The sequence below is a fragment of the Pantoea sp. BR_17 genome (genome assembly GCF_041955125.1).
GTDB classification, from domain to species: domain Bacteria; phylum Pseudomonadota; class Gammaproteobacteria; order Enterobacterales; family Enterobacteriaceae; genus Pantoea; species Pantoea stewartii.
On the sequence record NZ_JAVAXT010000002.1, the window covers coordinates 403,495 to 460,610 of the forward strand.

The window sequence follows — 57,116 nt, forward strand, 5'->3', positions numbered from 1 at the left end:
AACACGTCACGCACTTCAGCCAGACCGATGATCTGCTGTTTGTACTCTGGTGCCAGCATACCGCTCATTGCGGCTTTCACTTCGTCAATCAGGTTATAGATGACGGAGTAGTAACGCAGATCCAGGCTTTCAGCGTCGATGACGCGACGCGCAGATGCGTCAGCACGGACGTTAAAGCCAAGGATAATCGCGTTAGATGCGGCTGCCAGCGTCGCGTCGGTTTCGGTGATACCACCTACGCCTGAACCCACAATCTTCACCTTCACTTCGTCGGTGGAGAGTTTGAGCAGGGAGTCGGAGATCGCTTCCACAGAGCCCTGAACGTCGGCTTTCAGCACGATGTTCAGTTCAGATACTTCGCCTTCGGTCATGTTAGCAAACATGTTTTCCAGCTTAGATTTCTGCTGACGTGCCAGTTTCACTTCGCGGAATTTGCCCTGACGATACAGTGCCACTTCACGGGCTTTCTTCTCGTCACGCACCACGGTCGCTTCATCACCTGCCGCCGGAACACCGGACAAGCCGAGGATCTCAACCGGGATCGACGGGCCCGCTTCCATGACTTCACGTCCCAGTTCGTCACGCATTGCACGAACACGACCGTATTCGAAGCCACACAGAACGATATCGCCTTTGTTCAGCGTACCTTCGCGTACCAGAACGGTCGCAACCGGACCACGGCCTTTGTCGAGGAACGATTCGATCACAACGCCGCTGGCCATACCGGCACGAATGGCCGTCAGCTCAAGCACTTCTGCCTGCAGCAGAATCGCGTTCAGCAGATCGTCAATACCGGTACCCGCTTTCGCAGAGACGTTGACGAACATGTTTTCGCCGCCCCACTCTTCCGGAATGATGCCGTACTGTGTCAGTTCATTTTTAACACGATCCGGATCGGCTTCTGGCTTATCGCACTTGTTGACAGCAACCACAACCGGCACTTTCGCGGCTTTGGCGTGCTGAATCGCTTCGATGGTTTGTGGCATCACACCATCATCTGCCGCCACCACGAGGATAACGATATCCGTTGCCTGCGCACCACGTGCACGCATCGCGGTAAACGCGGCGTGGCCCGGGGTATCCAGGAAGGTGATCATACCGTTGTCGGTTTCGACGTGGTATGCACCGATGTGCTGTGTAATCCCGCCCGCTTCGCCAGAGGCGATTTTGGTCGAGCGGATGTAATCCAGCAGTGAGGTTTTACCGTGGTCAACGTGGCCCATAATGGTCACAACCGGCGCACGCGCTTCCTGCGCTGCATCGGTATCACGATCGTCCATTACCGCTTCTTCAAGCTCGTTTTCACGACGAAGGGTCACCTTGTGGCCCATTTCTTCGGCAACCAGCTGTGCGGTTTCCTGGTCGATAACCTGGTTGATGGTCGCCATAGCGCCCATTTTCATCATCGCTTTGATGACCAGTGAACCTTTAACGGCCATTTTGTTAGCCAGTTCAGCAACGGTGATGGTTTCGCCAATCACCACATCGCGGTTAACCGCCTGTGCTGGCTTGTTGAAGCCCTGCTGCAGAGCGCTTGGCTTACGATGCTTACCACCTTTACCACCACGAACCTGCGCACGGGCTTCTTCGCGGTCGGTTTTGGCTTCTGAATGCTTGTTGCCTTTTTTCACCGGACGCGCGGCTTTAGCACTGCGCGTGCGGGCACGACCCGCTTCGACCTGACGATCGTTCTCGTCTTCGGCCTGACGGGCATGTGTTGAGGTGGTGACGTGATAGTCGCCCTTATCCTCTTCTTCAGGCTTTTCCCATTCAGCCGCTTTTTCTTCGGCTAAACGGCGGGCTTCTTCCGCGGCGAGGCGGGCAGCCTCTTCCAGCTTACGACGCGCTTCTTCTTCCGCTTTACGCTTCAGTTCAGCGGCTTCAGCTTCACGACGTGCTTTATCGGACTGGGCGGCCTTGGTCACTTCGTCGGTAGGTTGATTAGTCACTTTCTCATTTTCCGCTGCTGCACGCTTAGCCTTTTCAGCGGCTTCGCGCCTGGCTTTCTCTTCGGCTTCACGTTGCGCTTTTTGTTCCGCTTCACGACGCGCCTGTTCAGCGGCCTCGCGTTGCGCCTGCTCTTCCGCTTCACGCTGCGCCTCGGCTTCTGCTTCTGCCTGAGCTTGCTCAGACTCTGCATCACCTTTTACATACGTGCGCTTTTTGCGGACTTCGATTTGCACCGATTTACTTTTACCCCCGGTGCCAGGAATATTCAAGGTACTACGCGTTTTGCGCTGCAGGGTCAGTTTGCCTGAACCGGCCTGACCATGCTTCAGGTGAGACAGTAAGGTTTCTTTCTCATGCTGGGTCACCGCATCATTTTCAGACTTTGGGATCCCCGCATCAGCAAACTGCTGTACCAGGCGATCGACCGAAGTCTGAATTTCTGCTGCCAGCGATTTTACGGTTACATCTGTCATGCTGTTCCTTCCTGTTATTACGCGTCATCGCCGAACCAGCAGATATTGCGTGCGGCCATAATCAGCGCGCCAGCTTGCTCATCAGTCAGCCCTTCAATATCAGTCAGATCGTCAACACCTTGCTCAGCAAGGTCTTCCAGCGTGCAAACGCCTTTGGATGCCAGGCGGAAAGCCAGTGCACGATCCAGACCCTCAAGATTCAAGAGGTCTTCTGCAGGTTCCTGATTCCCCAGGCTCTCTTCTTTAGCCAGTGCCAGGGTGGTTAACGCATTTTTTGCTCGTTCACGCAGGGCTTCAATGGTCTCTTCGTCGAGGCCGTCGATTTCCAACAGCTCGTTAATTGGCACATAGGCCAGTTCTTCCAACGATGAGAAGCCCTCTTCCACCAGAATGGTGGCGAACTCTTCGTCGATGTCGAGATGTTTAGTGAACATATCGATCGCTGCATGGGCTTCAGCCTGATGCTTCGCCTGCAGATCATCGACGGTCATCACGTTCAGCTCCCAGCCACTCAGCTGTGAAGCCAGACGCACGTTTTGGCCATTACGGCCGATCGCCTGGGCCAGATTGCCAGCCTCAACGGCGATATCCATCGTGTGGTTGTCTTCATCAACCACGATTGACGCCACATCAGCCGGAGCCATGGCGTTAATAACAAACTGTGCCGGGTTGTCGTCCCACAGCACGATATCGATACGCTCGCCGCCCAGTTCACTGGACACGGCCTGAACACGCGCACCGCGCATACCGACGCAGGCACCCACCGGATCAATACGTTTGTCGTTCGTTTTTACTGCAATTTTAGCGCGTGAACCCGGATCGCGGGCTGCGGCTTTAATTTCAAGTACTTCTTCGCCAATTTCTGGTACTTCAATGCGGAACAGTTCGATCAGCATTTCTGGCTTTGAGCGGGTCACAAACAGCTGTGCACCACGCGCTTCCGGGCGAACGGCATACAGAACACCGCGAATACGGTCACCAGGGCGGAAGTTTTCGCGCGGCAGCATATCCTCACGCAGGATTACCGCTTCAGCATTGTTGCCCAGATCCAGTGAAATGTTGTCACGGTTAACTTTTTTCACCACGCCGGTGATAATTTCGCCTTCCTGCTCACGGAACTGATCCACGACCATTGCGCGCTCGGCTTCACGTACTTTTTGCACGATAACCTGTTTTGCGGTCTGGGTAGTAATGCGGTCAAAGGTGACAGATTCAATCTGATCTTCAACGTAGTCGCCCAGATTGAGGGACTCATCTTCGTAGCGAGCCGCATCCAGCGTGATCTCACGCGTTGGCTGAGTGACCTGCTCTACGATTTCCCAACGGCGGAACGTATCAAAGTCGCCACTTCTGCGGTCGATGCTGACGCGGACGTCAATTTCCTGCTCGTACTTTTTCTTGGTCGCAGTCGCCAGCGCGCTCTCCAGCGCTTCGAAGATTTTCTCACGCGGCAGGGCTTTTTCGTTAGAAACGGCTTCTACAACAGCTAAGATCTCTTTGTTCATCCTGGTTAGCCTCAATCCGGACTTTTAAAAGTGGGGGACCAGGTTCGCTTTCTGAATATTACTCAGCGCGAACACCTCGTCATTACCCTCAACGTTTACCGTTATCATCTCGCCTTCTACAGACTTGATGATTCCCTGCCATTTACGGCGGTTTTGAACGGCCATACGCAGCACCAGGCTCACCTCATCGCCGGTAAAGCGTGCATAATGTTCTGCAGTGAACAGAGGACGGTCGAGCCCCGGTGAGGACACTTCAAGGTGGTAAGGGACGGTGATGGGATCTTCCACATCCATCACGGCACTCACCTGGTGGCTGACGTCCGCGCAATCGTCAACATTGATGCCATCTTCACTGTCAATATAGATGCGCAGGGTTGATGTGCGACCACGAACGAATTCAATTCCGACCAGTTCGTAGCCGAGCGCTTCTACCGGAGCAGATACCAACTCTGTCAATTTTTGCTCTAATGTGGACAAGCCCACCCCCAAGACATAAAAAAAGGGCCTATAGCCCAGTATTACGATTCGCTAATAACAAAAAACCCCGAATAGTCGGGGCTTTTTATCACTGGACCCTGTATGCCGCATTGCGGCCCGGACGCCCATCCAAAAGAATTTTTTTCAAAATTCGCTGCTAATGCGCCCGTCGATGCATACAGTATATTTGAAAAAGAACTCTAAGGGAAAGTGGTTGCGGGGGCCGGATTTGAACCGACGACCTTCGGGTTATGAGCCCGACGAGCTACCAGGCTGCTCCACCCCGCGTCCGAAAACGTGGCGAATATTACGCCGATCATGCATAAAATGCAAGTCTAACTAAGATTTGGTACCGAGGACGGGACTTGAACCCGTAAGCCCTTTCGAGCACTACCACCTCAAGGTAGCGTGTCTACCAATTTCACCACCTCGGTACTGCACTGACTGCGACGTTGAACTGCCGCTTATGACGCTTAACGCTATTAGTGCGGGATATCGTTGCCCGGCGTAGCCGGTTTAGCTGGCTGAGTCTGCTGTTGAGACTGAGCTGGCGCAGTGAGGTTATCCCACTCACTTCCTTTGGCTGTTTTATTACTGTTCAGGTTACCCAGAATCAAGCTGATGACGAAAAACAGCGTAGCCAGTACGGCGGTCATACGAGTCATGAAATTACCTGACCCGGTTGAACCGAACAGCGTACCTGACGCGCCTGCACCGAATGATGCACCCATATCAGCGCCTTTGCCTTGCTGCAGCATGATAAGACCTACCAGGCCAATTGCTACAATAAGGAAAACAACCAACAGAGCTTCGTACATAATCAACCTGTTTCCTTGCGCGTAATCCGCACAGTTAAAGCTTCAACCAATTTGACGGGGAGTTTCTTCATCACCCATCAGAAGCGGGTGTGAATACTAACCAATGGCGCATACCTCTGCAAGTGCAATTTACATGCGGCACGCTGATTGCAGAAAAAAGCGCCAGTGCGATGATTTTGCAGGCAGGTTCACTGCGATGTCCCCGCCTGCCAGCTGCCTCAGACGGCTTTAACCGCATCGGCAATTCGATTCGCCAGCGCCGTCACCTGGGTTTCATCCTCACCCTCTACCATTACGCGGATTAGCGGTTCCGTGCCCGATTTACGCAGCAGCACGCGTCCTTTTCCGGCCAGGGCTTTTTCCACGTCCTCGGCTACCGCTTTAACGGCATCGCTTTCCAGCGGATCGTGCTCGCCGGCGAAGCGGACATTTACCAGCACCTGAGGCAGCATTTTCATGCCGGTGCAGAGATCGTGCAGGCTCATATGGTTACGAACCATAGCTGTAAGTACTTGCAAACTTGCAACGATGCCGTCACCCGTAGCGATCTTATCCAGCAGGATCACATGACCGGAGTTTTCCGCTCCCAGGCGCCAGCCTTTTTCCTGCATTTTTTCCAGTACATAGCGGTCGCCCACTTTTGCACGAACGAACGGAATACCCAGCTGTTTCAGCGCCAGCTCCAGCCCCATGTTGCTCATCAGCGTGCCGACCACACCACCGCGCAACTGCCCCTGACGCAGACCTTCGCGGGCGATGATATACAGAATCTGGTCCCCATCCACTTTCTTGCCAAAGTGGTCGACCATCATGATGCGATCGCCGTCACCGTCATAGGCCAGACCGATGTCCGCTTTTTCAGCCAGTACGCGTTCCTGCAGCATCCTGAGATCGGTCGCACCGCATGCTTTATTAATGTTCATGCCATCAGGCTGGACGCCAACTGCAATCACCGTCGCACCGAGTTCACGCAGGACATTAGGCGCAATGTGATAAGTGGCACCGTTTGCACAGTCGACGACAATTTTCAGGCCACTGAGGCTGAGTTCGCTGGGGAACGTACCCTTACAAAATTCAATGTAACGCCCGGCCGCGTCAACAATACGGCTGGCACGCCCCAACTGGGCGGATTCCACACAGGTAAGCGGTTTTTCCATTTCCAGTTCGATCGCCTCTTCCACGTCATCGGGCAGTTTCGTCCCTTCGGCGGAGAAAAACTTAATGCCGTTATCATCAAACGGATTGTGCGACGCGGAAATCACGATGCCGGCTTCGGCACGGAACGTGCGGGTCAGATAGGCAATAGCGGGCGTGGGCATTGGGCCGGTAAACGCCGCGGACAACCCTGCGGCTGCGAGACCGGCTTCCAGCGCGGATTCCAGCATATAGCCTGAAATGCGCGTGTCTTTACCAATGATAATTTTTTTGGAGCCGTGACGGGCCAGCACTTTACCCGCCGCCCAGCCGAGCTTTAATACAAAGTCAGGGGTAATCGGTGACTCACCGACTTTGCCGCGAATCCCATCAGTACCGAAATATTTACGTTCGCTCATGCTCTGTCATCCTTTCGCTCTTTGTGTCGCTTCAACCACCCGCATCGCTTCGACGGTTTCTTTTACATCGTGGGCGCGAATAATGTGCGCGCCCTGCATGGCGGCAATAACCGCACAGGCCAGGCTGCCCGTCAGGCGCTGGGAAGGCCCCACATTCAGCAGTTGTCCAATCATTGATTTGCGTGACATGCCAACCAACAGCGGCAGCGCAAAACGGTGAAATTTACTGAGGTGGGCCAGCAGTTCATAATTGTGGCTGAGATTCTTACCGAAACCGAAGCCCGGGTCGAGTAACAGATTCTCTTTTTTTATGCCTGCGGCTTCGCAGCGGGCCAGTTGTTCAACGAAGTAAGTGTCCACTTCGCTTACAATATCCTTATAGGCTGGTGCCTGCTGCATCGTACGCGGTTCGCCCTGCATATGCATCAGACAAACCGGTAAGCCCGTTGCCGCTGCCGCTGCCAACGCGCCAGGCTCAGACAGCGAGCGCACATCATTGATAATGTGAGCCCCTGCGCTGGCGGCTTCACGAATCACGTCGGCTTTGGACGTATCGACTGATATCCATACCTCAAAGCGTTGAGCGATAGCTTCGACCACCGGAATCACCCGTTCAAGCTCCTCCTCAACGCTCACTTCATCAGCGCCCGGACGCGTGGACTCGCCCCCCACGTCAATGATTGTTGCGCCAGCGTTCACCATCTCGTTAGTGTGCGTTAACGCATCGACCAGCGCATTGTGTTTACCACCATCGGAAAAAGAGTCCGGCGTGACGTTGAGAATGCCCATCACATGTGGAAATGACAAATCGAGATGGGAATCACGGGCGAACAGTTTCATGGTGAAAAACTCCTTGTGGCTCAATGTATAGATGTAAAAAACCCCGGACCAGCCGGGGTTTTATTAAAAGACCTGACGTCTTATTTGTCGAACTGTTCTGACATGGTATTGCCTGGATTCGGCGTACGCGGTTCATCGACCGGACGCGGGGCCTTTGGCGTACCGTTACTGTCTGAATTGCTGCTGCCCGGATCTTCCCAGCCTGCTGGCGGACGCACTTCACGGCGTGCCATCAGGTCGTCAATCTGCGGTGCATCAATGGTTTCATACTTCATCAGCGCATCTTTCATCGCGTGAAGAATGTCCATGTTTTCGCCCAGGATCTGGCGAGCGCGCTGATAGTTCGTATCGATCAGGTGTTTAACTTCCTGGTCGATAATACGGGCAGTTTCATCTGACATATGCTTGGCTTTTGCCACTGAACGGCCCAGGAACACTTCACCGTCTTCTTCAGCATACAGCAGCGGGCCCAGTTTCTCAGAGAAGCCCCACTGGGTAACCATGTTACGGGCCAGGTTGGTTGCCACTTTGATATCGTTAGAGGCACCGGTAGAGACATGTTCTGCACCGTAGATGATCTCTTCCGCCAGACGACCGCCGTACAGGGTCGAAATCTGACTTTCCAGCTTCTGACGGCTTGCGCTAATCGCATCGCCTTCAGGCAGGAAGAAGGTCACACCTAATGCACGACCGCGCGGAATAATGGTCACTTTGTGCACCGGATCGTGTTCCGGTACCAGACGACCAATAATCGCGTGGCCGGCCTCATGGTAAGCCGTAGACTCTTTCTGTGCTTCGGTCATCACCATGGAACGGCGCTCTGCACCCATCATGATTTTGTCTTTGGCTTTTTCGAATTCCACCATCGACACAACGCGTTTATTGCTGCGTGCAGCAAACAGCGCCGCTTCGTTCACCAGGTTCGCCAGATCGGCACCGGAGAAGCCTGGCGTACCGCGCGCAATGATGGCCGCATCAATGTCGGTTGCCAGGGGTACACGACGCATATGCACTTTCAAAATCTGCTCACGACCACGTACGTCTGGCAAGCCCACGACAACCTGACGGTCAAAGCGGCCCGGACGCAGCAGCGCAGGGTCAAGTACGTCTGGACGGTTGGTCGCAGCAATCACGATGATGCCTTCGTTACCTTCAAAGCCATCCATTTCAACCAGCATCTGGTTCAGGGTTTGTTCACGCTCATCGTGCCCTCCCCCTAAACCGGCACCACGCTGGCGACCAACGGCATCGATCTCATCGATGAAGATAATGCACGGTGCCGCTTTCTTAGCCTGTTCAAACATGTCACGGACGCGAGACGCACCCACACCGACGAACATTTCAACAAAGTCAGAACCTGAAATGGTAAAGAACGGTACTTTCGCCTCACCGGCAATGGCTTTCGCCAGCAGGGTTTTACCGGTACCCGGCGGGCCGACCATCAGAACGCCTTTCGGGATTTTACCCCCCAGCTTCTGGAAACGGCTCGGTTCACGCAGGTATTCGACCAGCTCACCGACTTCCTCTTTCGCTTCGTCACAGCCTGCTACGTCAGCAAAAGTGGTTTTAATCTGATCTTCCGTTAGCATGCGGGCTTTGCTCTTACCAAAGGACATTGCGCCTTTGCCGCCACCGCCCTGCATTTGCCGCATGAAGAAAATCCACACACCAATCAGCAGTAACATTGGGAACCAGGAAATGAAGATCGACGCCAGCAGGCTCGGCTCTTCAGGCGGCTCACCAACCACTTTAACGTTCTTGGTCAACAGGTTATCGAGTAACTTGGGATCATTGACAGGAATGTAGGTGGTGTATTTATTACTGTCTTTTTTGGTTACGTTAATTTCACGCCCGTTAATACGTGCCTCGCGGACCTGATCCTGGTTCACTTCCGACAGGAAGGTTGAATAATCAACCCTACGGCCATTTGACTCGCTGGGCCCAAAGCTCTGGAAGACTGACATCAGTACAACCGCGATGACTAGCCAGAGAATCAGGTTTTTCGCCATGTCACTCAAGGGATTAACCTCATATTACAACGGTGTTAACAGATAGCGTAGGGTACTATAGATCCTTCGTACATGGAATCGCAGCGGGAAGGCTGGATGATCCACCACGTTGGCTACAGCTTGCGCCCAGTCGCCACAATATAAACTTCACGTGAACGTGAACGTGAAGCGTCAGGCTTACGTATTTTCACTTTCGTGAACAGGGATCGAATTTCCCGCAGGTATTCATCAAAGCCATCCCCCTGGAACACTTTCACTACAAAACTCCCGCCGGGAGCCAAAATGTCACGACACATCTCTAACGCCAGCTCAACCAAATACATCGACCGGGGAATATCTACGGCAGGTGTACCACTCATATTCGGTGCCATATCAGACATGACGACCTGGACTTTCTGATCGCCCACACGCTCAAGCAACGCGTTAATCACCGATTCTTCACGAAAATCGCCTTGAAGAAAATCGACACCAACAATAGGATCCATAGGCAGGATATCACATGCAATGACACGCCCTTTGGACCCAATTTGCTGTACCACATATTGCGACCAGCCACCGGGTGCAGCACCCAGATCTACCACGGTCATACCGGGTTTGAAAAGCTTGTCACCCTGTTGTATTTCATCAAGTTTAAACCAGGCGCGCGAACGCAACCCTTTTTTCTGTGCCTGGAGCACGTATTTATCGCTAAAGTGTTCCTGTAGCCAGCGGCTGGAGCTGGCTGAACGCTTTTTACCGGTCATAAAATTTCCAACTAAATCGTCATCGTAGCGATAAATCTGCACGCAGTAGGTTGCGTCGATTTGGCGATATACCCGAGATGGCGGTAGAATGAACCGTTTTCAATCCCCGAGTAAGTAAATAATACGATGAATCTAAGTACCAAACAAAAACAGCACCTGAAAAGCCTCGCCCATCCGCTCAAGCCAGTCGTCATGCTCGGAGGCAATGGCCTGACCGAAGGTGTGCTGGCAGAGATCGAACACGCGCTGGGACACCACGAGTTAATCAAGGTGAAAGTCGCCTCTGAAGATCGTGAGACCCGGCAGCTGATCGTCGACGCTATCGTACGTGAAACTGGCGCCGTCAACGTTCAGTTGATAGGTAAAACGCTGGTGCTGTATCGCCCCGCTAAAGAGAGCAAGATTTCTCTGCCACGTTAAGTGGGCAAAGAAAGTGCCATGCTCTTACATGGGATAAAAGGCCGCAGCGCGGCCTTTTTCCTTTCTTTACATTGTACTGCAACCCGTTACAAAAGGTTGCCACCTGTCAGATGTATTCCACCTTCAGGATTTCGTACTCCACATCGCCGCCCGGCGTTTTGATAATCGCCACGTCATCGGCTTCTTTCCCCACCAGGCCACGCGCCATTGGCGAGTTAACAGAAATCAGATTTTGCTTAAAGTCTGCTTCATCGTCACCTACGATGCGGTACGTAAACTCTTCATCCGTATCCACATTCAGGACCGTCACCGTCGCGCCAAAAATGACGCGGCCGGTTTTAGGCATTTGGGTGACGTCGATAACCTGCGCATTAGAGAGTTTGGCCTCAATCTCCTGAATACGTCCCTCACAGAACCCCTGTTCTTCACGCGCAGCGTGGTATTCGGCATTCTCTTTCAAATCGCCGTGCTCGCGGGCCTCCGCGATGGAGGCAATAATGCGCGGGCGTTTCACCGTTTTCAGCTCATGCAGCTCTTCGCGCAGCCTTTCAGCGCCTCTTAACGTCATCGGAATCTGGTTCATTTTAGCTCCTCGTCATCAATCCTGTTTCACGGTGCATCCTGACCGGTGACTGCAGAAAAAAGCGTTCTGCGGCGCCATGCCTCATTTTGCAAATAAAAGAAGACTGACCCGGAAATGTTCCAGGCCAGAAAAGGTTTTGCAATTTGATACGTATTTTACCCCAGAGTTCCCTGCGGGTCATCGTTTACTTTGCACCGTCCAGGGACGTAGTATTGTCGCCTTCACCTGTCAGTTGCCGCGAGATTATGCGATTTTCACGACTTGTTACCGGATTAACCTGTGCGTTTATGCTGCAGGCACAAGCAGCACCCGTTGATGAATACATGCAGTATCTGCCAGATGGTGCCAACCTGGCTTTACTGGTGCAAAAAGTGGGCGCAACTACGCCGATCATTGATTACCACGGGAAACAGATGGCGCTTCCCGCCAGTACCATGAAAGTCATCACCGCGCTGGCGGCATTACTGGAACTGGGCGGTGATTATCGTTTTCAAACGACCTTTGAGACCAAAGGTGCGCTGATCGATGGCACACTGAATGGCGATCTTGTTGCCCGTTTCGCTGGCGATCCCACGCTGGGCCGCCAGGATCTGCGTAATATGGTCGCAGCCTTAAAAAAACAAGGCATCACGCATATCAAAGGCAATCTGGTCATTGATACCTCGGTGTTTGCCAGCCATGATGCGGCGCCGGGTTGGCCGTGGAACGATATGACGCAGTGCTTTAGCGCACCGCCCGCTGCGGCTATCGTCGATAAAAACTGTTTCTCCGTGTCGCTCTACAGTGCGGATAAGCCCGGCGAAAACGCCTTCGTGCGCATCGCCTCTTATTATCCGGCGCACATGCTGAGCCAGGTGCGCACCATTGGGCGCAACAGTGGCGAGGGTCAGTATTGCGAACTGGATGTGGTGCCGGGTGAGCTGAACCGCTATACCCTGACCGGCTGTCTGCGTCAGCGTAGCGATCCCCTTCCGCTGGCCTTTGCCGTTCAGGATGGTGCCGCCTGGGCCGGCGAGATTCTGAAATCTGAACTGCGTTCCGCCGGTATTGATTACAGCGGACATCTGCTGCGCCAGACACAGGTCACTGAGCCGGGCACCGTGCTGGCCTCAACCCAGTCTGCGCCGCTGCATACGCTGCTGCATATGATGCTGAAGAAGTCCGACAATATGATCGCCGACACGGTGTTCCGCACCATTGGCCATCATTACTTTAATGTGCCGGGCACCTTCCGCGCTGGGTCAGACGCGGTGCGCCGTATCCTGCGTGAAAAAGCGAATATCGATTTGGGTAACAGTATCCAGGTTGATGGTTCCGGCTTGTCGCGCCACGATCTCATCTCTCCTGCCACCATGATGCAGGTGCTGCAGTACATTGCGCAAAATGACAGCAAGCTGGATTATATTTCCATGCTGCCCCTGGCGGGTCATGACGGCACGCTGCAATATCGCGGCGGCCTGCATGAAGCCGGTCTGGATGGCAAAGTCTCTGCCAAAACGGGTTCACTGCAGGGCGTTTACAACCTTGCCGGTTTTATCACCACGTCCAGCGGGGCGCGCGTTGCGTTTGTGCAGTTCCTGTCCGGCTATGCGGTACCGCCTGAAGATCAGCGCACGCGCCGTATTCCACTGGTGCGGTTCGAAAGTCGGCTCTATCGCGATATCAACAAGAACTACTAACTGATGTCGATAAAAGCGCAGTGGGATTAACGCCGCTGCGCTTTTTTATTGGCCTGACAGGCGTTCACCCTCCCCTTTGCCTCACTGTTTTATTCTTACTGCCATCGCGTTAGTGACGTTCCTCTGACTGACGCCACGGGCCATTAAACACGCCGTGAGCCGCGATACGTTAGCCACGTAAGTGAACCTCAGGCTTTTATGCGAAGGAGGGAAAGCATAGTGAGATATAGGCTGTATGAAGAAACTGGCAGACATACGCCAGGGCTGCGCGGGTGAACCCAGCGCCTGCCCGCTGGATTTCGGCGTATACGTCGAAGCGGGTAGCAGGAGGTTTGTCCACTGCCTGCGGCATTTGAGTTATCAACGGCAAGGCGTGATAGCGGGCAAAGACAGGCCGGAAAGAAAACTGCCCCCATTCCGGCAGAAGGGGGCAGCAAAGTGTGTTAACGCTGATAAATGATTTCGACGCCTTCGTCGTCATCTTCATCCCAGTCGTCATCCCACTCTTCATCGTCTTCAACAGCCGCGTTCTCGAGGGCTTCTTTGTGGTAGTCGTCCCACATGAATTCCACTTTCTCAGGCTGTTTTTCTTCAACGTCCGCTTCTTTCGGATTGGCGTTGATAAAGCTCATCACATCCCAGCACAGGTCGGTCACGCCCTGACGGCTGGCCGCCGAGATAAGATAGTACTTCTCTTCCCAGCCCAGCGCCTCAGCAATGGCTTTTGCGCGCGCCTGTGCTTCTTCTTCATCAATCAGATCGACTTTGTTAAACACCAGCCAGCGCGGCTTGTTGAACAACTTATCGCTGTATTTTTCCAGCTCACCCAGAATAATACGGGCGTTCTCAACCGGATCGCTCTCGTCAATCGGGGCGATATCAATCAGGTGCAACAGAACACGGCAGCGTTCCAGATGTTTCAGGAAGCGAATCCCCAGACCGGCGCCTTCTGCAGCACCTTCAATCAGCCCCGGAATATCGGCGACGACGAAGCTCTGCTCGCTGTCCATACGTACAACGCCCAGGCTGGGTACCAGGGTGGTAAAAGGATAATCAGCCACTTTCGGCTTGGCAGCGGAAACCGCACGGATAAAGGTGGATTTACCGGCATTCGGTAAGCCCAGCATGCCCACGTCAGCCAGCAGCATCAGCTCCAGTTGCAGGTCACGTTTCTCGCCTGCGGTGCCCATGGTTTTCTGCCGTGGGGTACGGTTGACCGAGGATTTAAAACGGGTGTTACCCAGACCGTGCCAGCCGCCTTTTGCCACCATCAGCGTCTGCTGGTGACGCGTCATATCGCCCAGTGTCTCGCCCGTTCCCTGGTCAATAACGCGGGTTCCGACGGGGACTTTAATCGTAATATCTTTGCCGCGTTTACCCGTACAGTCGCGACTCTGACCATTCTGACCACGCTCAGCGCGGAAAGATTTTTCGAAACGATAATCGATCAGGGTGTTAAGGTTTTCGTCAGCGACTAAATATACGTCACCGCCGTCACCACCATCACCGCCGTCCGGGCCGCCTTTTGGGATATATTTTTCACGGCGGAAACTGACACAGCCATTACCGCCATCACCTGCGACGACCAAAATTGTCGCTTCATCAACAAACTTCATTTTCTTTCTCCGTCACACAATCGTCTGCAACAGGCTGCAAACGGGTCCGCCAGGGTCGTTCTGCGCTGACCAGCGGCGGATAAATCAAAACTGGCTCTCGCCAGCATGTACATAAAGTGTACAACACGCAGCCAGGCTATGTCGCCTGTCTGGCGACAGGTCGCAGAATGTAAAAAGCCCCGCAAGAGTTGCGGGGCCTTCAATTCGTGCGTTCAGACGGTAACCGTCTGCGTCACGACAACCTTACTCAGCAACGATGCTGATGTATTTACGGTTGTTCGGACCTTTAACTTCGAATTTTACTTTGCCGTCTGCGGTAGCAAACAGAGTGTGGTCACGACCACAACCTACGTTGTTACCGGCGTGGAATTTGGTACCACGCTGACGAACGATGATGCTACCTGCCAGAACAGATTCACCACCGAAACGTTTTACACCCAGACGTTTTGCATTGGAGTCACGACCATTTCGAGTCGAACCACCAGCCTTTTTATGTGCCATTTGTCAGATCTCCTCTTACGCCGTGATACCAGTGATTTTCACATCAGTGAACCACTGGCGATGGCCAGCTTGCTTACGGTAGTGCTTACGACGACGAAACTTAACGATTTTAACTTTCTCGCCACGACCATGAGCAACAACTTCTGCCTTGATCACACCGCCTGAAACCAGTGGCGCGCCGATTTTCACGTCTTCGCCATTTGCAATCATCAGAACCTGGTCAAACTCGATGGTTTCACCGGTTGCGATGTCCAGCTTTTCCAGGCGAACGGTCTGACCTTCGCTTACTCGGTGTTGTTTACCACCACTTTGGAAAACCGCGTACATATAAAACTCCGCTTCTGCGCTTGCCTTTTAGTTCATCAGGCGGCGCGCTAAATATTCACAATAGGGCGCGAATTCTACGCAAAACTCAAACAGAAGACAAGAGCACTTTGCACACTCTTGCAGAAAAAAAACACAGGCTCAATGCAAACGTTTCTCAACCTGAAAATTCAAGTACAATCAGTAACAGATTACTGAACGCTGGCTGGGTAAAACCGCTTACCATGGCAGAGAAACGAGTCATAGCTGAAAAGACGAATGAACTTAGAACAGATTAACGAATTAACCGCACAGGACATGGCTGCCGTTAACCAGACCATACTCGACCAGCTGAATTCAGATGTCTCGCTCATCAACCAGCTGGGTTATTACATCATCAGTGGCGGCGGTAAACGCATCCGGCCCATGATTGCCGTGCTGTCTGCTCGCGCCATGGGTTACCAGGGCGATTTACACGTGACCAACGCGGCGCTAATCGAATTTATCCACACCGCCACGCTGTTGCATGACGATGTCGTGGATGAATCCGATATGCGCCGTGGAAAAGCCACCGCGAACGCCGCATTTGGTAACGCGGCCAGCGTACTGGTCGGTGATTTTATTTATACCCGCGCTTTCCAGATGATGACCAGCATGGGCTCGTTGCGCATTCTGGCGCTGATGTCCGAGGCGGTGAACGTGATCGCTGAAGGAGAAGTGCTCCAGCTGATGAACGTCAACGATCCCGACATCACCGAAGAGAGCTATATGCGGGTGATATACAGCAAAACCGCGCGCTTATTTGAAGCCGCCTCTCAGGCCTCGGCGATCCTGGCGGAAGCGACGCCAGCGCAGGAAAAAGCGCTGCAGGATTACGGACGTTATTTGGGAACGGCTTTCCAGTTAATCGATGACTTACTGGACTACAGTGCCGATGGTGAAACCCTGGGCAAAAATACCGGTGACGATCTCAGCGAAGGTAAACCCACGCTGCCTCTGCTTCATGCTATGAACAACGGATCGCCTGAACAGGCTAAAATGATCCGTGAGGCGATTGAACAGGGGAACGGCCGCCATCTACTGGCTCCCGTTCTGGAAGCGATGAACCAGTGCGGCTCTCTGGAATGGACGCGCAAGCGTGCTGAGCAGGAAGCGGATAAGGCCATCGCGGCATTACAAATCCTGCCTGAAACCCCATGGCGCACAGCGCTGGAATCTCTGGCTCACATGTCGGTTCAACGCGATTTCTAATCGCTGACGGGGCCTGACGGCCTCGTCTTCTTTCTTTCCCCCGCCGCTGTTGCAGTCATTACCATCCTTTTGCGTCAGGCCGCGCAGTTCTGTCTGCTTACGGAAATATTACTGGAACCTTATGGAAACTTTCTGATATAAACCACCATAAGTTTCCAGATGTATTTTAAAGCACGTCAGAATCCCCCCTCGCGCTTCGCACTGACAAGGAGAAAACAGTAATGCAAAAAAGGACAGAGGACTGGCATCCTGCCGATATTATTGCCGCACTGCGCAAACGTGGTACAACGCTGGCGGCATTGTCCCGCCAGGCAGGATTAAGCTCATCAACACTGGCTAACGCCCTTTCACGGCCATGGCCAAAAGGGGAATGGCTGATTGCTGATGCGATCAATGTCCACCCATCAGAGATATGGCCAAGCCGCTATTACGATCCTGAAACGAACAGCCTACTGGATCGAAAAAAACGTGTGCGATCGTCCGATCAGACGACCAAAAACTAACATCGGGTTAGTGCCAGACGAAAAAAAACCAGCCCGTATGCCAGGCTGGTTTTTTACAGGCCTGTCCGAAACACTATTCGCCGCTGACGCGCTCGATGTTTGCGCCCATCGCTTTTAGCTTATCTTCGATATGCTCGTAACCCCGATCGATGTGGTAAATGCGATCGACCAGCGTTGTGCCTTCCGCAATACACCCTGCCAGCACCAGGCTTGCCGATGCACGGAGATCCGTCGCCATCACCTGCGCGCCCGACAAGGTTTCCACACCGTGACAGATTGCGGTATTGCTCTCAATTTCTGCGTGAGCACCCATACGAATCAGTTCAGGGATGTGCATAAAACGGTTTTCAAAAATGGTTTCGGTGATTAGCCCCGTGCCTTCCGCGACCAAATTCAGCAGGGTGAACTGCGCCTGCATATCGGTCGGGAAACCCGGATGAGGAGCGGTACGCACGTTGACCGCTTTAGGGCGCTTACCGTGCATATCCAGGCTGATCCAGTCTTCACCGGTTTCAATGTCTGCACCGGCATCACGCAGTTTCGCCAGCACTGCGTCCAGAGTGTCAGGCTGCGCATTGCGGCACAGCACTTTCCCCCCCGAAATAGCAGCCGCCACCAGGAAGGTGCCGGTCTCAATACGGTCTGGCAGGACGCGATAAACCCCACCGCCCAGACGCTCAACGCCTTCAATGGTGATTTTATCCGTGCCTGCGCCCGAAATTTTTGCACCCAGCGTATTAAGGAAATTGGCGGTATCCACGATTTCAGGTTCACGCGCCGCGTTCTCAATCACCGTGGTCCCGGTTGCCAGCGTCGCGGCACTCATAATGGTCACCGTCGCGCCTACGCTGACTTTATCCATCACGATCAGCGCCCCTTTCAGGCGACCGTTAACTGAGGCTTTTACATAGCCTTCTTCCAGCTTAATCTCGGCACCCAACTGCTCAAGACCCGAGATATGCAGGTCTACCGGGCGCGCACCGATGGCGCAACCGCCGGGCAGTGAGACTTCGCCCTGACCGAAACGGGCCACTAACGGACCAAGCGCCCAAATAGAGGCACGCATAGTTTTCACAAGGTCATAGGGTGCACAAAAAACGTCTACGCCGCTGGCATCGACGTGAACAGAACCGTTGCGCTCAACCTTCGCACCTAACTGGGTTAACAGCTTCATAGTGGTGTCGATGTCACGCAGCTTCGGCACATTCGTAATCTCAACCGGCTCTTCGGCCAGTAAAGCTGCAAACAGAATTGGCAGTGCGGCGTTCTTCGCCCCGGAAATGGTGACTTCACCACTTAAACGGGTGGGGCCTTGCACACGAAATTTATCCATTAACACGGTTCTCAATTAACTGGCTATTAAACGGTCGCGCAGGTGGCGCAGCCCTTGCGGGGATCAGAAACCGTTCAGTTTACGGTCACGCGCCCACTCTGCAGGCGTGTAGGTTTTGATGGATACCGCATGAATGCGGTTATCCGCAATGAATTCCATCAGCGGCGCATAAACAGCCTGCTGTTTCTTAACGCGGCTTAACTCACCAAACAGTTCGCCCACGGCGATCACCTGGAAATGGCTGCCATCGTTGCTCATGACATGAACTTCTTCTAAAGGCAGTGCTGCCATCAGCACAGCCTGAATTTCACTGTTTTCCATCGCTCTTAACTTCACTTAATAATAATAAGGCTGACATAGTAGAGGAAAGTGCCTGATTCTTAAATACGCAAAAGCCCCTGTCGGCGACCGGGGCTAAGGCTGAGAAGGCGAATACAGGCGCTTTAATCCGCAGAAACAATAATTTGTTGCAGGTTGTAAAGGGTGATCAACGACTGCAGTTTGTCACCGATGCCAACAAACTGCAGCGCGCCGCCCTGCTGCGAGACGATTTCCCGCAGGTGGACCAACAGCGCCAGGCCTGAGGTATCCACACGTTCCAGAGCTGAAACGTCGATCAGCGTCGCCCCGCTAATCAACGTTTCACGCTGCTCCCAGAGATCCAGCAGCGTGTCACGATCCAGCTCACCTTCCAGCCGTAGCGTGTTCGCCTCGCGGCTCCAGTGCAGTGAGGGCTGCATTATTTGTTTTGATCCAGTGTGATTGGCTGTTTCGCTGACGCTTCAAGTTGCGCAGTCAGTGCATCAATCCCTTTCGTACGTAACAGATCGCCCCACTCATTTTGTTTCGTGGTGATCATGCTAACCCCTTCTGCGATCATATCGAACGCCTGCCAGTTACCGGTCTGGCTGTTTTTACGCCACTGGAAATCCAGGCGCACTGGCGGACGGCCCTGAGGATCGATAATCGTCACACGGATGGCGACAATATTGGCATTGCCCAGCGGTTTCGCAGGCTCGATCTGGTAAGTCTGACCGTGATAAAGCGCTAACGCCTGGCCATAGGCCTGAGCCAGATAATCACCAAAAGCCTTAAAATAGGCTTCGCGCTGTGCCGGTGTGGCTTCCCGATAGAAACGGCCCAGGACTAACGCCCCCGCATATTTAATCTGCACATAAGGCAGCAGCTCCTGGCGGACGATATCACGCAGGTAGTTGGGATCCTGCTTGATTTTCGCCTGCTCGCTTTTCAGGCGGGTAAAAGTTTTGTTAGCCGCTTCATTCATCAACGTATAAGGATTGCTTTGATCGGCTGCTGTCGCAGCCAATGGCACGATCGCCAGCATGGCAATCATCAGAAAACGTTTAAACATCATGTTATCCCTCTGTTAAGGTTGAGCGGCTGCGGGAGCGGCAGTATCGCCACCCTGCGCATCCTTACTGTCACCGGTTTGCTTGTTACCTTTGTTGTCGCCGCTTTTATACAGGAACTGGCCTATCAGGTCCTCCAGTACCATCGCCGACTTGGTATCACGTATCGTGCCACCATCGTTTAACATCGCCGAGCCCAGCTCAGGATCGTCAAAGCCAACGTTTAACGACAGAAACTGCTCGCCCAGCAAGCCCTGAGTACGGATGGCCAGCGAACTGGTATCCGGAATCTGGTTGGCATACTTGTCGCTGATATCCATCGTGACGCGTGGCAGTAATGTTTTCGGTTCAAGTGAAATATCTGTCACCCGACCAATCACGACACCACCAATTTTAACAGGCGAACTGACTTTCAGGCCGCCGATATTATCGAAGGTGGCATACAGCTTCCAGGTGGGTTCTGTCCCCAGCGATTTAAGATCCGCCACGCGCAGGCAAAGGAACAGCACCGCTAACAGTGCCATGATCATAAAAACGCCAACCCAAATTTCGCTTTTTTTGCTTTGCATCGCATCAATTCCCAAACATCAGTGCTGTCAGCACAAAATCTAAACCGAGGACCGCCAGTGATGCATGCACCACGGTGCGCGTCGTGGCGCGACTAATACCTTCAGAGGTCGGAATCGCATCGTAACCATTAAACAGCGCGATCCAGGTAACCGTGACGGCAAAAACGGCGCTTTTAATAATGCAGTTAACCACATCGCTACGAAAATCGACGGCATTTTGCATCGCCGACCAGAAGAAGCCAGGGTCAATACCTTTCCAGCTCACGCCCACCAGCGCGCCGCCGGTAATCCCTACGGCGGTGAAGATGAGTGCCAGCAGCGGCATGCTGATAAAGCCTGCCCAAAAACGTGGTGAGACAACACGGCGCAGAGGATCGACCGCCATCATCTCCATGCTGGACAGCTGTTCCGTGGCCTTCATCAGCCCAATCTCAGCCGTTAACGCCGACCCTGCCCGACCGGCAAACAGCAGGGCTGTGACAACCGGCCCCAGTTCACGTAGCAATGACAGTGCCACCAACATGCCCAGGCTGGTTTCTGCACCATAGGTGTTTAATACCAGATAGCCCTGCAACCCCAGCACCATGCCGATAAATAACCCGGAGACCACAATGATCACCAAAGACAGGACGCCAATGCTGTAGAGTTGTTTGACTAACAGCGGGAAGTGTTTGCGAAACGCGGGTTTACCGACCAGCGCATGAAAAAGCATCAATCCGGCACGCCCAAAGCTGGCGCAGGTTCCAATCCCCCGACGTCCTAATGACGCCAGTGCTTTTAACAACATCAGCTTAGCTTCTCCCTGACCCGGTTAAATCGGCCAAATAATCGCCCGCCGGAAAACGAAACGGTACGGGCCCGTCCGCGATGCCGTCGATAAACTGGCGCACGCGTGGGTCATTGTTGGCACGCAAATCGGGCGTGGTCCCGTGCGCGATAATTTTTTGTCCCGCCACGATATAAGCATAATCGGCAATACTTAACACTTCAGGCACGTCATGCGACACCACAATGCATGTCAGTCCCAGTGCATGGTTAAGCTCATCAATCAGTTTAACCAGTACGCCCATGGTAATAGGATCCTGACCCACAAACGGCTCATCGAACATAATTAACTCGGGCTCCAGGGCAATAGCCCGAGCCAGGGCCACCCTGCGCGCCATTCCGCCCGAAAGCTCCGCAGGTTTCAACTGCGCGGCACCCCGTAACCCCACGGCTTCCAGCTTCATCTTGACGGTGCTGTGCAGAAGCGCCGCCGGCAACCGTGTGTGTTCACGAAGCGGCCAGGCCACATTTTCGTAGACGGTTAAATCGGTAAAAAGTGCACCGGACTGAAACAGCATGCTCATCTTTTTACGCGCTTCATACAATCGGGTGCGCGACAATGTCGGAATGTTCTCGTCCCGGAACCAGATCTCGCCGCTGTCAGGCTGAAGTTGCCCGCCAATCAAGCGCAGCAGCGTTGTTTTCCCGATCCCTGACGGCCCCATGATCGCCGTCACTTTGCCTTTGGGTACCGTAAGGGAAATATCGTCGAAAATTTTGCGATCGCCACGTGAGAAACTCACGCCACGAACCTCAACCAGGTTCGTTTTTTGTTGGATCATTATCACCTCTATTACGGATCGGGCGTAAACATAGGGTACGATGGTAGCCTGTTAAGGTTAAACGCACGATAGCTTTACAGAAACTTAATGCAAAGATTTGGCGAAAACGGTCATAAAATTTACTTTTGTCGCTCGGACGGTCAAAATCAGCGCCTGTTTTGTCACATCGAACCTGAAGGCAAGCCAACAGGGGTTTTAAGCAAGGATTTTTCATGTTCGTCGCAACCGCACTGCTGATTATCGGACTGCTTTTACTGGCTTATGGTGCCGATCGTCTGGTGTTTAGTGCTGCAATACTTTGCCGATCGTTCGGGATCCCGCCGTTAATCATCGGCATGACCGTCGTCAGTATCGGTACCTCGCTTCCGGAGATCATCCTTTCCTTCTCCGCTGCGCAGTATGGCCAAATGGATCTGGCGGTGGGCACCGCGCTTGGTTCGAACATCACCAATATACTTTTGATTCTCGGCGGCGCGGCGCTGTTGCATCCGCTCAGCATCCATTCCAACTTAATTCGCCGTGAACTGCCGCTGATGGTGCTGGTCTCATTACTGAGCGGTATTACGCTGTTTGATAACTATCTTAGTCGACTGGACGGTATCGCCCTGATTGCCATCGCCGCGATTTATCTGATTGTGACTATTCGCATCGCGCGTAAAGCAGAAAATGACAATAACGATACGCTGACGCGTGAACAACTGGCTGAGCTGCCACGCGAAGAGACGGGTAACACCGTGGCCTTTCTCTGGCTGGCTGTCGCCCTGATTATCCTGCCCATGTCGACACACATGGTGATTGATAATGCGACGGTCTTTGCCGACTACTTTGGCGTGAGTGAACTCGTTATGGGGCTGACGCTTATCGCCGTCGGCACCAGTCTGCCGGAGCTGGCCACGGTCATCGCCGGTGCGTTGAAAGGCGAAGATGATATTGCGATAGGTAACCTGATTGGGGCCAATATTTATAACCTCGCTATCGTGTTGGGCCTGCCGGCACTGATTCACCCCGGCAGCGTCGATTATCACGCTTTTGCACGCGATTACTGGATAATGCTTGGCGTAAGCGTACTGTTCGCCATGCTTTGTCTGTTGCGCCACCGCCGCATTGGCCGTACGGCGGGGACGCTTTTACTCTGTGGTTTCTTCGTCTGGGTAACGTTGCTGTGGCTACAGCCAGCGTTTATGGGCGGCTAAAAAGGACAGATTTGCCATGTCACATCAGCAACCAACGGTAGAGTTTGATTTTCAGCGAGCCGGTAAAACGGTTCTGCGCATTGAGCGCGAAGGCCTTGAGCAGCTTGACCAGTATATCAACGAGGCTTTTTCCGACGCCTGCGCCATGATTTATGCCTGTAAGGGCAAAGTGGTGGTTATGGGCATGGGCAAGTCAGGCCATATTGGTAAAAAAATGGCGGCGACCTTTGCCAGCACCGGCACGCCGGCTTTCTTTGTGCATCCAGCGGAAGCCAGCCACGGCGACCTGGGAATGGTGGGTAAAGACGACGTGGTGCTTGCCATTTCCAATAGCGGCGAATCCAGCGAGATTCTGGCGCTGATTCCGGTGGTGAAACGCCAGCAGATTAAACTGATCTGTCTGACCAGTCGACCTGAAAGCGCCATGGCTCGGGCCGCCGATATTCATCTTTGCGTCAAGGTGCCGCAGGAAGCCTGTCCAATGGGCCTGGCACCTACAACCAGTACCACCGCAGCTTTGGTGATGGGCGATGCACTGGCGGTCTCCCTGCTGGAGGCACGCGGCTTCACGCCTGAAGATTTCGCGCTGTCGCATCCGGGCGGTGCGCTGGGCCGTAAACTGCTGCTGCACGTGAGCGATATCATGCACAGCGGTGATGAGTTACCGCACGTCACGCGGGATGCATCATTGCGGGATGCGTTGCTGGAGATAACCCGTAAAAATCTGGGCCTGACCGTGATTGTTGACGATTTGATGAAGATTGAAGGCGTTTTTACCGATGGTGACCTGCGCCGCATCTTTGACATGGGCATCGATTTTCAAAAAGCGACCATTGCAGAAGTCATGACGCGTGGCGGCATCCGCGTACGTCCGAACGTGCTGGCCGTCGATGCACTGAATTTAATGCAAACCAAAAACATTACCTCCCTGCTGGTAGCCGATGACGACCATCTGCTGGGTGTGGTACATATGCATGACATGCTGCGCGCAGGCGTAGTGTAAACAGGAAGACACAATGCAGTCTGAGATTGCCGCTATAGAAACATGTTACGGCCCGGTCAGTGCCGACATTATGGCCCGTGCCGGGCACATTCGCCTGCTGATTTGCGATGTGGACGGCGTGATGTCTGATGGCCTGATCTACATGGGTAACAATGGAGAAGAACTGAAAACCTTTAATGTGCGCGATGGTTACGGCATTCGTTGCCTGCTGACCTCGGACATTGAAGTGGCTATTATTACCGGCCGCACGGCCCGGTTACTGGAAGACCGCTGCAAAACGCTGGGGATTCGCCATCTTTATCAGGGGCAATCAGATAAGCTTTTGGCCTATCGCGAACTTCTGGATACACTGTCGCTCTCTGACGAGCAGGTGGCTTATATTGGTGACGATCTGATCGACTGGCCAGTTATGGCAAAAGTAGGGCTCAGCGTAGCGGTGGCCGACGCGCACCCGCTGCTGTTAGCGCGAGCGCGTTACGTCACACGTATCGCCGGTGGGCGCGGCGCAGTGCGTGAACTGTGCGATCTCATTTTGATGGCGCAAAATAAATTTGAGGATGCCAAAGGGCAATCAGTATGAGTAAAAGCAGGCGTTGGATAACGTTGGGGCTGGCCTTGATTGCGCTGGTGCTCATTGGCTGGAATTTCACTAACCGGGACAGCGACGATGGCGCACCGGTAATGAATAATGATCAAACGCCAACCTACACCAGTGCCAATTCGCATACCGTAGTTTACAACCCTCAGGGTGGCCTGGCTTATAAGCTGATCTCGGACAAAGTTACGTATTTCGAAAATACGGGAACCAGCTGGTTTGATAATCCGGTCATGACAACCTACGACGAGAATAAAATGCCGACCTGGACGGTACGTTCAGATAAAGCAAAGCTCACTAAAGATCGTATGCTGTATTTATATGGTCATGTTGAGCTGAATGCGCTGGCGCCAGATTCTGAACTGGAGCGCATCAAAACGGATAACGCTCAGGTCAATCTTGTCACTCAGGACGTCGCCTCGGACGATCAGGTGACGTTATATGGCCGCAGTTTTAACTCTACCGGCATGAAAATGCGTGGAAATTTACGGACAAAGCAAGCCGAGTTACTCGAAAAGGTCAAAACCTCTTATGAAATTCAAAATGAACAAAAACAGCATTAAGTTTTTACTGGCCAGCCTGCTGCTTGCAGCCAGCCTGCCGGCGCTGGCGCTGACCGGTGACTCGGACAAACCCGTTAATATCGACTCTGAAAATCAGTCGCTGGATCTGCAAGGCAACGTCGCGACCTTTACCGGTAATGTGGTCGTAACTCAAGGGTCGATCAAGATTACGGCAGATAAAGTCGTGGTGACACGTCCGGGCGGCGACAGCAAAAAAACTATCGTTGATGCTTACGGCAATCCGGCGACCTTCTATCAGATGCAGGACAACGGTAAACCGGTACAGGGACACGCGTCCAAACTGCATTACGAGCTTGCTAATGACTTTGTTGAGCTGACGGGCAATGCGTACATTGAGCAGTTGGACAGCAATATTAAAGGCGACCGCATTACTTACCTGGTCAAAGAGCAAAAAATGCAGGCTTACAGCCAGGGCCAGAGCAAGCGCGTAACCACAGTTCTGGTGCCGTCGCAGTTACAGGACAAGCCCGCGTCAACCAATAGCGAAAAAAAGAGTAACTGATCACTATGGCCACATTAATCGCAGAGAACCTGGCGAAGGCGTACAAAGGCCGTCGCGTGGTTGAAGACGTCAGTCTGCAGGTAAAATCCGGTGAAATCGTCGGCCTGCTCGGCCCAAACGGTGCCGGTAAAACCACCACCTTCTATATGGTGGTCGGGATTGTTCCGCGCGATGCGGGCCGCATTGTCATCGACGATGAAGACATCAGTATTCTGCCGCTCCACGCGCGTGCGCGTCGCGGTATCGGCTACCTGCCCCAGGAAGCGTCAATCTTCCGGCGTCTGAGCGTTTACGACAACCTGATGGCCGTGCTGCAAATTCGTGATGATTTAACCGAAGAACAGCGACAGGATCGGGCGAATGAGCTCATGGATGAGTTCCATATTGCACATCTGCGCGACAATATGGGACAGTCACTGTCGGGCGGTGAACGTCGCCGTGTGGAAATTGCCCGTGCGCTGGCCGCAAATCCCAAATTCATTCTGCTGGATGAGCCTTTTGCCGGTGTTGACCCGATTTCCGTTATTGATATCAAAAAGATTATTGAACATCTGCGCGACAGTGGGCTTGGCGTGTTAATCACTGACCACAACGTGCGTGAAACGCTGGCGGTCTGTGAACGGGCCTATATTGTCAGCCAGGGCAACCTGATTGCTCACGGTACGCCGAATGAAGTCCTTGCAGATGAGCAGGTTAAACGTGTTTATTTGGGTGAAGAGTTCAGACTCTGATAAGGTGTCGTTAATACTGATGGTTACCCGGGAATATTCATCCTGTCTATGAAGCAAGGTTTACAACTCCGGCTCAGCCAGCAACTGGCGATGACCCCACAACTGCAACAGGCGATACGTCTGTTGCAGCTTTCTACGCTTGAACTTCAGCAAGAGCTACAGCTGGCCCTGGAAAGTAATCCCCTGCTTGAACAGACTGAACAGCATGAAGAAATAGATGCAAAAGAGTATCAGGAAGGCGAAGCGGGACTTGATACGCGTGAAGCGCTGGAACAAAAGGATATGCCCGAAGAGCTGCCGCTCGACGCGACCTGGGATGAAATCTATACCGCGGGAACGCCATCAGGAACCGGTACGGACTATCAGGATGACGAACTGCCCATCTACCAGGGCGAAACCACCCAGTCGCTGCAAGATTATCTGATGTGGCAGGTTGAGCTGACGCCGTTTAGCGATACCGATCGGGCGATCGCAACGTCTATCGTCGATGCCATTGACGATACGGGTTATCTTACCGTTTCGCTTGAAGACATTCTCGACAGTATCGGCGACGATGAGCTGGAAATGGACGAAGTTGAGGCCGTTTTAAAGCGCATTCAACATTTTGATCCGATCGGCGTAGGTGCACGTGATTTGCGTGATTGCCTGCTGGTACAGTTGTCGCAGTATGCGCCTGAAACGCCAACGCTCTCTGAAGCCCGCCTGATCGTCAGCCATCATCTTGATCTGCTGGCTAACCATGATTTCCGCAGCCTGATGCGCGTCACGCGTTTAAAGGAAGACGTACTGAAAGAGGCAATGCTGCTGATTCAGTCGCTCGATCCACGTCCGGGCCAGTCGATCAACACTGGCGAGCCTGAATACGTTATTCCTGATGTGCTGGTCCGTAAAGTTGCGACGCGCTGGACGGTAGAACTTAATACCGACAGTCTGCCGCGGCTTAAAATCAACCAGCACTATGCCGCCATGGGCGGTGCTGCGCGTAATGACAGTGACAGTCAGTTTATCCGCAGTAATTTGCAGGAGGCGCGCTGGCTGATCAAAAGTCTGGAAAGTCGCAATGAGACGCTGTTAAAAGTCTCACGCTGCATTGTTGAACAGCAACAGGCCTTTTTTGAGCAGGGCGAAGAGTTTATGCGTCCGATGGTGCTGGCCGATATTGCCCAGGCGGTGGATATGCATGAATCCACGATTTCCCGCGTCACCACGCAAAAATATCTTCACAGCCCGCGTGGCATTTTTGAACTGAAGTATTTTTTCTCCAGTCATGTTAATACTGAAGGAGGAGGCGAAGCCTCATCTACTGCGATACGGGCACTGGTAAAAAAATTAATCTCGGCGGAAAATCCCGCTAAGCCCTTGAGTGACAGTAAACTGACCTCCATGTTATCTGATCAAGGGATCATAGTGGCACGTCGTACCGTTGCAAAATATCGAGAGTCTTTGTCCATACCGCCTTCAAACCAACGTAAGCAGTTGGTTTAACAGAGAGAAGGAAGACCTATGCAGCTGAACCTTACCGGGCAAAATGTTGAAATCACCGAGCCACTGCGTGAATTCGTCACGGCGAAATTTGCCAAACTGGAACACTACTTTGATCATATCAACCAGGTATATGTTGTCCTGAACGTTGAGAAGGTGACACAGGTTGCTGATGCCACATTGCACGTTAACGGGGGCGAGCTGCACGCCACATCGGAAGCGGAAGATATGTATGCGGCAATTGACGGGCTGATTGACAAGCTGGCCCGTCAACTGACCAAATATAAAGACAAGTTAAAAAAACACTAACCTTCACGCTGGCAGGCGCGCCGGGCGCGCAGAGCTGAAAGGATGGGGCGGATTAACCGCCCCGTTTTGTCATCTGTGCCAGCGCCATGATTCCGCTACGTGATTACCGCGTACCGGTTTACTGGCTAAGTGAACTCGCAAGTGAAACGAAAATGAACAATGATTTAACACTGGAACTGAGCACAGTGCTTTCGCCAGACTGCACCCGCAGCAGCGTACACTGCCAAAGCAAAAAACGGGCGCTGGAAATTATCAGTGAACTGGCCGCTAAGCAGCTCAACCTGCCGCATCAAACGCTGTTTGAAGCGATACTGACCCGCGAGCGCATGGGAAGTACCGGTATTGGCAACGGTATTGCCATCCCGCATGGCAAGCTGGAGGAGGATACGTTACGTGCCGTCGGTGTCTTTATCAGCCTTGAGCAACCCATCGCATTTGATGCCGTGGATAATCAGCCTGTCGATCTCCTTTTTGCGCTCCTCGTGCCCGCGGACCAGTGTAAAACTCACTTACATACACTGTCGTTAGTCGCCAAACGGCTGGCGGATAAAACGGTTTGCCGCCGTCTGCGTGCTGCGCAGAGCGATGAAGAGCTGTATGCCATCATTACCGAAGAACAAACAGAGCAATAAAGCGCGTGATTTACCGGCGTGAGCCGGCTTTAAAACGGGAGAGAAGGTCATGGTGCTGATGATCGTCAGCGGTCGGTCAGGCTCAGGAAAATCAGTGGCGCTGCGCGCGCTGGAAGACATGGGTTTTTACTGCGTGGATAACCTGCCGGTCGTGTTGTTGCCTCAGCTGGCAGAATCACTGGTTGAGCGCAATATCTCAGCGGCGGTGAGTATCGATGTGCGTAACATGCCTGAGTCGCCTGAAATTTTTGAAACCGCGCTCAATAATCTGCCTTCCGGATTCTCGCCCCAGTTGCTGTTTCTTGATGCCGACCGCAATACGCTGATCCGCCGTTACAGTGATACGCGTCGCCTCCATCCCCTGTCCAGCAAAAATCTGTCGCTGGAAAGCGCGATTGATGAAGAGAGTGACCTGCTCGAGCCGCTGCGCTCGCGTGCCGATTTGATCATTGATACGTCAGAGATGTCGGTGCATGAACTGGCTGAGATGTTGCGTACCCGTTTACTGGGTAAACGCGAGCGGGAGCTGACTATGGTGTTTGAGTCGTTTGGCTTCAAACATGGTATTCCTATTGATGCGGACTACGTCTTTGACGTGCGTTTCCTGCCCAATCCACACTGGGATCCCAAACTGCGCCCGATGACGGGGCTGGATCGTCCCGTCGCGGCTTTTCTGGATCGTCATACCGAAGTCCATAACTTCATTTATCAGACACGCAGTTATCTGGAACTCTGGCTGCCCATGCTGGAAACGAACAACCGCAGCTATCTCACCGTGGCGATTGGTTGCACCGGTGGCAAACACCGCTCGGTGTATATTGCTGAACAGCTCGCTGATTATTTCCGCTCGCGGGGTAAAAATGTACAGTCCCGTCATCGCACACTGGAAAAACGTAAATCATGACCGTTAAGCAAACCGTGGAAATCAGAAACAAGCTGGGCATGCATGCACGCCCCGCCATGAAGCTGTTTGAACTGGTGCAAAGTTTCGATGCCGAAGTGCTGTTACGCAACGAGGCCGGCACAGAAGCCGAAGCCAGCAGCGTTATCGCGTTGCTGATGCTGGATTCCGCCAAGGGCGGCCATATTGAGATCGAAGCCAGCGGCCCCCAGGAAACTGACGCGCTGGCCGCCGTCATTGAACTCTTCGAAGCCGGTTTCGACGAAGAGTAACGTCAGTCCAGATGATTGCGCTGCAGGAAGCCCTCTCCTCCCAGTTGGCGCATCTGTCGGAGTATCCATTGCTGGCGCTGACGCACATAGCCTGACGGCGCGTCGGCACGAAAGCGCAGCGGGTTAGGTAAAACGGCCGCCAGTAACGCCGCTTCTGACATGGTTAAGCGACTGGCAGGCTTGTTGAAAAAACGCCGGGACGCCGCCTCAACACCAAAGGTCCCTTTACCAAACTCCGCGATATTCAGGTAAACCGTTAAGATCCGGCGTTTAGTCCAAACGGTTTCCAGGCCGACCGTCAGACCCGCTTCCAGTCCTTTACGCATCCAGCTACGTCCATCCCACAAAAACAGATTTTTAGCCGTTTGCTGTGACAGCGTTGACGCACCGCGCATCCGGTTATCATCGCTGTCCAGTACAGATTGAATGGCTGCCACATCAAAGCCCCAGTGGTGAGGAAAGTTTTGATCTTCCGACGCGATAACGGCCAGCCTTATCCAGGGCGACATCGCCTGTGTCCCCACCCAATCCGAGTGTGAGATGTAGCTGAAATCGCCACGCAGCCAGGCACCGATTTGGCGTTCAGCCATCACGGCAGAGAAAGGCACCGGGAGAAAGGAAAAAAGTAAAATACCTGCCAGCCACAGCCCTGCCCAAATCAGCAGAATGCGCAGCACAATGCGCTTTACACCCTGCCAAAGCTTCCCTTTATGCTTACTCATACAATCGTCTCATCATTATGTCGTTTTTTAATTAATTTCAGGTGTAATCACCCCTGATGATAAAAAGCGTTCCTGAAAAATTCGCCGTCCGGGCCTGTCACCTTTATGATATGGCAAAGAAAATGCATCTGCGATGCAACAATAGTATGAATGAGTTCAATAAGTTCCCTTAAAAAGGAATCGGTTCCATTTGCGAAGTCTCACACCATTCCTTGTAGGGCGATGAGACTAATTCGTGATAATTGCAGCCATCAATGTTTCATAAAACTTATATTTTATTTCGGGCGCGTCTGAACACAGGGTGCAGCAATGCGGCAGGCATTAACGTACTTATGGCATTTCTTCACCGCAATACATGTTTTTTTATTAATACGTTTCCCCAAACATTACAAACTTTTCTATTGATAAAACCTTTTAAGCACCAGGGCGGATGACGTTTTCCGAAACGTTTTGGACCTTCCTGACCCGATCCTTTCATTATTCTTTATTATCATAAGCTTATAGCCAATTTAGTTCGCATCAGTGACGAATCATTTGTGTTAAGAGGCTTAACACAGGCTTTGTTAACAAATTTGGGTTAAACCCGTACAAAAAACAGAACTTTTGTTCAAAAAACAACCAATGTAACGGTAAAATTGATTCCTTTCTTGACTATGTTGGCAAATTAATGTTTCCTGTATTTAAACGCTGTTCAACATCACAAATTTTAATGAATCTTGTCACAAGCTAATTCGAATTTGATAAGGTGTTGCGTGTGTTAACCAATACCCGTTGTTGCCTTGAAAAACACTAAGCATAGCAGCAGCGACTTTTTCCCTGGTGTTGGCGCAGTATTAGCGCACCCCGGCCTCGGCTGGGGTCATTTTTTTTGGATCACCGCTGTTTCTCAGCCACCCACTCGCGCAATATCTGCACATCGTGCCGCCATTCACGCTTCAGCTCTTCCACCCATTCGCCCACGTTATCCCACCAGGCCGGTAATTCTGGGCTTTGAATTTGTTTCGCGATCTGTTGCAGATGCTGTAAGCCAACGGACCCTGCGGCACCTTTGATTTTATGGCCCTCTTCAGCAATGCCTTTTTCGTCGCGTGCCATCAGGTTGGAGTCCAGTACATCGAGGTAGCCCGGCATCATCTGTTCGAAGATGGTCAGGCTTTGCGTAATCAGACCGGGTCCCACCAGCTCCAGATACTGTTCAAGCATTGGAATGTCCAGCAAGGTATCGGACTGACGACTGCCCGGCGTCATAACGGCCTGATCATCGTTTCCGGGTTGGTCATCCCAAAACTTTTTGATGATGGCCGTTAGCGCAGGTACGGCAAGCGGTTTACTGAGCACATCGTCCATGCCCGCATCAAAATACTCTTTTTTATCTTTCAATACGTTGGCGGTTAAGGCAACCAGCGGCGGCAAATGCGCATCAGGATACCGTTGACGAATGGCACGCGACACGTCCATGCCGGTCATATCCGGTAACTGAATATCCAGTAGCACCAAATCGAACTCCAGCGGGTCAAACATCTCAAGCGCTGCTTGCCCCGTCATGGCAACGTCAACGCTGCATCCCAGTTTTTCCAGAACCGAGCGTGCCACAATGACGTTCAGCTCAATGTCTTCCACCAACAGCACGTGCAGGGCCGGAAGCGGCAGCGTATCGTCAACGCCTTCATCTTCCACTTCCTCGGCAATACGCGGCGCTTTAATCACCACGGTAAAACAGGAGCCCTGGCCCGGTGCACTACTGACGCTGATATCCCCGCCCATCGCCTGCGCCAGACGGCGGGAGACCGCCAGGCCGATACCGGTTCCGGTTGCCGGTTTGCCGCCATGCTGATCGGTAACCTGATAATACATGGCAAAAATTTTGTCCTGCTCTTCCTCGCGAATGCCCTGCCCGGAATCCTGTACCTCAAAGCGCAGCGTTTCATCCTGTTCATAGGCAATACGCACGATGATTTCACCCTGCTGAGTAAACTTCACGGCATTGCCGATCAGGTTCCACAGGATCTGCCGTAGTCGTGTACCATCCGTTGAGATTTTATGGGGCAGCGGTAACTGCGGGGCCATGACAAACTTCAGGCCTTTTGGCTGCGCCAGCAAGCCAGAGAGATTCTCCAGATCGGCCAGGAAACTGGTGAAATCCAGCGGCTGGTTGTCCAGCTGTACCTTGCGTCGCTCGATTTTGTCCACTTCGATGACGTCGTTAAAGATATTGCCCAAGGTGATGGCAGAGACATGGATGGTTTTCAGGTACTTGAGCTGCTCCTGATTCAGATCGGTATCCAGCAAAATGCGGCTCAGACCGACAATGCCGTTAAGCGGCGTACGAAGCTCGTGGCTGATCGTAGAGATAAAGGTGGTCTTTTCCCGGCTCGCGTTCTCCAGCGCGTCCTGATAGCGTTTACGTTCGGTTATATCGCGGCCAAAGCCCATCAGGCCGCTGCGCTTACCGACCCGGTCATAATAAGGCACTTTACGAATTTCAAAACAGGCTTTCCGCCCATCGGGATACTGCAGCCACTGCTCATAGGTGAGCGAGACGTTATGACGAAAGACTTTTTCATCGGTTTCCAACACTTTAGTCGCCGTGTCATTGTCATAAATATCATGTGGCGTGAGCCCGATAAGCTGTTTTTCACTTTTACCGGTCAGCAGCTCCATGGCGCGGTTACAGCCTGAGAACTGCTTGTCGATATTGCGATAAAAGACCAGATCTGGCGATGCATCCAGAAAAGAGCGCAGGAAAGACGACTGTTGTTCCAGCTCTATTTGCGCCTGCTCGCGCCGCGCCACCTCTTCGCGTAGCTTAGCCATGACCTGCTCACGTGCCTGCTCCGCTTTTTTACGATCGGCAATTTCCTGATTGAGTCGGGAAATGGTCTCTTTCATCTGCTGATTCAGCTCAAGATCGCGCGTACGCATTTCTTCCAGCTTATCCACCAGCCTGGCAAGACGCTGGCGTGACTCTTCCAGCTGATCGACCACCACGGAAAGAAAATAAACCGCCCAGGGCGTGATCAACAGACCGAAAAAGACCGATCGCACCATATCGATACTTTCGACATGACCACGCAGTACCATGGTCACCGCCATCTGCACAATCATGGCCAGCACGACCAGTGCAGACGCCAGCAGCAGCGAAAAACGGATCAGGCCAAGCTTGACCATTAAATCAACATAATATTGCGCCAGCAGGCGAATCTGTTTCATAAACACTCCCTGGGTGAGAACAGCCACATGATAGCGTATTTATGTCACCGTCGTCTTAGTGCATCCGGCGAGATCGCGACCGTCATGCACTTATATGGTGCAAAACGCCGTTGCTTCGCCGACGTTTGCCCCATTATTGCTAAAACCCTTGACTAATTGTGCTAACTCAATGAATCTGTAGGGCCGTCTGCTAAACAGGCGCGCGTATCCAACCTCTTCTTTTCCGTCTGACAAGGCTTTATTGTCACGACGCCCTGTTTTTCATGCATAGCCATTCACATTATTCGAAGTTTTAAGCAGCGCGACCTGATTAATTTTACTAATCACATGCCCTTTATTGATTCAAATTTGCTGCTATAAGAAAAACAGATACATCCTGCGCTTCCACTGCCTGTAGCAGCATTTGATGCTGTTTAGTACCCTGTCGCCAGCATACTTCAGCGATTTCACGCCACTGGCACAGTGATAGAGTTCACATTTCCCTCTCTACCGCTTAATGAAAAACTGACACAATTTAGACACAAAAGCATAATAAATTCATTTGGTTATCGACATAAAGACGTGATTAAACTGTGTCAGGCTCGCTATTTGACCTTGATTCGCTTTCCCGATAAGTTGGAATTCCGCTGAAAGCTTTCATGATGGGCAAGCGTCACGGCATATCTATGCAACATGACGCCCGCATGGTTTGAGTCATCTCCTTTCGAGAACGGAAACACCACGCGCTACACATCCACGGACTTATCCTCCTGCCGATGAAAAGTGCGTAAAACGAAATCGCGCAGGCTGTCAGGCGCGGGAATAAAAGAATGCGCGCTGGGAAGAGTGTTTAACCAAGCTCAGTGCCTGAAACAATGCAGGTAATGTCAAAAGCAGTTTAAGGAGACCCTCAATGTCCACTAAAAAACCTGAATCCTATGGCTTATATAACCCAGCAGCAGGAAGTGACAGCTGTGGTGTAGGTTTCATTACCCGTAAGGACGGCGAGCAGACCCACGACATTCTGCGTATGGCGCACAGTGCACTCTGCACGGTTCCGCACCGTGGTGGCATGTCCGCTGAAGGCGTGGGTGATGGCGCGGGTGTCAACGTCGATCTTTCACTGCACTTTTTCCGTAAAATTACCGGTCAGGCGCTGGAAGCCGGTCGCTTTGGCGTGGGTAACTTCTTCGTTCCTAAAGATGCTGAACTGCGTGCCAATGCGGAGCGCCTGGTAGAAGATACGCTGCGTCATTTTAATCTGCCGGTGATCATGAAACGCGAAATGCCGCTGGATAACAGCGTGACGCGTCCAGCCGCTGTCCAGTTTCAGTTGCCCATCGTGCAATGGATTTTTGCTGCGCCTCAGGATGTCAGCCACCAGAACGATTTTGAAAAACGGATTTATCGCGCCCTGCTGGCGATTGAGGCAGAGGCCTTTACGAAAAGTGAGTTTGGCGGTTTGTATCCGCTGTCGCTTTCGTCCCGTACCCAGGTATTCAAAGCCCGTCTGAATTCCAATGAGGTCATTCCTTATTTCAAAGATCTGACCGATCCCGATCATCAGGTCCGTGGGCTGTTTTTCCATACCCGCTTCTCAACCAATACCGATCCGCACACCACTATGGCGCAACCTTTCCGGTTAATGGCCCATAACGGTGAGCTGAATACCGATCGTAAAAACCGGATTGCTGAATCCGCGCTGGCCTCTGCGCGTGGAAAAACTATCGTTCGCCCGAAAGGTCAGTCAGACAGTTCCCGTCTTGACCAGAGCATTCACAGCCGCCTGATGGAAGACGATCTCGACTTAATCACCGCCGTAGTGTCGATGATGCCACCTGCATGGGAAAATGACACCGCGCTCTCTCCGGCGGTGCGTGACATGCTGGAATATTTCTCACTCTATGAAGAGAAGAACGACGGCCCTGCGGCGTTGATCTTTGGTAATGGGGAAGTGATTGGCGCACGTCTTGACCGTCTGGGTCTTCGTCCACTGCGTTCGGTTGAAACCGCCGAGTATATTGGTGCCATGTCGGAAGCCGGCCAGATTGCCTTTCCCCCGGAAAGCGTACTGCGCCGTGGTCGTATCGAAGCCGGCGGCATGCTCTATTTTGATCATCGCGAAAAACGCAGCTATACCACGCATGAAGCGCTGGAAAAGCTGGCTGCGGAAAAAGATTACGCTGCACTGCTCGGCAAATCTCGTGTCGATCTCAATGAGTTGCCTGTCATCCCTGCTGAGAAACAAGGGTCGCCTCTGCGCTATCGCGGCGATCTGAAAACCTATCAGCGCTTTGTGGCTTACTACTATAACCAGGAAAGCTTCAAATTCATGATGGACCCGATGCTGAACACCGGGGCCGAGAAAATCTCTGCTATGGGTTACGGCAACGCGATCAATGGTCTGTCCGATCACGAAGGCGGCATGGCGCACTACTTTTCGCAGCGTTTTGCACAGGTCACTAACCCACCGCTGGACTCCATCCGTGAAGCGGACGGTATGACGCTGCGCGTGGCACTGGGAGCCAAACCGCACCTGGGACGCAGTAAAGGCCGTCAGATTATTGTGCCGACGCCTATTCTGACGCACCTGGACATGCTACAGCTGCGCGAACAGAACGTCGCACCTTATGCCCGTTTTGACATGCTGTACGAACCTGTCACCGGCAAAGACCTGCTCAGCCGTACGGCCAACGCCACTGCGCTGGAGAAGGCGATTGACGATCTGGCTCAGCAGGTCGTGGATTTCGCGCGTTCCCAGGGCGGGATCGCCGTCCTGACCGACCGCCACATCTCGTCCACCCATGCCGCCCTGCCCATGCTGTTGGTGGTTTCTGCGGTGAACCAGCGCCTGGTCCAGGAAGGATTACGTCTTGACGTGTCCCTGGTGGTGGAGAGTGGGCAGATTATCTCGTCGCATCACATTGCCGCGACGCTGGGCTTTGGTGCCTCTGCTGTCTATCCGCTCGGCGTACAGATGCGTGCCGAAGAGAAATTCGGTGAAGGTGAAGAAGGCAATAAAGCCTTTAAACGCTATGCCAAAGCCGCCGAAAAGGCCCTGATGAAGACCATGGGTAAAGTAGGCCTGTGTACCGTTGAAAGCTACAGTAGCGGTGAGTTCTTTGAACCTAACTTCCTTAACACTGACGATCCGGTACTGAAGAAGTATTTCCCGAATATCAAAACGCCTGTTGGTGGCGCGGGCTTTGCCACCATCGCGCAAATGGCAGTGGACTGGCATCAAAGCGCGCTGAAAATTCAGGGCGAATCAGAAGTGCCATTACTGGGGCTGTTTAAAGAGCGCGCAGAGGGCGCAGGCCACTCCTACGGCACCATTGCCGTGCGTACCTTTATTGATATGACGGAAGAGCCGATTCGCTTTGCGGACAAAGCGCGCGAAGAGGACAATTTCATTCGTCTGATGACGCTGGCCCGTCTGGATAATGCGTTTGGCATCAAGCCTGACACGTTCAAGGACAGCAGCTTTGAGCGCATTCCTGATGACGTGATGAATAACTTTGCCATCACAGCCGATTACCGTCAGTTCTCCAGCCTGATGTATGAAGAGCGTAAACGCCGCCCTGCTGCGCTGCGTGACATTCTGGCCTTCCCGGCCGATCTGACGCATATCGACAGCGAAGCGGAATTCCGCCGTAAACTGGGCCGTTATTCGCTGACCAACAACGGATTTGCTACTCGCGGCCTGGAATGCGAGGCCATCGAAGGCAGCCCGAACACCTTTATGCTGCGGCTGACCGATGCCATCGCCGGGCTGAAGCCGGAAAGCGAACGTCTGCTGAATCTGTCACGGGCTCTGAAAGCCCGCTTCAGTGACGAAATCGAATCGGCGGACGTGGTCGCAGGCGGCCTGAAAATCACCGCCGTAGGTAAAGCTGCCGACTATCTGTCGCGCATTTTTACTGCGCTGCCCTCACTGCCGTTAAGCGAAATTCAGCCTGCCTGTGAAATCACTCGTACTTTCGCCTCCGGGGCGATGAGTCACGGCGCGCTGGTGGCACCGGCACATGAAGCTGTCGCACATGGCACCAACATGGTCGGCGGCATGAGCAACTGCGGGGAAGGCGGCGAGCACTATTCCCGTCATGGCACTATCCGTGCGTCCCGTATCAAGCAGCTGGCGTCAGGTCGTTTCGGCGTCTGGGCGGCGTACCTGGCCGATCCGATGCTGGAAGAGCTGGAGATCAAAATTGGTCAGGGTGCAAAACCTGGCGAAGGTGGCCAGTTGCCTGCGGCGAAAGTCACCGTCGAAATCGCGGCGGCACGTGGCGGCACACCGGGCGTTGAGCTGGTCTCGCCACCACCGCACCACGACACCTACTCTATCGAAGATTTGGCCCAGCTGATTCACGACTGCAAAGCGGCGCGTGTTCGCGTCATTGTGAAGCTGGTGTCCTCTGAAGGGATTGGCACCATTGCCGTGGGCGTAGCGAAAGCCGGTGCTGACGTTATTAACGTCGCCGGTAACACGGGCGGTACGGGCGCCGCCTCGGTGACCAGTCTGAAATATACCGGTCGCGTCGCGGAAATCGGCATTGCCGAAGTTCATCAGGCGCTGTGTGCGAACGGCCTGCGCGACAAAGTCCTGCTGCGCTGTTCAGGTGCACAGCAGACAGGCAGCGACGTGGTGAAATCCGCGCTGCTGGGCGGTGACAGCTTTGAATTCGGTACGACTGCGCTGATGATGCTGAAATGCGTGATGGCAAAGAACTGTAACGTCAAATGCCCCGCAGGGTTAACCACGAATGCTGAAGCCTTTGATGGCGATCCGCGTCAGCTCGCACAGTATTTCCTGAATGTGGCGCACGAAGTCCGCGAAATCCTGGCGCGTATGGGCCTGCGCTCGCTGCGTGAAGCCCGTGGGCGCGCTGACCTGCTCCATTTGATGGATCACCCGCTGGAAGTCGGCAAGCTGGATCTGCGCGCCATGCTCACCGTGGTGCCAGAGCTGAAAATCGACAAGCCGGTTTATCTGGAAAAAGATTTTGAGCTGGATGATGGCTGGGTAGAAGAACTCAACCAGCAACTGGTGACAGCGGGCAAGACATCGCTGCAGTTAGGTCACGATGTCGTCCTGAACAACCGCAATAAAAGCGTGGGCGGTCAGTTGGCGATCGATATCGAGCGCATGCTGAATCATACCCTGACAGCAGAGCAACTGCAGGCGATGCCCTCTGTGCTGCAGGACGATCGCGGTCGTCGCTATCTGGCGCCGGCCACGGTGCATATTACAACCACCGGCTCAGCCGGTCAGTCCTTCGGTGCCTTCTGCAATGACGGCATGCTGATGCAACATCGTGGCACCTGCAACGATGGCGTGGGCAAAGGCCAGTGCGGCGGCGAGCTGGTGGTGTTATCACCGGGCGGCGGCGCACAGGACAGCGATGGCAACGTCCTGATCGGTAACTTTGCTCTGTTCGGCGCAACGGGCGGCCGCCTGTTCGTGCAGGGCCAGGCCGGTGACCGCTTCGCAGTGCGTAACTCTGGCGCCACTGCGGTAGTGGAAGGCGTCGGTGACTTCTGTTGCGAATACATGACCAACGGTGCCGTGTTGAACCTGGGCACCTTTGGTAAAGGCTTCGGTAACGGCATGAGCGGCGGCTTTGCTTACCAGTACGATCCGTACGGCTCCCTGGCTAACCATGCAGCGGGCGATTCCGTTCTGTTTGGTTCCATTGCCGATGCCGATGAGCTGGCACAGATTCATAAGCAGGCCGTGCTGACCATGCTGAACTGGCATCTGGACGCCACGCAGTCACCACGTGCGGCCTGGCTGCTGGAGCACTGGGAAACCGAATGTCAGCACTTCGTGTATGTAATGCCGCGCTCTCTGCTGCTGTATCAGGATGGCGGTGAAATCCTGAAGGCGAAATCCCGTAAGGATTTGCTGGAAGAACTCTCAACCGCGCTGGCAGCGCATCAGGTCGCAAAATTCAAAGCCGCGTGGCGTGAGGGCAAAACCATTGCAGACGGTGCCGTACCGGCTTATGGCGCGACAGATACGGTCGAGATGTTTGTATTGCTCAATAACTACACCGTATTGAGCTTCGCGCAGCAGCTGGCTCTCGGCAAGTTACCGAAAGGCACCCACGTTGAGGATCCGGCGGTCGAGAAAGCGGTTCGTAATTTACTGATGACAGAGGACTTTTCGCTGGTCAGTAAACTGCAGCGCCATGCGCGGGCAGCCATTGAGAACTACAGCGACAGCGAATTAGCCAGCCTGATCGGTTCAAAACGCATGTCCGATTACAAAGCGGCACTGACGCAACGCAACATCCGTTCCATGGACAGCCTGGCCACCTATGGCTGGATCATGTATCAGGATGCCTGCAACCGTGAAATCCTTGGTCGTCTGCCTGATTTTGAAGAGTTGTTTGCACGTGCGGCATTACCTGAAATTGCGGCGGCGGTAGGGAAACTGGCCTGACAGCCGCGTCTGTAAACTGAACTGTGTTTAATCATGATTACCCGGAGGGTTTCGCGGTACCGGGCGGAGGTCAATCCCGAGCCTCTCTGTGGCAGACGGCCGCTGAGAGGACGGGTTTCGCCACACTCACGGCGGTGCGAAACATGATGGTTAAGAGCGGGATTGAGTAAAGGTATCCATGAAAATTCCATACATTCCTGAAGATGCACCTTTCAATGGTGATCAGAAATACTGGCTGGCGGGCTTTCTGGCTGGCCTGCACTCCCGTTTGCTGGTGTTAGAAGACAAACAGCAACCTGCCGCGGGCAACGCCGCCGCTGCAACGACCCAACTGCACATTCTTTATGGTTCGCAGACCGGTAACGCTGAAGCTCTGGCCCAGTCTGCGGCCAAATCGGCCCGTGCTAAAGGCCTGGTGCCTGTCGTTCAGGCGCTGGGCGATGTGGATCTCGACGTGTTTGCCACAATGCGCCACGTGCTGATCGTCACCTCGACCTACGGTGAAGGTGAAATGCCGGACAATGCCCAGCTATTCTGGGACGCCATCTCCGCCAGTACCGCACCGCGTCTGGAGCAGATGCACTTTGCCGTTCTGGCTATCGGCGACACCGGCTATGACGGTTTCTGCCAGGCCGGTAAATTCCTGGATATGCGCCTGGAACAGCTGGGTGCCAAACGTGTTGTTGATCGTATTGACTGCGATATTGATTATGAAGAGCCTTCGCATGCATGGCTGAACAGCACGATGCCACAGTTCGCCAGCAGCGCAGGCAGCAGCGGCACGGTTCTGGAGAGCGCACCGGAAGCCCCGGTCATCCCCGGCAGCAACAAATCCAATCCCTATGCCGCAGCCCTCATCACCAACAAGCGCCTGTCGAGTGAGCAGTCTGCGAAAGACATTCGCCATTTCGAATTTGATCTGACTGACAGCGGTCTGAAGTACGAAGCGGGCGATGCGCTGGGTGTGATCCCGGTGAACGAACCGTCGCTGGTCAGCCTGCTGCTGACACAACTGAACGCCGATTATCAGACGCCCGTCCCCGGCTTCGACAGAAGTCTTGGCGATCTGCTGACCTACCAGTTTGAAATTTCTGAGCCTTCACGCAAGCTGATTGAGTGGGTTGGACAGAACACCACGAACCAGGAACTGCGTCACGTACTTCAGCACGATGATAAAGATGCCTTGGGTGTCTGGCTGTGGGGCAAAGATACGCTGGACCTGCTGCAACTTGAGCTGACCCGCAGCCTGAGCGTGCCTGAGTTCGTCGCCCTGCTGCGTCCGCTGCAGCACCGTGCCTACTCCATTTCGTCCAGTTCCAAAGCGCATCCTAACCAGGTTCACCTGACGATTGCGGCTGTGCGCTATCACAGTGGCGGCCGCAACCGTAGCGGAGTCTGTTCAACCTACCTGGCCGAGCGCGTGCGTCGTGGCGAAAAGCCGGCGATCTTTATTTCGCCGAATAAATCCTTCCGGGTTCCGGCCAACGGCAATGCGCCCATGATCATGGTCGGCCCGGGTACCGGCATCGCCCCTTTCCGTGCGTTCCTGCAGGAACGTCAGGTGACCGGTGCGCAAGGCAAAAACTGGCTGTTCTTTGGCGATCAGCATCAGGAGCATGACTTCATTTACCGTGAAGAACTGACGGCCTGGCATGAGAGCGGTTTGCTGACGCGTCTCGATCTGGCGTTCTCACGCGACCAGGACAAAAAGGTCTACGTGCAAAACCGCATGCTGGAACAGGGCGCAGAACTGTACGCCTGGTTGCAGGAAGGTGGGTATTTCTACGTCTGTGGTGATGCCTCACGCATGGCGAAAGACGTGGATAATGCGCTGTATGAAATCGTACGCCAGTTTGGTGGTCTGTCCAGCGAACGCGCGGCGGACTACATCGATCAGTTGAAGAAAGAAAAACGCTACCTGCGCGACGTGTACTAATCTCAGCCGCAGAAAGCAAAAATCCGGGTACGCTGTGCGCCCGGATTTTTTTCGCTCATCATTCTGACGATCAAAAAAAATGCCTGTCGGCTGACAGGCATTCTGAGTTATTTCACCACACGCAGTGCGGGACGACCGCCGCGCGGTGGCGGATCGTCATCAGGTGAGTTGTCGTCATCGCTGGCATCGTCAGGGCGATCGCCATCAATCACTGACATGACCGTCTCTTCCTGATTTTCCGGGAACGCCTGGGATGCCCCTTCATAAGCCGGTTCAGGCTCAAACATGGTCCCCGCACCGTTTTCACGCGCATAGATGGCCAGAATGGCCGCCATCGGCACGTTCACCTGGCGCGGCACGCCGCCAAAGCGGGCATTAAACGAGACTTCCTCGTTACCCAGCTCAAGATTGCCTACAGCGCGCGGCGCAATGTTGAGGACGATCTGACCGTCCCGTGCATATTCCAGCGGAACCTGAACGCCCGGCAGGTTGATATCGACCACCAGATGCGGCGTCAGCTGGTTATCCAGGAGCCAGTCATAAAAAGCCCGCAGCAAATAGGGGCGACGGGCCGTAAGTTGCGACATTTCCATAAATCAGCCCCGGGCTTGCAGGCGCATTTCACGTTCAGCTTCAGTCAGTGAAGCAAGGAAGGAGTCACGTTCAAATACGCGGTTCATATAGCCTTTCAGCTCTTTTGAGCCCGATCCCAGCAGATCGATGCCCATTGACGGTAAGCGCCACAGCAGCGGTGCTAGGTAGCAGTCAACCAGGCTGAACTCGTCGCTCATAAAGAAAGGTGAACGTCCAAACAGGGGGGCAATCGCCAGTAACTCTTCACGCAGCTGCTTACGCGCCGCTTCGGCTTCCTGACCGCTGCTGTTCTCGACCTTTCTCATCAGGCTGTACCAGTCTTGCTCGATACGGTGCATCATCAAACGGCTTTCGCCACGCGCAACCGGATAAACCGGCATCAAAGGCGGGTGTGGGAAACGCTCATCAAGGTATTCCATGATGATGCGTGATTCATACAGTGTCAGTTCGCGATCAACCAGCGTCGGCACAGTACGGTACGGATTGAGGTCAATCAGATCCTGCGGCAGGTTATCCATTTCGACCTGCTCGATCTCTACGCTGACACCTTTCTCGGCCAGCACAATACGCACCTGATGGCTAAAAATGTCAGTAGGACCAGAAAACAGCGTCATTACCGAACGTTTGTTGGCAGCGACAGCCATGAAAACCTCCCAGTTTGTTCACAAAAAGTTACTGCGAATGGCCAACCACACGGCGACTCACCTGCTCATAGAACTCGCTCGCAATCCGCGCTAACCACTCCCGACTGATGCCAGGCGCATAACGCGCCAGCTTGCGGGCGCAAAGTGACAGGGAGTTTACCAGATTTTAGGCAGCTTGTGGGCGGGGGAATGCATTTTTGCGGGTAAAATGCGAACAGCATTGTTGTTTTCTGTGACTGCGCCGCCTGGCATGAAAAGCAAAAAACCCGCCGAAGCGGGTTTTTTGTGCCAACTGTGACTGCCGAAGCAGCAACAATTAACGTTTGGAGAACTGAGGACGACGACGTGCTTTACGCAGGCCGACTTTCTTACGTTCAACCTGACGAGCATCGCGAGTAACGAAGCCTGCTTTACGCAGTTCGCCACGCAGTGACTCATCATACTCCATCAGAGCGCGGGTGATACCGTGACGGATCGCGCCTGCCTGACCAGAGATACCACCACCTTTAACGGTGATGTACAGGTCCAGTTTGCCAACCATATCAACCAGTTCCAGAGGCTGACGCACGACCATGCGTGCAGTCTCACGACCGAAATACTGCTCCAGAGAGCGTTGGTTGATGACGATGTTACCGCTACCCGGCTTGATGAAGACGCGTGCGGATGAGCTTTTGCGGCGACCAGTGCCGTAGTTTTGAGTTTCAGCCATTGCCTTTAATCCCGATTAAATGTCAAGAACTTGCGGTTGCTGTGCCGCATGGTTGTGCTCGTTACCTGCGTAAACTTTCAGTTTACGGTACATAGCACGACCCAGCGGGCCCTTCGGCAGCATGCCTTTAACCGCGATCTCAATCACGCGCTCAGGACGGCGAGCAATCATCTCTTCAAAGGTCGCCTGTTTGATACCACCGATGTGACCAGTGTGGTGATAGTAAATCTTGTCAGAACGCTTGTTGCCGGTGACAGCAACTTTCTCAGCGTTCAGAACGATGATGTAATCACCTGTATCAACGTGCGGAGTGTATTCCGCTTTATGCTTACCACGCAGACGGCGTGCCAGTTCAGTCGCCAGGCGACCCAAGGTTTTGCCAGTTGCGTCAACAACATACCAGTCACGTTGGACGGTTTCTGGTTTAGCTGTAAAAGTTTTCATCGAAAAGCTTACCCAAATTAAGTTACACGTTGGTGAAATCCCAAACGCTTAAGTAAACGAATGAGGCTCACACGACCATTTTGACCAGCAAGCCACCCCTTCGGATAGCGTTACCGGCGCGCAGAGGATTTGGGAAAAAAATCCAGTGCCGTAACGTGGGGTCGCAAGATTATAGAGAAGTCGATTACAAAAATCGAACTCTATTTTCATTTATTACCCGGAATCTCAGGGTAAATGCGCCAGCCGCAGATACTCTTCGCTCTGCATTTCCTGCAAACGCGACAGGCAGCGCTGGTATTCAAATTTCAGGCGCGTGCCCTGATAAATTTCGAACAACGAGGTTTCCGCGGCGACGACCAGTTTGACATGGCGCTCATAAAACTCATCCACCAGCGCCAGAAAACGCCGCGCCTGATCTTCCGTTTTATAAATCATGACCGGCACATCAAACAGCAGCACGCTGTGAAAGCGGCGCGACAGTTCGATGTAATCGTGCTGGCTGCGCCCTTCCCCACACAGGGTTTTGAAGTCGATTGCCACCACGCCTTCACTGACACCCAGCGTGGGCATTTTGCGATGGTTGATCTCCAGCACCGGTGCGCTGTCGCGTTTTTCCCCTGACAGCGCCTGGAACATGCGATCCATATCGGCGTAGGTTTCTGGCCCTAAAGGAGACTTCCACAGATGCGCCGACGTCAGCGTGCGCAGACGGTAATCAATGCCCGCATCAACGTTCATGACGTCACAATGTTGCTTGATCTGCTCAATGGCCGGCAGGAAACGCGCGCGCTGTAAACCGTTTTTATAGAGGTTATCGGGCGGAATATTCGAGGTGGCGACCAGGCTGATGCCCCGTTCGAACAACGCTTCCATTAACGTGCCCAGCAACATGGCATCCGTAATATCGGACACAAAAAATTCGTCAAAGCACAGAATATCGGTTTCGGCTTTGAAGCGATCGGCGATGATCAGCAGCGGATCGCTGTGCCCCTGCAGTTCGGTCAGCTCTTCGTGCACACGCAGCATAAAGCGGTGAAAATGTAAGCGCAGCTTGCGGTTGCCAGGAATAGACTGAAAAAACAGATCCATGACCCAGGTTTTCCCGCGCCCCACGCCGCCCCACATATACAAGCCACGTACCGGCGTTTTGACCCGGGACTTCTCTTTACCCATCAGCTTCGACAGACGACCAAACAACCCCTGCGAGGCAGGTTCAGTCGTCTGCTGGCGGGCGATGAGCCCTTGCTGGATAGCATCTAAGCGGGTGATCGCTTCACGTTGTACATCGTCGGGTTTAAAATCGCCCTGCGATAGCGCCTGCTCATAGCGGGCAAGCGGAGATGAGGTTTGCATGGTTCGCTCAGTGTCCCTGAATGTTGTCTTATTCACACATCGTTTGTCGAAAAAAAGGCCGCTCTACACTAAGGCATGGCGCTCCAGAGTTCCACATCCATAAGATTAACGGGTATAGTGACTATTATTAAGTGGTGCAACGCCCTACGGAACAACGGAAATAACACGGGAGTCATTATGACCTGGGAATACGGGCTAATTGGTTTAGTGGTAGGTATCATTGTCGGCGCAGTAGCTATGCGTTTTGGCAACAGGAAACTGCGCGAGCAGCGCAGCATGCAGTATGAGCTGGATAAAACGAAAGCCGAACTGGCTGATTATCGTGAAGAGCTGACCAACCACTTTGCGCAAAGCGCCGAGCTGCTTGACAACATGGCACGCGATTACCGTCAGCTTTACCAGCATATGGCGAAAGGATCTAATGACCTGCTGCCAAACATGCCTGGCGACAAAAATCCCTTTGCCTGGCAACTGACCGAAGCGGAAGCCGATAACGATCAGGCACCGGTTCAGATGCCACGCGATTACTCAGAAGGCGCTTCCGGTTTACTGCGCGGTGAACGCGCCTTGCGCGACTAAGCGCATCGGGCACAGCCACGCTGTGCCCGCTGTTTTTGCGAACCCCGGCCGCAAACGGCTGTCTCACTGATTTATTCCCCCCACTTTTTGCAGCGAGAGCGTTGTAGCAATGAAAAAACAAGCACGACTGTTAAGCGCGTTAGCCTTGAGTATTGGAATGAGTCTTGCCGCTGCGCCCGTCGCAATGGCGACGCTACCTGCACAGATTCAGGGGCAGCCACTGCCCAGCCTGGCACCGATGCTGGAAAAAGTGTTACCTGCCGTGGTCAGTGTGCATGTTGAAGGCACGCAGTCGGATTCACAGGCCCAGGATATTCCTGAACCCTTAAAGCGTTTCTTTGGCCAACTGCCTGGCGGCGGTCAGTCTCAGCCACAACCGTTTGAAGGCCTGGGTTCCGGCGTCATTATCGACGCCGCGAAGGGCTACGTGTTAACGAACAACCACGTGGTCAACGGCGCCGATAAAATCAATGTCCAGTTGGGCGACGGCAGTGAATATGACGCCAAACTCATCGGTCACGATGAACAAACGGATATTGCCCTGATTCAGATCCAGGGCGCTAAGAACCTGACGCAGATTAAAGTCGCGGATTCCGACCAACTTAAGGTGGGCGATTTTGCCGTCGCTATTGGTAATCCCTTTGGGCTGGGCCAGACGGCTACGTCCGGGATTATTTCGGCACTGGGCCGCAGCGGACTGAATCTTGAGGGGCTGGAGAACTTTATCCAGACGGATGCCGCCATCAACCGCGGTAACTCCGGCGGTGCGCTGGTGAATTTAAACGGCGAACTGATTGGTATTAACACCGCCATCCTCGCCTCCAGCGGCGGTAATATCGGCATTGGCTTTGCGATTCCAAGCGATATGGCAATCAACCTGGCCGATCAGTTGATTAAGTATGGCGAAGTCAAACGCGGTCAGCTTGGCATTAAAGGCACGGAAATGACTGCGGATATGGCCAAGGCGTTTAACGTCGATGCCCAGCGCGGTGCTTTCGTGTCTGAAGTTCTGCCGCAGTCGGCGGCACAGAAAGCCGGTATTAAGTCGGGAGATATCATTGTTTCTGTGAATGATAAACCCATCACCAGTTTTGCTGAGTTGCGCGTAAAAATCGGCACCACGGCACCTGGCGAGAAAGTGAAGCTGGGCCTGCTGCGTGAAGGCAAACCCGTCAGCGTTGAGGTCACTCTTGAGCAGAGTGCTCAGACAACCGCCAGCGCACAACTGCTGTCACCGGCTCTTCAGGGTGCCACGCTAAGCGATGGTCAAACGAAAACCGGTGATAAAGGCGTGAAGATTGACGGCATCGAAAAAGGCACGCCGGCTGAACAAGTGGGCCTGCAAAAAGATGATGTCATCATTGGCGTTAACCGCACGCGCGTCCAGAATATTGCCGAAATGCGCAAAGTGCTGGAAGCCAAACCACCTGTGCTGGCGCTGAATGTCATGCGCGGTCAGGAAAGCATCTATCTGTTATTGAGATAAACCACGCATAATGGCGGACACAAGCACGTGTGTGTCCGCCCCGCGCATGGTATTCTCCCCAACGTTCTCCCCTGACGTGATTTAACACCATGTTTCTTAAACTTTTGCGTTCAGTGGTGTTGGGACTGATTGTTGCGGGCATCTTGCTCGCAGCGTTGCCCGCACTGCGTTTGGGCGGTGCTGCCCTCTATAGTCAAAATGACAGTAACGATGAAACGCCCTTTGGCTTCAATCAAGGGGTGCGCCGCGCTGTGCCTGCCGTGGTCAACGTTTATAACCGCAGTACGCAAGGGAACAATAACCGTGGTATCACCACGCTGGGTTCCGGCGTGATCATGAATGCCAAAGGCTATATTCTGACCAACAAGCACGTCATTAATAATGCCGATCAAATCATCGTCGCCCTGCAGGATGGCCGCTTCTTCGAGGCGACGCTGGTTGGGTCGGATGCGATGACCGATTTAGCGGTGCTGAAAATCACCGCGCCGAATCTGCCGGTGATCCCCATTAATCCCAAACGTGTCGCACACATTGGCGATGTCGTGATGGCCATTGGTAACCCCTATAACCTTGGGCAAACGGTCACGCAGGGCATTATCAGCGCAACGGGTCGGGTCGGACTGAGCTCGTCAGGCCGCCAGAATTTCCTGCAGACCGATGCCTCCATTAACCAGGGCAACTCCGGTGGCGCGTTAATCAATTCGCTGGGCGAGCTGATGGGAATTAACACCCTGACCTTCGACAAAAGCAGCGACGGTGAAACGCCCGAGGGAATCGGTTTTGCCATTCCCACCGCACTTGCGTCGAAAATCATGGATAAGCTGATTCGCGATGGCCGGGTTATACGTGGCTACATCGGTATCACAGGGCGCGAAGTGCCCCCGCTGCACGGTCAGGGAAACAGTCTGGACAGAGTTCAGGGGATTATCGTCAGCGTCGTTACGCCCGGCGGTCCGGCGGATAAAGCCGGTATTGAGCCTAACGATGTGTTGCTGAGTGTGAACGGAAAACCGGCTATATCGGCACAGGAAACCATGGACCAGGTTGCCGAAATCCGTCCCGGCTCAGTGATTGATGTCCAGGTGCTGCGTAATGATAAGAAGCTGACCCTGCCGGTGACGATTCAGGAGTTTCCGGACAACAGTCAGTAGGCAAAACATTTTGACGGGAACGCCCGCGGAAAAAACAGACAAGGCCGCGCAATGCGCGGCCTTGTCTGTTTCTGGCTCAGGTCAGTAGGCTTCTCAGCGTAAGCTGGCGCGAAGCCTTGACTAGCAGCGGTCTACCGGAAAGGCGATAACCTCACTCAGCGAGTCGGCCTTCAGTGCCAGCATAATCAACCGATCTATGCCCAGCGCTACGCCTGAACAGGCTGGCATGCCATGTTCCAGCGCTGCCAGCAGGTAATGATCAATCGGGTGCTGCGGCAGCCCGCGTGCTGCACGGCGGCGATTATCCTGTTCAAAACGCTGACGCTGTTCACGGCTGTCCGTCAGTTCACGGAAGCCGTTCGCCAGTTCAATGCCCTTGTAATAAACCTCAAAGCGTTCGGCAACGCGATGGTCTTCTGTGCTGATCTCCGCCAGTGCCGCCTGGCTGGCCGGAAAGTGATAGACAAAACAGGGCTTATCCTGACCAATTTTGGGTTCCACGCCCAACATAAACAGCAGCATCAGCAAGGTATCGCGATCCTCTTCCCGATTCGCCAGCTCGCCCTCACCCAGCTTTTCTGCGGCCTCCCGCAATTGCGTTTTATCCGCAGAAAGCGGGTCCAGATCAAGATGACGAATAAACGCCTGCTGATATGAGAGGGATTCCGCGCTGTCGCACTCCAGCACCTGCTGAAGCAAATCGTCCACTTCGTTCATCAGCCGGTACATATCATAATGGGGGCGATACCACTCCAGCATGGTGAATTCAGGATTGTGGTGCCGTCCGGCCTCTTCATTGCGGAAACAACGTCCCATCTGATAAATCGGCCCGCTACCGGCTGCCAGCAGGCGTTTCATATGGTATTCCGGGCTGGTCATCAGCCAGAGGTCGCATCCGTCGGACATGCCGGGGCCGACAAACCGCGTCTGGAAAGGCACCAGATGGATATCGGTGACGGTCGCCTGACTCATGGCTGGCGTATCCACTTCCAGTACGCCACGATCGGCAAAGAAACGACGCACTTCAGCCACAATGCCTGCGCGTTTAATTAAATTGGCAATGGACGCGCCCGGTTGCCAGCTTGCCGTTTCACTCATGGTGATGACTCCTGATACAAATAAGGGTGGGAAGTCTACTCGCAATGGCGGTGCCAGACAATCATGGCGCAAAACTGTCCAATAAACTGGCCGGGTTCTATAATTAACAGGTTAAATAACAAAGGAATCTTTTTATGTCTCCATGGAAAACACTGGTCGCCAGCCTGAGTACCTTCTTGTCCGTTGCCTGCTCAACCACACCGCCGAAGAATGTTACCGTCGTTGAACACTTCGACAGTGAGCGTTATCTCGGTCAATGGTATGAGATTGCCCGGCTGAATCACGGCTTTGAACGCGGTCTTGAACAGGTGACGGCAAACTACAGTCCTCGGGAAGACGGCGGCCTTAAGGTGGTTAACCGCGGCTATAACCCGAAAAAGCAGCGCTGGCAGGAGAGCGTGGGCAAAGCTTACTTTACCGGCGACAAACAACGCGCCGCGCTCAAAGTTTCTTTCTTTGGCCCCTTTTACGGTGGCTATAACGTTATTGCGCTGGATCCCGACTACCGCTATGCGCTGGTCTGCGGACCTAACCGCCACTATTTATGGATTCTGTCCCGCACGCCGCAGCTGGACAACGACGTGAAGCAAAAACTGGTACAGCAGGCACGTCAGGCCGGTTTCCCGGTGAATGAGTTGATTTGGGTTAAACAGGGATAGAAGAGAAAATAAAGCCGGTACGAAAGACGTTCGTACCGGTTTTTGGAGCTTACTGCGCGCTACGTTGAATCGCCTGACCGCCTGCTTCAACGTCTTCGCCAACGCCACGCGTGGTATTACAGCCTGACAACAATGCTGATAACATCACCACAGAAAAAATCGCAACAATACTTTTCTTTAACATAAGCCAGTTCCTTTTTTACGTTGCATTAAAAGTACAGCTTTTAAAGCATAGACCGATTACGCCACGCTGCGAGCCTAACCCGCTGAAAAAAGGAAATTCTGCCGTGTTACTTCGCGGCGCGAGAAATAGCCCCACCCAGGTGAGAAACATCCTCGCCAAAACCGTGAAAGGTATTACAGGCGCTCAGTCCAGAAGAGACCAGCAACGCCAGCGCGATAAGTTTTGCCAGTTTTTTCATTGTTGAAACTCACATAAAAAAGGCGCATCACAGGATGCGCCTCTCAGGATTATTTTACGCGTGAAACGTATTCGCCAGAGCGGGTGTCCACTTTCACCACCTCGCCAATCTGAACGAATAAAGGCACTTTAATGACGGCGCCGGTAGACAGCGTGGCAGGCTTGCCGCCTGTACCCGCGGTATCGCCTTTCAGGCCTGGGTCAGTTTCAATCACTTCCGCTTCGATAAAGTTCGGTGGCTGAACTGCAATCGGTTTATCGTTCCACAAGGTTACGATACACTCCGCATTGTCCTGCAACCACTTCTGTACTTCATCCAGCACTTTAGCTTCAACCTGGTACTGCTCAAAGCTTTCCGGGTGCATGAAGTAGTAGAAATCGCCGTCGTTGTAAGAGTACTGCAGCGTCATATCCTTCACGTCTGCGCCTTCGGCAGAATCGGTTGATTTGAAGGTTTTCTCAACGCGTGAACCGGTCAGCAGACGACGCATTTTTACACGTGCAAACGCCTGACCTTTACCCGGCTTAACAAACTCGCTTGATTCGATGGCATAAGGTTCGCCTTCGAACATGATTTTAAGACCGGTACGGAAATCGTTGCTAAGATAAGTCGCCATAAAGGCCCTCTGTAGATATTAACTGGTAATAGCCAAAAAAATGGCACACATTGTAACCCTAAATTCCCCTTCCAGAGAAGATTGGTTGCAGCAACTTGCTGATGTTGTCACTGATCCTCATGAATTACTGCAACTTTTAGCGCTCGATCATCTTCCGGATCTGGCTGCTGGCAGCGATGCACGTCGGCTTTTTGCCCTGCGCGTGCCGCGCGCATTTATCCAGCGGATGAAAAAAGGCGATGCGCAGGATCCCCTTTTGCTTCAGGTATTGACCAGCCGCCAGGAATTCATTGAAGCGCCAGGTTATAGCACCGATCCGTTAGATGAGCAAAACAGCGTGGTGCCGGGATTACTGCACAAATACCAAAACCGGGCCCTGCTGCTGGTCAAAGGTGGCTGCGCCGTGAATTGCCGTTACTGCTTCCGCCGTCATTTTCCTTATCAGGATAATCAGGGCAATAAGCGTAACTGGCAGGCAGCGCTTGATTATATTGCCGATCACCCTGAACTGGATGAGATCATCTTTTCTGGCGGCGATCCGTTAATGGCGAAAGATCATGAACTCGCCTGGCTGATTGAGGCGCTGGCTGCCATTCCCCATCTGAAACGGTTACGCATTCACAGCCGACTGCCGGTGGTGATCCCTGCGCGCATTACGCAGGCGCTCTGTCAGACGCTGGCGGAAACGCGCCTGCAGGTTCTGATGGTCACCCACATCAATCATGCCAACGAGATCGATGACGCCCTCTGCGACGCCATGACGCGCCTTAAGCGCGCTGGCGTAACGTTACTCAATCAGAGCGTGTTGCTGCGCGGCGTGAACGATCGGGCGCAATGCCTTGCGGCATTGAGCAACGCACTGTTTGATGCGGGCATTCTGCCCTACTACCTGCACGTACTGGATAAAGTGCAGGGCGCGGCGCATTTCTATGTTTCGGATCAGGACGCGCGTGCCCTGATGCGCGATCTGCTGCCTTTGGTCTCCGGTTATCTGGTACCGAAGCTGGCGCGCGAAATCGGGGGGGAGCCCAGTAAAACCCCCCTGGATCTGCAACTTCGGCAGGAATAATCCGGCCCTGACAAGCCCTGTTTCGGCACTGAAGCAAAGCCTCGCGGAACGGTTGCACTTCAAACAAATACAGCCTCTTTCATTTCATCAGCGCATAAAAAAACGACCGGCACGCGGGCCGGTCGTCTCAGAAATCTTGCCAGTTCATTGCCCGATCAGTTAGGGCACTTATAAACCTGGCCGGTCATTTTACTGTCGAGTGGTGCAAACGCTGAAAGCAGGTTTTGTGTCGGGCTGGTCGCACCGTAAATCACGTTACCGCCCATTTCTGCTGCACGGTTACGCAGATCGTTAGCCGCACCACGCAGTGCGCTGGTTTCACCACCGGCTCCGCTTAACCAGTTACTTTGTGAGCCGGTCAGGGTGCCCAGAAGCTGACACTGTTTGCCAGGCTGCTGATCGGTAAAGGTGACGCGCTGACCTGCAGAAGAGAGTTCGGTTGAGCTGCTGCAGCCCGCAAGCAATAACGCGCCAGCCGTCAGACCGAGCAAGAGGTTAATCCGCATTATAATCCCCATTTATTATCATCAGAGTCGGATGGCAGCGTAGCAGAAAAACACGCATTTTTTCTGCACATTCATTGCCCTAATCCGTGCCAACGTAACCGTTGCGCCACTACTTATACCTTTTCCTCAGCAAAAGAAAAACCCCCGACCGTTTCCGATCGGGGGTTCCTGTGACGCAAGGGTCAGGGGGCAATTACATCATGCCGCCCATTCCGCCCATGCCACCCATACCGCCAGCGCCTGCACCTAAATCTGGCGCATCGCTTTTCGGCAGGTCAGTGACCATACATTCGGTGGTGATCATCAGGCCAGCAACCGACGCCGCGTACTGCAGTGCAGAACGGGTCACTTTGGTTGGGTCCAGAATACCGAAGTCGATCATGTTGCCGTATTCTTCAGTCTGCGCGTTGTAACCGTAGTTACCGTCGCCCGCTTTCACGTTGTTGGCAACAACAGAAGGCTCTTCACCGGCGTTAGAAACGATTTGACGCAGCGGAGCTTCCATTGCGCGCAGCGCAACTTTGATACCCACGTTCTGGTCTTCGTTCTGGCCACGCAGTTCTGACAGCTGTGCTGCCACACGAACCAGCGCCACACCACCACCAGCAACCACGCCTTCCTCAACCGCAGCACGGGTTGCGTGCAGGGCATCTTCAACGCGCGCTTTCTTCTCTTTCATTTCAACTTCAGTCGCTGCGCCTACTTTCAGTACGGCTACGCCGCCTGCCAGTTTAGCCACACGCTCCTGCAGTTTTTCTTTGTCGTAGTCAGAGGTCGCTTCTTCGATCTGCTGACGAATCTGGGTAACGCGGCCCTGGATGGTGCTTTCTTCACCCACGCCATCGATGATAGTGGTGGTGTCTTTATTGATAACCACACGCTTCGCCTGACCCAGATCTTCCAGCGCAGCTTTTTCCAGCTCCATACCGATCTCTTCAGAGATAACGGTACCGCCAGTCAGGATAGCGATATCCTGCAGCATCGCTTTACGACGATCGCCGAAGCCAGGTGCTTTAACCGCAGCCACTTTCACGATACCACGCATGGTGTTCACCACCAGGGTAGCCAGCGCTTCGCCTTCTACGTCTTCCGCGATGATCAGCAGCGGTTTGCCTGCTTTCGCAACGGCTTCCAGCACTGGCAGCATTTCGCGAATGTTAGAAATTTTCTTGTCAGCCAGCAGGATGAACGGGGATTCCAGTTCTACTGCGCCTGTTTCTGGCTTGTTGATGAAGTACGGAGACAGGTAACCGCGGTCGAACTGCATACCTTCAACCACGTCCAGCTCGTCTTGCAGACCGGTGCCTTCTTCAACGGTGATAACGCCTTCTTTACCCACTTTTTCCATCGCCTGCGCGATCAGGGTACCGACGGTTTCATCAGAGTTTGCAGAGATGGTACCCACCTGCGCAATCGCTTTAGAGTCTGAGCAAGGCACAGACAGTTTTTTCAGTTCTTCAACTGCAGCAACAACCGCCTGGTCGATACCGCGCTTCAGATCCATCGGGTTCATGCCCGCCGCAACGGCCTTCAGGCCTTCGGTGATGATGGACTGCGCCAGTACGGTTGCCGTGGTGGTACCGTCGCCCGCCGCATCGTTGGCTTTAGAGGCAACTTCTTTCACCATCTGCGCACCCATGTTTTCGAACTTGTCTTCCAGCTCGATTTCACGCGCAACAGAAACGCCATCTTTCGTGATGGTCGGTGCACCAAAAGATTTATCCAGAACTACGTTACGGCCTTTAGGACCCAGGGTAACTTTTACTGCATCTGCCAGTACGTTTACGCCACGCAACATTTTTACGCGTGCGTCATTACCGAATTTTACGTCTTTAGCTGCCATTTCAAATTTCCCTTAAATTCGTTTCGTTCAGTGAATTACGCGTAAAACTTACGCTTCAACAATCGCCAGAATGTCGCTTTCAGAGATGATCAGGACTTCTTCATTGTCGATTTTCTCAGTTTTGGCACCGTAGCCTTCGCTGAAAATCACAACGTCACCCACTTTCACATCCAGCGGCTTCACTTCGCCACTTTCAAGAATACGGCCTTTACCCACAGCCAGCACTTCACCGCGCGTGGATTTGCCTGCAGCAGAACCGGTCAGCACGATGCCACCCGCTGACTTAGCTTCCACTTCTTTACGCTTCACGATTACGCGATCGTGTAATGGACGAATTTTCATTTGATAGCTCTCCTTTGAGAAGTCCAATCATTCATTTTTGGGTTGAATACCGGGCTGTGTGGCTTCCGGCCTCGTGACCAGAGAGATAGGGCCGCGCTTTCCCTCTTTCAAGGGGGGAACCTACAAATTTTTTTTGCCTGATGATGCGACTGATGACTTTTTGAACAAAGGTGGCAAACGGGCGGGCGAACAAACAAAAAGCGCGACCCGACGTCGCGCAGGGTGGGGATTAACGATCCTTAGGATCGTCATGGTGTTCAAGACGATCGGTATCTTTACGTTCGTACTCGCCATCCATGGTATAGCCACTGTCCGGGCCCGCTCCCGGCCCGCGCCAGACGCGCAAATGCGGCATCAGCTTCAGCGTGAGGTGCTTTTGCACCGGTGGCAGCAGCAGAAGCAGCCCCAGCATATCGGTAAAGAAACCAGGCAGCAGCAGCAGGAAACCGGCAATGATCAGCGAAACGCTTTTGATCATCTCCTGTGCCGGGCTTTCATTACGTGCCAGCTTCTCCTGCATCAGCATAAAGTTTTTCATGCCCTGATTTTTGACTAAAGACACGCCAATGCAGGAGGTGAAAACCACCAGCAGCATGGTGAGCAGCACGCCCAGGACGTGTGCAACCTGAATGAAAAGTGAGATCTCAATCCAGGCCAGTACGAAAAAGATCACTAACGGTAACCAGCGCACCGGATTCTCCTGTGAGTCAGGCTGCCCGGTCGTTAACCCGACAGCGTGGAATATGAATGTGAAAAAGGTAAAAAACAGAGATGGTTATTCTGATCGTCAATTTCAACCGCAACCGGCAAATTTTTGCTTACGGGTTATTTTTGTGAGCAATTTCACATATTGTTAACGTAACGCGGCCAGACAGGTGATCTCTGTTCGCGCTTTGCGTCTCTGTCAGAATAGGATCGTGCTCACCTGCCTGAATACGGATAAAATAGCGGTTCTGGCGCTTCCCCACAAAACAAACACATCATCTGCGATGGTTAGCAGTG

At 53.4% G+C, this 57,116-nt stretch carries 56 protein-coding genes and 2 tRNA genes (1 of these 58 running past the window's edge); 22 read left to right on the top strand and 36 right to left on the bottom strand.

The window, feature by feature from the left end; genetic code table 11:
• The 10 genes from infB to rlmE form a co-directional block, all read right to left on the bottom strand.
• Positions 1-2,423, bottom strand: partial view of a translation initiation factor IF-2 gene (gene infB / locus RAC60_RS05435; RefSeq protein WP_028723648.1) — the 5' portion only. It extends 262 nt beyond the left edge of the window; only the first 2,423 of its 2,685 coding nucleotides appear in the window; its start codon is at positions 2,421-2,423; its stop codon lies beyond the left edge, outside the window.
• Positions 2,424-2,440: 17 nt separating this feature from the next.
• Positions 2,441-3,928, bottom strand: a complete 1,488-nt coding sequence (gene nusA, locus RAC60_RS05440) for a transcription termination factor NusA (RefSeq protein ID WP_006121762.1) — start codon at positions 3,926-3,928, stop codon at positions 2,441-2,443.
• A gap of 24 nt (positions 3,929-3,952) precedes the next feature.
• Positions 3,953-4,405, bottom strand: a complete 453-nt coding sequence (gene rimP / locus RAC60_RS05445; RefSeq protein WP_006121761.1) for a ribosome maturation factor RimP — start codon at positions 4,403-4,405, stop codon at positions 3,953-3,955.
• Between the two features lie 211 nt (positions 4,406-4,616).
• Positions 4,617-4,693 (bottom strand) — tRNA-Met (locus RAC60_RS05450).
• Positions 4,694-4,752: 59 nt separating this feature from the next.
• Positions 4,753-4,839, bottom strand: a tRNA-Leu gene (locus RAC60_RS05455).
• Positions 4,840-4,887: 48 nt separating this feature from the next.
• A complete protein-coding gene (gene secG, locus RAC60_RS05460) occupies positions 4,888-5,223 on the bottom strand; it encodes a preprotein translocase subunit SecG (RefSeq protein WP_006121760.1) in 336 nt (111 codons plus the stop codon).
• Positions 5,224-5,441: 218 nt separating this feature from the next.
• Positions 5,442-6,776 (bottom strand): phosphoglucosamine mutase, encoded by a 1,335-nt coding sequence (gene glmM / locus RAC60_RS05465; protein WP_375092871.1) that lies wholly within the window; start codon positions 6,774-6,776, stop codon positions 5,442-5,444.
• Positions 6,777-6,782: 6 nt separating this feature from the next.
• Complete coding sequence (gene folP / locus RAC60_RS05470) at positions 6,783-7,616, bottom strand: dihydropteroate synthase (RefSeq protein WP_006121758.1); 834 nt, start codon at positions 7,614-7,616, stop codon at positions 6,783-6,785.
• Positions 7,617-7,696: 80 nt separating this feature from the next.
• Complete coding sequence (ftsH, locus tag RAC60_RS05475) at positions 7,697-9,625, bottom strand: ATP-dependent zinc metalloprotease FtsH (protein ID WP_033739186.1); 1,929 nt, start codon at positions 9,623-9,625, stop codon at positions 7,697-7,699.
• A 113-nt stretch (positions 9,626-9,738) separates the two neighbouring features.
• Positions 9,739-10,368 carry a 23S rRNA (uridine(2552)-2'-O)-methyltransferase RlmE gene (gene rlmE, locus RAC60_RS05480; RefSeq protein ID WP_006121756.1) on the bottom strand — a complete coding sequence of 210 codons (630 nt, stop codon included), beginning with the start codon at positions 10,366-10,368 and terminating at the stop codon, positions 9,739-9,741.
• A gap of 126 nt (positions 10,369-10,494) precedes the next feature.
• Between rlmE and yhbY the strand changes: the two genes are divergently transcribed.
• Positions 10,495-10,788: a ribosome assembly RNA-binding protein YhbY gene (gene yhbY / locus RAC60_RS05485; protein ID WP_006121755.1), complete on the top strand. Its 294-nt coding sequence runs from the start codon at positions 10,495-10,497 to the stop codon at positions 10,786-10,788.
• Positions 10,789-10,894: 106 nt separating this feature from the next.
• On the opposite strand, the gene greA is transcribed toward yhbY, so the two are convergent.
• Complete coding sequence (greA, locus tag RAC60_RS05490) at positions 10,895-11,371, bottom strand: transcription elongation factor GreA (RefSeq protein WP_006121754.1); 477 nt, start codon at positions 11,369-11,371, stop codon at positions 10,895-10,897.
• Between the two features lie 245 nt (positions 11,372-11,616).
• Between greA and dacB the strand changes: the two genes are divergently transcribed.
• The gene (gene dacB / locus RAC60_RS05495; protein ID WP_033739262.1) at positions 11,617-13,050 is read left to right on the top strand and encodes a serine-type D-Ala-D-Ala carboxypeptidase; all 1,434 of its coding nucleotides are present in this window, start codon (positions 11,617-11,619) and stop codon (positions 13,048-13,050) included.
• A 443-nt stretch (positions 13,051-13,493) separates the two neighbouring features.
• Here dacB and cgtA read toward each other — a convergent pair whose 3' ends face one another.
• The 3 genes from cgtA to rplU all read right to left on the bottom strand — a co-directional run bounded on the left by cgtA (position 13,494) and on the right by rplU (position 15,494).
• Positions 13,494-14,666: an Obg family GTPase CgtA gene (gene cgtA / locus RAC60_RS05500; RefSeq protein ID WP_033739183.1), complete on the bottom strand. Its 1,173-nt coding sequence runs from the start codon at positions 14,664-14,666 to the stop codon at positions 13,494-13,496.
• A 243-nt stretch (positions 14,667-14,909) separates the two neighbouring features.
• A complete protein-coding gene (rpmA, locus tag RAC60_RS05505) occupies positions 14,910-15,167 on the bottom strand; it encodes a 50S ribosomal protein L27 (RefSeq protein WP_006121751.1) in 258 nt (85 codons plus the stop codon).
• Positions 15,168-15,182: 15 nt separating this feature from the next.
• Positions 15,183-15,494, bottom strand: a complete 312-nt coding sequence (gene rplU / locus RAC60_RS05510; protein WP_006121750.1) for a 50S ribosomal protein L21 — start codon at positions 15,492-15,494, stop codon at positions 15,183-15,185.
• A 255-nt stretch (positions 15,495-15,749) separates the two neighbouring features.
• Here rplU and ispB point away from each other — a divergent pair, with 255 nt between their 5' ends.
• Together ispB and RAC60_RS05520 are read left to right on the top strand one after the other, a co-directional pair.
• Positions 15,750-16,721 carry an octaprenyl diphosphate synthase gene (gene ispB / locus RAC60_RS05515; protein WP_006121749.1) on the top strand — a complete coding sequence of 324 codons (972 nt, stop codon included), beginning with the start codon at positions 15,750-15,752 and terminating at the stop codon, positions 16,719-16,721.
• Between the two features lie 221 nt (positions 16,722-16,942).
• Complete coding sequence (locus RAC60_RS05520) at positions 16,943-17,224, top strand: helix-turn-helix transcriptional regulator (protein ID WP_006121748.1); 282 nt, start codon at positions 16,943-16,945, stop codon at positions 17,222-17,224.
• A 73-nt stretch (positions 17,225-17,297) separates the two neighbouring features.
• Here the strand turns inward: RAC60_RS05520 and murA are convergent, their stop codons facing one another.
• The 7 genes from murA to mlaF form a co-directional block, all read right to left on the bottom strand.
• Positions 17,298-18,557, bottom strand: coding sequence for a UDP-N-acetylglucosamine 1-carboxyvinyltransferase (murA, locus tag RAC60_RS05525; RefSeq protein ID WP_006121747.1), 1,260 nt, complete (start codon positions 18,555-18,557; stop codon positions 17,298-17,300).
• Between the two features lie 63 nt (positions 18,558-18,620).
• Complete coding sequence (gene ibaG / locus RAC60_RS05530) at positions 18,621-18,878, bottom strand: BolA family iron metabolism protein IbaG (RefSeq protein WP_006121746.1); 258 nt, start codon at positions 18,876-18,878, stop codon at positions 18,621-18,623.
• 122 nt (positions 18,879-19,000) lie between these two features.
• The gene (gene mlaB, locus RAC60_RS05535; RefSeq protein WP_006121745.1) at positions 19,001-19,297 is read right to left on the bottom strand and encodes a lipid asymmetry maintenance protein MlaB; all 297 of its coding nucleotides are present in this window, start codon (positions 19,295-19,297) and stop codon (positions 19,001-19,003) included.
• Positions 19,297-19,929 (bottom strand): phospholipid-binding protein MlaC, encoded by a 633-nt coding sequence (gene mlaC, locus RAC60_RS05540; protein ID WP_054688487.1) that lies wholly within the window; start codon positions 19,927-19,929, stop codon positions 19,297-19,299. Before mlaC ends, mlaB begins: the two co-directional genes overlap by 1 nt.
• A gap of 15 nt (positions 19,930-19,944) precedes the next feature.
• Positions 19,945-20,496, bottom strand: a complete 552-nt coding sequence (gene mlaD, locus RAC60_RS05545) for an outer membrane lipid asymmetry maintenance protein MlaD (RefSeq protein WP_006121743.1) — start codon at positions 20,494-20,496, stop codon at positions 19,945-19,947.
• Between the two features lie 4 nt (positions 20,497-20,500).
• Positions 20,501-21,283 carry a lipid asymmetry maintenance ABC transporter permease subunit MlaE gene (gene mlaE, locus RAC60_RS05550; protein WP_006121742.1) on the bottom strand — a complete coding sequence of 261 codons (783 nt, stop codon included), beginning with the start codon at positions 21,281-21,283 and terminating at the stop codon, positions 20,501-20,503.
• Between the two features lie 4 nt (positions 21,284-21,287).
• Positions 21,288-22,103, bottom strand: coding sequence for a phospholipid ABC transporter ATP-binding protein MlaF (gene mlaF / locus RAC60_RS05555; protein ID WP_375092881.1), 816 nt, complete (start codon positions 22,101-22,103; stop codon positions 21,288-21,290).
• Positions 22,104-22,315: 212 nt separating this feature from the next.
• Here mlaF and RAC60_RS05560 point away from each other — a divergent pair, with 212 nt between their 5' ends.
• The 11 genes from RAC60_RS05560 (at position 22,316) to npr (ending at position 30,307) form a co-directional block, all read left to right on the top strand.
• Complete coding sequence (locus RAC60_RS05560; protein ID WP_006121740.1) at positions 22,316-23,296, top strand: calcium/sodium antiporter; 981 nt, start codon at positions 22,316-22,318, stop codon at positions 23,294-23,296.
• Between the two features lie 16 nt (positions 23,297-23,312).
• Positions 23,313-24,299: an arabinose-5-phosphate isomerase KdsD gene (gene kdsD / locus RAC60_RS05565; RefSeq protein ID WP_006121739.1), complete on the top strand. Its 987-nt coding sequence runs from the start codon at positions 23,313-23,315 to the stop codon at positions 24,297-24,299.
• A 13-nt stretch (positions 24,300-24,312) separates the two neighbouring features.
• Positions 24,313-24,879: a 3-deoxy-manno-octulosonate-8-phosphatase KdsC gene (gene kdsC / locus RAC60_RS05570; RefSeq protein WP_375092884.1), complete on the top strand. Its 567-nt coding sequence runs from the start codon at positions 24,313-24,315 to the stop codon at positions 24,877-24,879.
• Positions 24,876-25,457, top strand: coding sequence for an LPS export ABC transporter periplasmic protein LptC (lptC, locus tag RAC60_RS05575; protein WP_006121737.1), 582 nt, complete (start codon positions 24,876-24,878; stop codon positions 25,455-25,457). The genes kdsC and lptC overlap by 4 nt, the downstream gene beginning before the upstream one ends.
• Positions 25,426-25,980, top strand: coding sequence for a lipopolysaccharide ABC transporter substrate-binding protein LptA (lptA, locus tag RAC60_RS05580; RefSeq protein ID WP_033739170.1), 555 nt, complete (start codon positions 25,426-25,428; stop codon positions 25,978-25,980). The genes lptC and lptA overlap by 32 nt, the downstream gene beginning before the upstream one ends.
• A gap of 5 nt (positions 25,981-25,985) precedes the next feature.
• A complete protein-coding gene (gene lptB / locus RAC60_RS05585; RefSeq protein ID WP_006121735.1) occupies positions 25,986-26,711 on the top strand; it encodes an LPS export ABC transporter ATP-binding protein in 726 nt (241 codons plus the stop codon).
• A 48-nt stretch (positions 26,712-26,759) separates the two neighbouring features.
• Entirely contained in the window at positions 26,760-28,196 is a 1,437-nt protein-coding gene (gene rpoN, locus RAC60_RS05590) for an RNA polymerase factor sigma-54 (protein ID WP_033739167.1), read from the top strand.
• Positions 28,197-28,214: 18 nt separating this feature from the next.
• Complete coding sequence (gene hpf, locus RAC60_RS05595; protein ID WP_006121733.1) at positions 28,215-28,502, top strand: ribosome hibernation promoting factor; 288 nt, start codon at positions 28,215-28,217, stop codon at positions 28,500-28,502.
• A gap of 152 nt (positions 28,503-28,654) precedes the next feature.
• A complete protein-coding gene (gene ptsN, locus RAC60_RS05600; RefSeq protein ID WP_033739256.1) occupies positions 28,655-29,134 on the top strand; it encodes a PTS IIA-like nitrogen regulatory protein PtsN in 480 nt (159 codons plus the stop codon).
• A gap of 49 nt (positions 29,135-29,183) precedes the next feature.
• Positions 29,184-30,038, top strand: a complete 855-nt coding sequence (gene rapZ, locus RAC60_RS05605; RefSeq protein ID WP_006121731.1) for an RNase adapter RapZ — start codon at positions 29,184-29,186, stop codon at positions 30,036-30,038.
• A complete protein-coding gene (npr, locus tag RAC60_RS05610) occupies positions 30,035-30,307 on the top strand; it encodes a PTS phosphocarrier protein NPr (RefSeq protein WP_006121730.1) in 273 nt (90 codons plus the stop codon). Before rapZ ends, npr begins: the two co-directional genes overlap by 4 nt.
• 2 nt (positions 30,308-30,309) lie before the next feature.
• Here npr and mtgA read toward each other — a convergent pair whose 3' ends face one another.
• Positions 30,310-31,029, bottom strand: a complete 720-nt coding sequence (gene mtgA / locus RAC60_RS05615) for a monofunctional biosynthetic peptidoglycan transglycosylase (protein WP_205957192.1) — start codon at positions 31,027-31,029, stop codon at positions 30,310-30,312.
• An 873-nt stretch (positions 31,030-31,902) separates the two neighbouring features.
• The gene (gene arcB, locus RAC60_RS05620; RefSeq protein WP_039338901.1) at positions 31,903-34,239 is read right to left on the bottom strand and encodes an aerobic respiration two-component sensor histidine kinase ArcB; all 2,337 of its coding nucleotides are present in this window, start codon (positions 34,237-34,239) and stop codon (positions 31,903-31,905) included.
• 892 nt (positions 34,240-35,131) lie between these two features.
• Between arcB and RAC60_RS05625 the strand changes: the two genes are divergently transcribed.
• Positions 35,132-40,663 (top strand): glutamate synthase-related protein, encoded by a 5,532-nt coding sequence (locus RAC60_RS05625; RefSeq protein ID WP_375092886.1) that lies wholly within the window; start codon positions 35,132-35,134, stop codon positions 40,661-40,663.
• 178 nt (positions 40,664-40,841) lie between these two features.
• Positions 40,842-42,599 (top strand): sulfite reductase subunit alpha, encoded by a 1,758-nt coding sequence (locus RAC60_RS05630; protein WP_006121726.1) that lies wholly within the window; start codon positions 40,842-40,844, stop codon positions 42,597-42,599.
• Between the two features lie 107 nt (positions 42,600-42,706).
• Here the strand turns inward: RAC60_RS05630 and sspB are convergent, their stop codons facing one another.
• From sspB to zapE, 5 genes are all read right to left on the bottom strand, one after another.
• On the bottom strand, positions 42,707-43,192 hold the full coding sequence (gene sspB, locus RAC60_RS05635; protein ID WP_006121725.1) for a ClpXP protease specificity-enhancing factor: 486 nt from the start codon (positions 43,190-43,192) through the stop codon (positions 42,707-42,709).
• Between the two features lie 3 nt (positions 43,193-43,195).
• Positions 43,196-43,837, bottom strand: coding sequence for a stringent starvation protein SspA (gene sspA, locus RAC60_RS05640; protein WP_033739161.1), 642 nt, complete (start codon positions 43,835-43,837; stop codon positions 43,196-43,198).
• Positions 43,838-44,153: 316 nt separating this feature from the next.
• Complete coding sequence (gene rpsI, locus RAC60_RS05645; RefSeq protein ID WP_006121723.1) at positions 44,154-44,546, bottom strand: 30S ribosomal protein S9; 393 nt, start codon at positions 44,544-44,546, stop codon at positions 44,154-44,156.
• A 15-nt stretch (positions 44,547-44,561) separates the two neighbouring features.
• Entirely contained in the window at positions 44,562-44,990 is a 429-nt protein-coding gene (rplM, locus tag RAC60_RS05650) for a 50S ribosomal protein L13 (RefSeq protein ID WP_006121722.1), read from the bottom strand.
• Between the two features lie 225 nt (positions 44,991-45,215).
• Positions 45,216-46,343, bottom strand: a complete 1,128-nt coding sequence (gene zapE / locus RAC60_RS05655; protein WP_375092889.1) for a cell division protein ZapE — start codon at positions 46,341-46,343, stop codon at positions 45,216-45,218.
• 177 nt (positions 46,344-46,520) lie between these two features.
• Between zapE and zapG the strand changes: the two genes are divergently transcribed.
• From zapG to degS, 3 genes are all read left to right on the top strand, one after another.
• On the top strand, positions 46,521-46,922 hold the full coding sequence (gene zapG, locus RAC60_RS05660; protein ID WP_375092891.1) for a Z-ring associated protein ZapG: 402 nt from the start codon (positions 46,521-46,523) through the stop codon (positions 46,920-46,922).
• A 109-nt stretch (positions 46,923-47,031) separates the two neighbouring features.
• Positions 47,032-48,408 carry a serine endoprotease DegQ gene (gene degQ / locus RAC60_RS05665; protein ID WP_375092893.1) on the top strand — a complete coding sequence of 459 codons (1,377 nt, stop codon included), beginning with the start codon at positions 47,032-47,034 and terminating at the stop codon, positions 48,406-48,408.
• Positions 48,409-48,497: 89 nt separating this feature from the next.
• On the top strand, positions 48,498-49,559 hold the full coding sequence (gene degS, locus RAC60_RS05670; RefSeq protein WP_033739158.1) for an outer membrane-stress sensor serine endopeptidase DegS: 1,062 nt from the start codon (positions 48,498-48,500) through the stop codon (positions 49,557-49,559).
• Positions 49,560-49,679: 120 nt separating this feature from the next.
• On the opposite strand, the gene epmA is transcribed toward degS, so the two are convergent.
• The gene (gene epmA / locus RAC60_RS05675) at positions 49,680-50,657 is read right to left on the bottom strand and encodes an elongation factor P--(R)-beta-lysine ligase (protein ID WP_033739156.1); all 978 of its coding nucleotides are present in this window, start codon (positions 50,655-50,657) and stop codon (positions 49,680-49,682) included.
• Between the two features lie 134 nt (positions 50,658-50,791).
• Here epmA and RAC60_RS05680 point away from each other — a divergent pair, with 134 nt between their 5' ends.
• Complete coding sequence (locus RAC60_RS05680; RefSeq protein WP_289367762.1) at positions 50,792-51,316, top strand: lipocalin family protein; 525 nt, start codon at positions 50,792-50,794, stop codon at positions 51,314-51,316.
• 49 nt (positions 51,317-51,365) lie between these two features.
• On the opposite strand, the gene RAC60_RS05685 is transcribed toward RAC60_RS05680, so the two are convergent.
• The 3 genes from RAC60_RS05685 to efp all read right to left on the bottom strand — a co-directional run bounded on the left by RAC60_RS05685 (position 51,366) and on the right by efp (position 52,354).
• Positions 51,366-51,500, bottom strand: coding sequence for an entericidin A/B family lipoprotein (locus RAC60_RS05685; protein WP_006121715.1), 135 nt, complete (start codon positions 51,498-51,500; stop codon positions 51,366-51,368).
• Positions 51,501-51,606: 106 nt separating this feature from the next.
• Positions 51,607-51,738, bottom strand: coding sequence for an entericidin A/B family lipoprotein (locus RAC60_RS05690; protein ID WP_006121714.1), 132 nt, complete (start codon positions 51,736-51,738; stop codon positions 51,607-51,609).
• A gap of 49 nt (positions 51,739-51,787) precedes the next feature.
• Entirely contained in the window at positions 51,788-52,354 is a 567-nt protein-coding gene (gene efp / locus RAC60_RS05695) for an elongation factor P (RefSeq protein WP_006121713.1), read from the bottom strand.
• Between the two features lie 40 nt (positions 52,355-52,394).
• On the opposite strand from efp, the gene epmB reads away from it, so the two are divergent.
• Positions 52,395-53,423 carry an EF-P beta-lysylation protein EpmB gene (epmB, locus tag RAC60_RS05700; RefSeq protein ID WP_033739151.1) on the top strand — a complete coding sequence of 343 codons (1,029 nt, stop codon included), beginning with the start codon at positions 52,395-52,397 and terminating at the stop codon, positions 53,421-53,423.
• Between the two features lie 155 nt (positions 53,424-53,578).
• On the opposite strand, the gene RAC60_RS05705 is transcribed toward epmB, so the two are convergent.
• The 4 genes from RAC60_RS05705 to RAC60_RS05720 form a co-directional block, all read right to left on the bottom strand.
• A complete protein-coding gene (locus RAC60_RS05705) occupies positions 53,579-53,929 on the bottom strand; it encodes a DUF4156 domain-containing protein (RefSeq protein ID WP_006121711.1) in 351 nt (116 codons plus the stop codon).
• A gap of 193 nt (positions 53,930-54,122) precedes the next feature.
• Positions 54,123-55,772 (bottom strand): chaperonin GroEL, encoded by a 1,650-nt coding sequence (gene groL / locus RAC60_RS05710; protein WP_006121710.1) that lies wholly within the window; start codon positions 55,770-55,772, stop codon positions 54,123-54,125.
• Positions 55,773-55,820: 48 nt separating this feature from the next.
• Positions 55,821-56,114 carry a co-chaperone GroES gene (locus tag RAC60_RS05715; protein WP_006121709.1) on the bottom strand — a complete coding sequence of 98 codons (294 nt, stop codon included), beginning with the start codon at positions 56,112-56,114 and terminating at the stop codon, positions 55,821-55,823.
• Between the two features lie 229 nt (positions 56,115-56,343).
• Entirely contained in the window at positions 56,344-56,805 is a 462-nt protein-coding gene (locus RAC60_RS05720) for an FxsA family protein (RefSeq protein WP_006121708.1), read from the bottom strand.
• Between the last annotated feature and the right edge of the window lie 311 nt (positions 56,806-57,116).

Excerpts from the sequence above, each read along its gene's own strand:
- nusA (WP_006121762.1), bottom strand. The coding sequence starts at position 3,928 with ATGAACAAAGAGATCTTAGCTGTTGTAGAAGCCGTTTCTAACGAAAAA.
- secG (WP_006121760.1), bottom strand. The coding sequence starts at position 5,223 with ATGTACGAAGCTCTGTTGGTTGTTTTCCTTATTGTAGCAATTGGCCTG.
- glmM (WP_375092871.1), bottom strand. The coding sequence starts at position 6,776 with ATGAGCGAACGTAAATATTTCGGTACTGATGGGATTCGCGGCAAAGTC.
- folP (WP_006121758.1), bottom strand. The coding sequence starts at position 7,616 with ATGAAACTGTTCGCCCGTGATTCCCATCTCGATTTGTCATTTCCACAT.
- ftsH (WP_033739186.1), bottom strand. The coding sequence starts at position 9,625 with ATGGCGAAAAACCTGATTCTCTGGCTAGTCATCGCGGTTGTACTGATG.
- rlmE (WP_006121756.1), bottom strand. The coding sequence starts at position 10,368 with ATGACCGGTAAAAAGCGTTCAGCCAGCTCCAGCCGCTGGCTACAGGAA.
- yhbY (WP_006121755.1), top strand. The coding sequence starts at position 10,495 with ATGAATCTAAGTACCAAACAAAAACAGCACCTGAAAAGCCTCGCCCAT.
- greA (WP_006121754.1), bottom strand. The coding sequence starts at position 11,371 with ATGAACCAGATTCCGATGACGTTAAGAGGCGCTGAAAGGCTGCGCGAA.
- dacB (WP_033739262.1), top strand. The coding sequence starts at position 11,617 with ATGCGATTTTCACGACTTGTTACCGGATTAACCTGTGCGTTTATGCTG.
- cgtA (WP_033739183.1), bottom strand. The coding sequence starts at position 14,666 with ATGAAGTTTGTTGATGAAGCGACAATTTTGGTCGTCGCAGGTGATGGC.
- rpmA (WP_006121751.1), bottom strand. The coding sequence starts at position 15,167 with ATGGCACATAAAAAGGCTGGTGGTTCGACTCGAAATGGTCGTGACTCC.
- rplU (WP_006121750.1), bottom strand. The coding sequence starts at position 15,494 with ATGTACGCGGTTTTCCAAAGTGGTGGTAAACAACACCGAGTAAGCGAA.
- ispB (WP_006121749.1), top strand. The coding sequence starts at position 15,750 with ATGAACTTAGAACAGATTAACGAATTAACCGCACAGGACATGGCTGCC.
- RAC60_RS05520 (WP_006121748.1), top strand. The coding sequence starts at position 16,943 with ATGCAAAAAAGGACAGAGGACTGGCATCCTGCCGATATTATTGCCGCA.
- murA (WP_006121747.1), bottom strand. The coding sequence starts at position 18,557 with ATGGATAAATTTCGTGTGCAAGGCCCCACCCGTTTAAGTGGTGAAGTC.
- ibaG (WP_006121746.1), bottom strand. The coding sequence starts at position 18,878 with ATGGAAAACAGTGAAATTCAGGCTGTGCTGATGGCAGCACTGCCTTTA.
- mlaB (WP_006121745.1), bottom strand. The coding sequence starts at position 19,297 with ATGCAGCCCTCACTGCACTGGAGCCGCGAGGCGAACACGCTACGGCTG.
- mlaC (WP_054688487.1), bottom strand. The coding sequence starts at position 19,929 with ATGTTTAAACGTTTTCTGATGATTGCCATGCTGGCGATCGTGCCATTG.
- mlaD (WP_006121743.1), bottom strand. The coding sequence starts at position 20,496 with ATGCAAAGCAAAAAAAGCGAAATTTGGGTTGGCGTTTTTATGATCATG.
- mlaE (WP_006121742.1), bottom strand. The coding sequence starts at position 21,283 with ATGTTGTTAAAAGCACTGGCGTCATTAGGACGTCGGGGGATTGGAACC.
- mlaF (WP_375092881.1), bottom strand. The coding sequence starts at position 22,103 with ATGATCCAACAAAAAACGAACCTGGTTGAGGTTCGTGGCGTGAGTTTC.
- RAC60_RS05560 (WP_006121740.1), top strand. The coding sequence starts at position 22,316 with ATGTTCGTCGCAACCGCACTGCTGATTATCGGACTGCTTTTACTGGCT.
- kdsD (WP_006121739.1), top strand. The coding sequence starts at position 23,313 with ATGTCACATCAGCAACCAACGGTAGAGTTTGATTTTCAGCGAGCCGGT.
- kdsC (WP_375092884.1), top strand. The coding sequence starts at position 24,313 with ATGCAGTCTGAGATTGCCGCTATAGAAACATGTTACGGCCCGGTCAGT.
- lptC (WP_006121737.1), top strand. The coding sequence starts at position 24,876 with ATGAGTAAAAGCAGGCGTTGGATAACGTTGGGGCTGGCCTTGATTGCG.
- lptA (WP_033739170.1), top strand. The coding sequence starts at position 25,426 with ATGAAATTCAAAATGAACAAAAACAGCATTAAGTTTTTACTGGCCAGC.
- lptB (WP_006121735.1), top strand. The coding sequence starts at position 25,986 with ATGGCCACATTAATCGCAGAGAACCTGGCGAAGGCGTACAAAGGCCGT.
- rpoN (WP_033739167.1), top strand. The coding sequence starts at position 26,760 with ATGAAGCAAGGTTTACAACTCCGGCTCAGCCAGCAACTGGCGATGACC.
- hpf (WP_006121733.1), top strand. The coding sequence starts at position 28,215 with ATGCAGCTGAACCTTACCGGGCAAAATGTTGAAATCACCGAGCCACTG.
- ptsN (WP_033739256.1), top strand. The coding sequence starts at position 28,655 with ATGAACAATGATTTAACACTGGAACTGAGCACAGTGCTTTCGCCAGAC.
- rapZ (WP_006121731.1), top strand. The coding sequence starts at position 29,184 with ATGGTGCTGATGATCGTCAGCGGTCGGTCAGGCTCAGGAAAATCAGTG.
- npr (WP_006121730.1), top strand. The coding sequence starts at position 30,035 with ATGACCGTTAAGCAAACCGTGGAAATCAGAAACAAGCTGGGCATGCAT.
- mtgA (WP_205957192.1), bottom strand. The coding sequence starts at position 31,029 with ATGAGTAAGCATAAAGGGAAGCTTTGGCAGGGTGTAAAGCGCATTGTG.
- arcB (WP_039338901.1), bottom strand. The coding sequence starts at position 34,239 with ATGAAACAGATTCGCCTGCTGGCGCAATATTATGTTGATTTAATGGTC.
- RAC60_RS05625 (WP_375092886.1), top strand. The coding sequence starts at position 35,132 with ATGTCCACTAAAAAACCTGAATCCTATGGCTTATATAACCCAGCAGCA.
- RAC60_RS05630 (WP_006121726.1), top strand. The coding sequence starts at position 40,842 with ATGAAAATTCCATACATTCCTGAAGATGCACCTTTCAATGGTGATCAG.
- sspB (WP_006121725.1), bottom strand. The coding sequence starts at position 43,192 with ATGGAAATGTCGCAACTTACGGCCCGTCGCCCCTATTTGCTGCGGGCT.
- sspA (WP_033739161.1), bottom strand. The coding sequence starts at position 43,837 with ATGGCTGTCGCTGCCAACAAACGTTCGGTAATGACGCTGTTTTCTGGT.
- rpsI (WP_006121723.1), bottom strand. The coding sequence starts at position 44,546 with ATGGCTGAAACTCAAAACTACGGCACTGGTCGCCGCAAAAGCTCATCC.
- rplM (WP_006121722.1), bottom strand. The coding sequence starts at position 44,990 with ATGAAAACTTTTACAGCTAAACCAGAAACCGTCCAACGTGACTGGTAT.
- zapE (WP_375092889.1), bottom strand. The coding sequence starts at position 46,343 with ATGCAAACCTCATCTCCGCTTGCCCGCTATGAGCAGGCGCTATCGCAG.
- zapG (WP_375092891.1), top strand. The coding sequence starts at position 46,521 with ATGACCTGGGAATACGGGCTAATTGGTTTAGTGGTAGGTATCATTGTC.
- degQ (WP_375092893.1), top strand. The coding sequence starts at position 47,032 with ATGAAAAAACAAGCACGACTGTTAAGCGCGTTAGCCTTGAGTATTGGA.
- degS (WP_033739158.1), top strand. The coding sequence starts at position 48,498 with ATGTTTCTTAAACTTTTGCGTTCAGTGGTGTTGGGACTGATTGTTGCG.
- epmA (WP_033739156.1), bottom strand. The coding sequence starts at position 50,657 with ATGAGTGAAACGGCAAGCTGGCAACCGGGCGCGTCCATTGCCAATTTA.
- RAC60_RS05680 (WP_289367762.1), top strand. The coding sequence starts at position 50,792 with ATGTCTCCATGGAAAACACTGGTCGCCAGCCTGAGTACCTTCTTGTCC.
- RAC60_RS05685 (WP_006121715.1), bottom strand. The coding sequence starts at position 51,500 with ATGTTAAAGAAAAGTATTGTTGCGATTTTTTCTGTGGTGATGTTATCA.
- RAC60_RS05690 (WP_006121714.1), bottom strand. The coding sequence starts at position 51,738 with ATGAAAAAACTGGCAAAACTTATCGCGCTGGCGTTGCTGGTCTCTTCT.
- efp (WP_006121713.1), bottom strand. The coding sequence starts at position 52,354 with ATGGCGACTTATCTTAGCAACGATTTCCGTACCGGTCTTAAAATCATG.
- epmB (WP_033739151.1), top strand. The coding sequence starts at position 52,395 with ATGGCACACATTGTAACCCTAAATTCCCCTTCCAGAGAAGATTGGTTG.
- RAC60_RS05705 (WP_006121711.1), bottom strand. The coding sequence starts at position 53,929 with ATGCGGATTAACCTCTTGCTCGGTCTGACGGCTGGCGCGTTATTGCTT.
- groL (WP_006121710.1), bottom strand. The coding sequence starts at position 55,772 with ATGGCAGCTAAAGACGTAAAATTCGGTAATGACGCACGCGTAAAAATG.
- RAC60_RS05715 (WP_006121709.1), bottom strand. The coding sequence starts at position 56,114 with ATGAAAATTCGTCCATTACACGATCGCGTAATCGTGAAGCGTAAAGAA.